Annotated in this window: 55 protein-coding genes (2 of these 55 cut by a window edge); 26 read left to right on the top strand and 29 right to left on the bottom strand. The window is 46.5% G+C overall.

Annotation, left to right across the window (positions count from 1 at the left end; all coding sequences use genetic code 11):
• Together glcE and PKF022_RS08235 are read right to left on the bottom strand one after the other, a co-directional pair.
• Positions 1–1108, bottom strand: partial view of a glycolate oxidase subunit GlcE gene (gene glcE / locus PKF022_RS08240; protein ID WP_281776550.1) — the 5' portion only. It extends 38 nt beyond the left edge of the window; 1108 of the gene's 1146 nt are visible here — the first part of the coding sequence; its start codon is at positions 1106–1108; the stop codon falls past the left edge of the window.
• Positions 1108–2598: an FAD-linked oxidase C-terminal domain-containing protein gene (locus PKF022_RS08235; protein WP_281777490.1), complete on the bottom strand. Its 1491-nt coding sequence runs from the start codon at positions 2596–2598 to the stop codon at positions 1108–1110. The genes glcE and PKF022_RS08235 overlap by 1 nt, the downstream gene beginning before the upstream one ends.
• 42 nt (positions 2599–2640) lie before the next feature.
• Between PKF022_RS08235 and PKF022_RS08230 the strand changes: the two genes are divergently transcribed.
• On the top strand, positions 2641–3207 hold the full coding sequence (locus PKF022_RS08230) for a cob(I)yrinic acid a,c-diamide adenosyltransferase (RefSeq protein ID WP_281776549.1): 567 nt from the start codon (positions 2641–2643) through the stop codon (positions 3205–3207).
• Positions 3208–3253: 46 nt separating this feature from the next.
• Here PKF022_RS08230 and PKF022_RS08225 read toward each other — a convergent pair whose 3' ends face one another.
• From PKF022_RS08225 to PKF022_RS08210, 4 genes are read right to left on the bottom strand one after another with little or no spacing between them, the layout of a single operon-like run.
• Positions 3254–4378 carry a 3-deoxy-7-phosphoheptulonate synthase gene (locus tag PKF022_RS08225; protein WP_281776548.1) on the bottom strand — a complete coding sequence of 375 codons (1125 nt, stop codon included), beginning with the start codon at positions 4376–4378 and terminating at the stop codon, positions 3254–3256.
• Positions 4379–4408: 30 nt separating this feature from the next.
• Entirely contained in the window at positions 4409–5899 is a 1491-nt protein-coding gene (gene tldD, locus PKF022_RS08220; protein ID WP_281776547.1) for a metalloprotease TldD, read from the bottom strand.
• Positions 5900–5919: 20 nt separating this feature from the next.
• Positions 5920–6753, bottom strand: coding sequence for a carbon-nitrogen hydrolase family protein (locus PKF022_RS08215; RefSeq protein WP_281776546.1), 834 nt, complete (start codon positions 6751–6753; stop codon positions 5920–5922).
• Positions 6754–6759: 6 nt separating this feature from the next.
• Positions 6760–10914: a YhdP family protein gene (locus PKF022_RS08210; protein WP_281776545.1), complete on the bottom strand. Its 4155-nt coding sequence runs from the start codon at positions 10912–10914 to the stop codon at positions 6760–6762.
• Positions 10915–10993: 79 nt separating this feature from the next.
• On the opposite strand from PKF022_RS08210, the gene glnE reads away from it, so the two are divergent.
• On the top strand, positions 10994–13807 hold the full coding sequence (gene glnE / locus PKF022_RS08205; protein ID WP_281776544.1) for a bifunctional [glutamate--ammonia ligase]-adenylyl-L-tyrosine phosphorylase/[glutamate--ammonia-ligase] adenylyltransferase: 2814 nt from the start codon (positions 10994–10996) through the stop codon (positions 13805–13807).
• Between the two features lie 27 nt (positions 13808–13834).
• On the opposite strand, the gene recN is transcribed toward glnE, so the two are convergent.
• Together recN and PKF022_RS08195 are read right to left on the bottom strand one after the other, a co-directional pair.
• Positions 13835–15505 (bottom strand): DNA repair protein RecN, encoded by a 1671-nt coding sequence (recN, locus tag PKF022_RS08200; RefSeq protein ID WP_281776543.1) that lies wholly within the window; start codon positions 15503–15505, stop codon positions 13835–13837.
• Between the two features lie 26 nt (positions 15506–15531).
• Positions 15532–16437, bottom strand: a complete 906-nt coding sequence (locus tag PKF022_RS08195; protein WP_281776542.1) for an NAD kinase — start codon at positions 16435–16437, stop codon at positions 15532–15534.
• A gap of 37 nt (positions 16438–16474) precedes the next feature.
• Here PKF022_RS08195 and hrcA point away from each other — a divergent pair, with 37 nt between their 5' ends.
• From hrcA to dnaJ, 5 genes are all read left to right on the top strand, one after another.
• Positions 16475–17485 (top strand): heat-inducible transcriptional repressor HrcA, encoded by a 1011-nt coding sequence (gene hrcA / locus PKF022_RS08190; protein ID WP_281776541.1) that lies wholly within the window; start codon positions 16475–16477, stop codon positions 17483–17485.
• Positions 17486–17525: 40 nt separating this feature from the next.
• Positions 17526–18620 carry a ferrochelatase gene (hemH, locus tag PKF022_RS08185; RefSeq protein WP_281776540.1) on the top strand — a complete coding sequence of 365 codons (1095 nt, stop codon included), beginning with the start codon at positions 17526–17528 and terminating at the stop codon, positions 18618–18620.
• Positions 18621–18686: 66 nt separating this feature from the next.
• Positions 18687–19235, top strand: a complete 549-nt coding sequence (gene grpE / locus PKF022_RS08180; protein WP_216230822.1) for a nucleotide exchange factor GrpE — start codon at positions 18687–18689, stop codon at positions 19233–19235.
• Between the two features lie 156 nt (positions 19236–19391).
• Positions 19392–21329 carry a molecular chaperone DnaK gene (gene dnaK / locus PKF022_RS08175; protein WP_281776539.1) on the top strand — a complete coding sequence of 646 codons (1938 nt, stop codon included), beginning with the start codon at positions 19392–19394 and terminating at the stop codon, positions 21327–21329.
• Between the two features lie 100 nt (positions 21330–21429).
• Positions 21430–22566 (top strand): molecular chaperone DnaJ, encoded by a 1137-nt coding sequence (gene dnaJ, locus PKF022_RS08170; RefSeq protein WP_281776538.1) that lies wholly within the window; start codon positions 21430–21432, stop codon positions 22564–22566.
• 26 nt (positions 22567–22592) lie between these two features.
• Here the strand turns inward: dnaJ and panB are convergent, their stop codons facing one another.
• The 6 genes from panB to PKF022_RS08140 are packed head-to-tail and all read right to left on the bottom strand — an operon-like array spanning position 22593 to position 27861.
• The gene (panB, locus tag PKF022_RS08165) at positions 22593–23411 is read right to left on the bottom strand and encodes a 3-methyl-2-oxobutanoate hydroxymethyltransferase (protein WP_281776537.1); all 819 of its coding nucleotides are present in this window, start codon (positions 23409–23411) and stop codon (positions 22593–22595) included.
• Positions 23412–23428: 17 nt separating this feature from the next.
• Positions 23429–23956 (bottom strand): 2-amino-4-hydroxy-6-hydroxymethyldihydropteridine diphosphokinase, encoded by a 528-nt coding sequence (gene folK / locus PKF022_RS08160; protein ID WP_281776536.1) that lies wholly within the window; start codon positions 23954–23956, stop codon positions 23429–23431.
• Between the two features lie 52 nt (positions 23957–24008).
• Positions 24009–25409, bottom strand: coding sequence for a polynucleotide adenylyltransferase PcnB (gene pcnB, locus PKF022_RS08155; protein ID WP_281776535.1), 1401 nt, complete (start codon positions 25407–25409; stop codon positions 24009–24011).
• A complete protein-coding gene (locus tag PKF022_RS08150) occupies positions 25406–26086 on the bottom strand; it encodes an HAD family hydrolase (protein ID WP_281776534.1) in 681 nt (226 codons plus the stop codon). Before PKF022_RS08150 ends, pcnB begins: the two co-directional genes overlap by 4 nt.
• Before the next feature lie 18 nt (positions 26087–26104).
• On the bottom strand, positions 26105–26860 hold the full coding sequence (gene hda, locus PKF022_RS08145; protein ID WP_281776533.1) for a DnaA regulatory inactivator Hda: 756 nt from the start codon (positions 26858–26860) through the stop codon (positions 26105–26107).
• 11 nt (positions 26861–26871) lie between these two features.
• Entirely contained in the window at positions 26872–27861 is a 990-nt protein-coding gene (locus PKF022_RS08140; RefSeq protein WP_281776532.1) for an AI-2E family transporter, read from the bottom strand.
• Positions 27862–27934: 73 nt separating this feature from the next.
• Here PKF022_RS08140 and purM point away from each other — a divergent pair, with 73 nt between their 5' ends.
• On the top strand, positions 27935–28987 hold the full coding sequence (gene purM / locus PKF022_RS08135; RefSeq protein WP_281776531.1) for a phosphoribosylformylglycinamidine cyclo-ligase: 1053 nt from the start codon (positions 27935–27937) through the stop codon (positions 28985–28987).
• Positions 28988–29004: 17 nt separating this feature from the next.
• Here the strand turns inward: purM and miaA are convergent, their stop codons facing one another.
• On the bottom strand, positions 29005–30009 hold the full coding sequence (gene miaA, locus PKF022_RS08130; protein WP_281776530.1) for a tRNA (adenosine(37)-N6)-dimethylallyltransferase MiaA: 1005 nt from the start codon (positions 30007–30009) through the stop codon (positions 29005–29007).
• 58 nt (positions 30010–30067) lie between these two features.
• Here miaA and PKF022_RS08125 point away from each other — a divergent pair, with 58 nt between their 5' ends.
• On the top strand, positions 30068–30712 hold the full coding sequence (locus tag PKF022_RS08125) for a VTT domain-containing protein (RefSeq protein WP_216230811.1): 645 nt from the start codon (positions 30068–30070) through the stop codon (positions 30710–30712).
• Positions 30713–30720: 8 nt separating this feature from the next.
• On the opposite strand, the gene PKF022_RS08120 is transcribed toward PKF022_RS08125, so the two are convergent.
• Complete coding sequence (locus tag PKF022_RS08120; protein WP_281776529.1) at positions 30721–31563, bottom strand: tetratricopeptide repeat protein; 843 nt, start codon at positions 31561–31563, stop codon at positions 30721–30723.
• A gap of 5 nt (positions 31564–31568) precedes the next feature.
• Positions 31569–33122, bottom strand: coding sequence for a murein biosynthesis integral membrane protein MurJ (gene murJ / locus PKF022_RS08115; RefSeq protein ID WP_281776528.1), 1554 nt, complete (start codon positions 33120–33122; stop codon positions 31569–31571).
• A 151-nt stretch (positions 33123–33273) separates the two neighbouring features.
• Here murJ and rpsT point away from each other — a divergent pair, with 151 nt between their 5' ends.
• Positions 33274–33540, top strand: a complete 267-nt coding sequence (rpsT, locus tag PKF022_RS08110) for a 30S ribosomal protein S20 (RefSeq protein WP_281776527.1) — start codon at positions 33274–33276, stop codon at positions 33538–33540.
• Between the two features lie 73 nt (positions 33541–33613).
• Here the strand turns inward: rpsT and PKF022_RS08105 are convergent, their stop codons facing one another.
• A complete protein-coding gene (locus tag PKF022_RS08105; RefSeq protein WP_281776526.1) occupies positions 33614–33928 on the bottom strand; it encodes a DUF3579 domain-containing protein in 315 nt (104 codons plus the stop codon).
• Positions 33929–34080: 152 nt separating this feature from the next.
• Between PKF022_RS08105 and argF the strand changes: the two genes are divergently transcribed.
• The 3 genes from argF to PKF022_RS08090 all read left to right on the top strand — a co-directional run bounded on the left by argF (position 34081) and on the right by PKF022_RS08090 (position 36722).
• Entirely contained in the window at positions 34081–35028 is a 948-nt protein-coding gene (gene argF / locus PKF022_RS08100) for an ornithine carbamoyltransferase (protein WP_216230808.1), read from the top strand.
• Between the two features lie 101 nt (positions 35029–35129).
• A complete protein-coding gene (locus tag PKF022_RS08095) occupies positions 35130–36362 on the top strand; it encodes an argininosuccinate synthase (protein ID WP_215347616.1) in 1233 nt (410 codons plus the stop codon).
• Between the two features lie 54 nt (positions 36363–36416).
• Entirely contained in the window at positions 36417–36722 is a 306-nt protein-coding gene (locus tag PKF022_RS08090) for a pyrimidine/purine nucleoside phosphorylase (protein ID WP_216230806.1), read from the top strand.
• A gap of 64 nt (positions 36723–36786) precedes the next feature.
• Here the strand turns inward: PKF022_RS08090 and PKF022_RS08085 are convergent, their stop codons facing one another.
• Positions 36787–37239 carry a DUF192 domain-containing protein gene (locus PKF022_RS08085; RefSeq protein ID WP_281776525.1) on the bottom strand — a complete coding sequence of 151 codons (453 nt, stop codon included), beginning with the start codon at positions 37237–37239 and terminating at the stop codon, positions 36787–36789.
• 84 nt (positions 37240–37323) lie between these two features.
• Entirely contained in the window at positions 37324–37527 is a 204-nt protein-coding gene (locus PKF022_RS08080; RefSeq protein ID WP_011903586.1) for a cold-shock protein, read from the bottom strand.
• Positions 37528–37812: 285 nt separating this feature from the next.
• Between PKF022_RS08080 and clpS the strand changes: the two genes are divergently transcribed.
• Genes clpS through PKF022_RS08065 form a run of 3 tightly spaced genes read left to right on the top strand, consistent with a single transcriptional unit; the run spans position 37813 to position 40736 of the window.
• Entirely contained in the window at positions 37813–38160 is a 348-nt protein-coding gene (clpS, locus tag PKF022_RS08075) for an ATP-dependent Clp protease adapter ClpS (RefSeq protein WP_255532681.1), read from the top strand.
• Positions 38157–40463 (top strand): ATP-dependent Clp protease ATP-binding subunit ClpA, encoded by a 2307-nt coding sequence (gene clpA, locus PKF022_RS08070; protein WP_281776524.1) that lies wholly within the window; start codon positions 38157–38159, stop codon positions 40461–40463. The genes clpS and clpA overlap by 4 nt, the downstream gene beginning before the upstream one ends.
• A 39-nt stretch (positions 40464–40502) precedes the next feature.
• Positions 40503–40736, top strand: coding sequence for a hypothetical protein (locus PKF022_RS08065; protein WP_068320954.1), 234 nt, complete (start codon positions 40503–40505; stop codon positions 40734–40736).
• 57 nt (positions 40737–40793) lie between these two features.
• Here the strand turns inward: PKF022_RS08065 and PKF022_RS08060 are convergent, their stop codons facing one another.
• The 6 genes from PKF022_RS08060 to PKF022_RS08035 are packed head-to-tail and all read right to left on the bottom strand — an operon-like array spanning position 40794 to position 47369.
• Positions 40794–41339, bottom strand: coding sequence for a nucleoside deaminase (locus PKF022_RS08060; protein WP_281776523.1), 546 nt, complete (start codon positions 41337–41339; stop codon positions 40794–40796).
• Between the two features lie 4 nt (positions 41340–41343).
• Positions 41344–41793, bottom strand: a complete 450-nt coding sequence (gene dut, locus PKF022_RS08055; RefSeq protein WP_068320832.1) for a dUTP diphosphatase — start codon at positions 41791–41793, stop codon at positions 41344–41346.
• 47 nt (positions 41794–41840) lie between these two features.
• Positions 41841–43052, bottom strand: a complete 1212-nt coding sequence (gene coaBC, locus PKF022_RS08050; protein WP_281776522.1) for a bifunctional phosphopantothenoylcysteine decarboxylase/phosphopantothenate--cysteine ligase CoaBC — start codon at positions 43050–43052, stop codon at positions 41841–41843.
• Positions 43053–43061: 9 nt separating this feature from the next.
• Complete coding sequence (gene lspA, locus PKF022_RS08045) at positions 43062–43553, bottom strand: signal peptidase II (RefSeq protein WP_216230800.1); 492 nt, start codon at positions 43551–43553, stop codon at positions 43062–43064.
• 11 nt (positions 43554–43564) lie between these two features.
• The gene (gene ileS / locus PKF022_RS08040) at positions 43565–46426 is read right to left on the bottom strand and encodes an isoleucine--tRNA ligase (RefSeq protein ID WP_281776521.1); all 2862 of its coding nucleotides are present in this window, start codon (positions 46424–46426) and stop codon (positions 43565–43567) included.
• Positions 46419–47369 (bottom strand): bifunctional riboflavin kinase/FAD synthetase, encoded by a 951-nt coding sequence (locus tag PKF022_RS08035; protein WP_281776520.1) that lies wholly within the window; start codon positions 47367–47369, stop codon positions 46419–46421. The genes ileS and PKF022_RS08035 overlap by 8 nt, the downstream gene beginning before the upstream one ends.
• 39 nt (positions 47370–47408) lie before the next feature.
• Between PKF022_RS08035 and purN the strand changes: the two genes are divergently transcribed.
• From purN to PKF022_RS08020, 3 genes are read left to right on the top strand one after another with little or no spacing between them, the layout of a single operon-like run.
• A complete protein-coding gene (purN, locus tag PKF022_RS08030) occupies positions 47409–48038 on the top strand; it encodes a phosphoribosylglycinamide formyltransferase (protein ID WP_281776519.1) in 630 nt (209 codons plus the stop codon).
• A complete protein-coding gene (locus tag PKF022_RS08025; RefSeq protein WP_281776518.1) occupies positions 48035–49594 on the top strand; it encodes an RsmB/NOP family class I SAM-dependent RNA methyltransferase in 1560 nt (519 codons plus the stop codon). Before purN ends, PKF022_RS08025 begins: the two co-directional genes overlap by 4 nt.
• Positions 49595–49622: 28 nt before the next feature.
• Complete coding sequence (locus tag PKF022_RS08020; RefSeq protein WP_281776517.1) at positions 49623–50816, top strand: acyl-CoA desaturase; 1194 nt, start codon at positions 49623–49625, stop codon at positions 50814–50816.
• A gap of 63 nt (positions 50817–50879) precedes the next feature.
• Here the strand turns inward: PKF022_RS08020 and rpmG are convergent, their stop codons facing one another.
• The 3 genes from rpmG to radC all read right to left on the bottom strand — a co-directional run bounded on the left by rpmG (position 50880) and on the right by radC (position 52132).
• Positions 50880–51047, bottom strand: coding sequence for a 50S ribosomal protein L33 (gene rpmG, locus PKF022_RS08015; RefSeq protein ID WP_015421876.1), 168 nt, complete (start codon positions 51045–51047; stop codon positions 50880–50882).
• 11 nt (positions 51048–51058) lie between these two features.
• Complete coding sequence (gene rpmB, locus PKF022_RS08010) at positions 51059–51292, bottom strand: 50S ribosomal protein L28 (protein WP_011903570.1); 234 nt, start codon at positions 51290–51292, stop codon at positions 51059–51061.
• Between the two features lie 144 nt (positions 51293–51436).
• Positions 51437–52132, bottom strand: a complete 696-nt coding sequence (gene radC / locus PKF022_RS08005) for a DNA repair protein RadC (RefSeq protein WP_281776516.1) — start codon at positions 52130–52132, stop codon at positions 51437–51439.
• A gap of 30 nt (positions 52133–52162) precedes the next feature.
• On the opposite strand from radC, the gene PKF022_RS08000 reads away from it, so the two are divergent.
• From PKF022_RS08000 to PKF022_RS07970, 7 genes are all read left to right on the top strand, one after another.
• A complete protein-coding gene (locus PKF022_RS08000) occupies positions 52163–52609 on the top strand; it encodes an FKBP-type peptidyl-prolyl cis-trans isomerase (RefSeq protein WP_216230793.1) in 447 nt (148 codons plus the stop codon).
• Positions 52610–52612: 3 nt separating this feature from the next.
• Positions 52613–53554 (top strand): 4-hydroxy-3-methylbut-2-enyl diphosphate reductase, encoded by a 942-nt coding sequence (gene ispH, locus PKF022_RS07995; protein WP_281776515.1) that lies wholly within the window; start codon positions 52613–52615, stop codon positions 53552–53554.
• A 29-nt stretch (positions 53555–53583) separates the two neighbouring features.
• Entirely contained in the window at positions 53584–54762 is a 1179-nt protein-coding gene (locus PKF022_RS07990) for a branched-chain amino acid ABC transporter substrate-binding protein (RefSeq protein ID WP_281776514.1), read from the top strand.
• A gap of 75 nt (positions 54763–54837) precedes the next feature.
• On the top strand, positions 54838–55773 hold the full coding sequence (locus PKF022_RS07985) for a branched-chain amino acid ABC transporter permease (RefSeq protein ID WP_216230790.1): 936 nt from the start codon (positions 54838–54840) through the stop codon (positions 55771–55773).
• A 10-nt stretch (positions 55774–55783) separates the two neighbouring features.
• Positions 55784–56854 carry an ABC transporter ATP-binding protein gene (locus PKF022_RS07980; RefSeq protein ID WP_281777489.1) on the top strand — a complete coding sequence of 357 codons (1071 nt, stop codon included), beginning with the start codon at positions 55784–55786 and terminating at the stop codon, positions 56852–56854.
• Positions 56854–57633: an ABC transporter ATP-binding protein gene (locus tag PKF022_RS07975; protein ID WP_281776513.1), complete on the top strand. Its 780-nt coding sequence runs from the start codon at positions 56854–56856 to the stop codon at positions 57631–57633. The genes PKF022_RS07980 and PKF022_RS07975 overlap by 1 nt, the downstream gene beginning before the upstream one ends.
• Positions 57630–57671, top strand: the start of a protein-coding gene (locus tag PKF022_RS07970; protein ID WP_281776512.1) for an ABC transporter ATP-binding protein. Its footprint extends 675 nt past the window's final position; 42 of the gene's 717 nt are visible here — the first part of the coding sequence; the start codon lies at positions 57630–57632; its stop codon lies beyond the right edge, outside the window. The genes PKF022_RS07975 and PKF022_RS07970 overlap by 4 nt, the downstream gene beginning before the upstream one ends.

The raw sequence follows: 57671 nt of genomic DNA, 5'->3' as shown, positions 1-57671 counted from the left end.
CGAAGGCAGATCTCAAGCGTTCTTGTACTGCCTCAAGGGCTTTGGAATGAGCTTGTTCTGAAAGTAATGTAAAGCGTTGATACGAAGGGTCTACATTTGCACCCTGCCTAAAGCGAGATGTATGTCCACCATGAGAGTTGGCAATGGCTTTAATGGCTTTAAAGGTGACTTCATCACCTGGCGCTTTGATCCAGCGTTGTTGACCATGCCACTCGAGAATAATTTCATCGTTAGCACCAGAAATTGCAATTGGCCCACAGGCTGCAGGCAGCGCTAGACGATACAAAGTTTGATCTGCGCCAAGGTTGCCAAAAGCAGAAATTTTTTGTTCGCGCAAATTATTCCAAAAGTCTTCGGCAACTCCTTCATTGAGTTCAGTCGCATTAACCAAAGAACCCATGAGTGGGATCGCAGCCTTAACTGCAGCTGCTGCGCCCGCGAGACGGAAGGTGAGTTCTCCATCTCCACCTTTAGCTGACCCAATCCAGCAGCTAGCAGAAAGTGGCAGTGGCTGACCAGCCCATTCATTTAATGCTTTTAGCGCTTTCTCTTGAGAGAGTTGGCAGCGTAAGGTTGCAGTCGCAGCAGGCTTTGGTAATACTTTTACTGAAGCCTCTAATAAGAGGGATAGGGTGCCCAAGGAGCCTGGTAGTAGGCGAGAAACATCATATCCCGCAACGTTCTTCATCACTTTGCCACCAAAGGAAAGATCTTGTCCTTTGCCATCCAGAATGCGAGCGCCTAATACAAAGTCGCGGAAATTGCCAACTGTGATGCGGCCAGGGCCAGCCAGGCCGGCAGCAATAGCGCCACCAAAAGTTGCATTTTCACCAAAGTGAGGGGGCTCAAAAGCAAGTACCTGATTTTTTTCTTTGAGAACCGTTTCAATTTCTTTTAGTGGTGTACCTGCACAAGCGGTAATCACTAGCTCTTCTGGTTGGTATTCCAAAATGCCCGAGTAAGAGCGAGTATCTAGCTTGGCATAGTTATTGGGATTGCCGTACCAGGATTTTGTGCCCCCACCTTCAATGGAGAGAGGAGTTTTATTCTTGGCTGCATTCAGAATTTGCTCGCGGAATACATTAATTTGTGGATTGGATTGACTCATTAGAAGCGCTCCAATTCTGGGTGAGGTAACTGACCACCGCTAATACGCATACGACCATATTCAGCACAGCGGTTGAGTGTTGGAATTGCTTTATCTGGGTTGAGTAGTTTTTCTGGATCAAAAGCGCCCTTCACACCCCAGAATGATTCACGCTCACCTTCGCCAAACTGCACACACATTGAATTAATTTTTTCAATGCCAACGCCATGCTCGCCTGTAATGGTTCCACCGAGCTCTACACAGGCTTCTAAAATTTCAGTTCCGAACTCTTCAGCACGATGCCATTCATCCTGATCTGCGCCATTAAATAGAATCAAGGGATGCATATTGCCATCACCAGCATGAAAGACGTTTAAGCAGCCGAGGCCGTATTTCTCTTCCATGCCTTGGATGCGCTTGAGCAAAGTGGCGATATGGCGGCGAGGAATAGTGCCGTCCATACAGTAGTAATCAGGCGCTAAGCGACCGGCAGCTGGGAATGCATTCTTGCGCCCACTCCAAAATTTCAAGCGCTCACTTTCATCTTTGGAAATCTGAATGCCGCTAGCACCCGCTTGTTCTAACACCTTAGTCATGCGCTCAATTTCTTCAGCAACCTCTTCTGGTGTGCCATCAGACTCACAGAGCAAAATGGCTGCAGCATCTAGATCGTAACCAGCATGTACAAATTCTTCTACAGCGCGAGTAGTGGCTTTATCCATCATTTCTAAGCCAGCAGGAATAATGCCCGCGGCAATGATGGCGGCAACAGCGTTACCACCTTTCTCGATGTCATCAAAACTCGCCATGATTACGCGGGCCAATTTTGGCTTTGCAACTAATTTGACTGTGATTTCAGTAACGACTGCAAGCATGCCTTCACTGCCCATCATGATGGCTAGTAAATCGAGTCCAGGTGCATCTGGTGCTAAGCCGCCAAATTCAACAATCTCACCATTCATCAATATTCCGCGGACGCGCAGAACATTATGCAAAGTAAGGCCGTATTTGAGGCAGTGCACACCACCAGAATTTTCATTAACGTTGCCACCAATAGAGCAGGCAATTTGCGAAGAAGGATCCGGAGCGTAATACAAGCCAAGATGTGCAACTGCTTCAGAGATCGCGAGATTGCGTACCCCAGGCTGAACTACTGCAGTCCTTGTAAATGGATCAATGCTGATAATTTTCTTTAGCTTGGCTAGTGACAGTACCAATCCCTGGGAAAGGGGCATTGCTCCGCCCGATAGACCCGTTCCAGATCCGCGAGGCACGACTGGAATTTGCATTGCATAGCAAATCTTCAGAATTTGAGCGACTTGCTCCTCGGTTTCTGGCAAAGCTACGGCCAAAGGCATTCGTTTGTAAGCAGCCAAACCATCGCATTCATAAGGAATCGTGTCTTCTGGCTCCCATAGAAGGGCGTGTTCCGGAAGGATTGGCCGCAAAGCCGAAACCAATTTGGACTGAAGGGCGCTAATAGCGGCTAAATCGGGGGGTGGGGTCACCATATTCATAAGAATCATTTTAGCCATTTACCTATAATTAAGCTTATGGGAAATCGACTATCAAAAATCGCCACCAGAACAGGTGACGCCGGGATGACTGGCTTGGGTGACGGCAGTCGCGTAGAAAAGGATCATTTGCGCATCTGCGCCATGGGCGATATCGACGAGCTGAACTCAGAAATCGGGGTTTTGATGACCGAAGAGATCCCCAAAAGTATTTCCACTGAACTGCATGAGCTATTTCTGCAGGTGCAACATGATTTATTTGATTTGGGTGGCGAGCTTTGCATCCCCAACTACAAGCTGCTCAATCCTGAGCATGTAGCGCAGTTAGATATTTGGCTTGAAAAATACAATCAACAATTGCCACCTCTGACTGAATTCATTTTGCCAGGTGGTACTCGCGCTGCTGCGCAAGCGCATGTTTGTCGAACTGTATGTCGTAGAGCAGAGCGTTCAATTGTCCGCTTAGGCTGGGAAGAGCCTTTGTATGATTCTCCGCGGCAATATGTCAATCGTTTATCTGACTTACTCTTTGTGCTTGCGCGCATCTTGAATCGTGCAGCAGGTGGATCTGATGTGCTTTGGAAGCACGAAAAAAAAAGAGACTAAATAAATTAGCCTCTTTTAGATTTACCTCTTGCAGATTATTTCGGTATTATTTTTTCTTGCTTCTACGTTTCTTAACGGCAGTAGCAAGACGTTCTAATACTTGCACAGAATCATCCCAGTTAATGCAGGCATCGGTAATACTGCGACCGTACTCTAATTTACTTGGATCATCTTTTCCAGGTGTAAATTTCTGAGCACCATCATTTAAATGACTCTCAATCATTACACCAAAAATCTGATGAGATCCAGATTCAATTTGTTGCGCTACATCATCGGCAACCACAATTTGACGCTCATGTTTCTTGCTTGAATTAGCATGAGATAAATCAACCATCAAGCCGGCTGGAAGCTTTGCTGCCTCTAGCTCAGAGCAGGCAGCCTGCACAAACTTGGCTTCATAGTTTGGCTCTTTGCCGCCGCGCAAGATAACGTGACAATCTTTATTTCCTTTTGTTTCCACAACAGAAACCTGGCCATTTTTGTGAACCGATAAGAAATGATGAGGACGACCTGCCGCTTGAATAGCGTCAGTAGCAATTTTGATATTGCCATCAGTACCATTCTTAAACCCGATAGGTGCGGATAAACCTGAAGCAAGTTCACGATGAACTTGGCTTTCAGTCGTACGCGCACCAATTGCTCCCCAAGAAATGAGGTCAGCAATATATTGCGGTGAAATGACATCTAAGAATTCGCTACCGGCAGGCATGCCTAAGCGATTAATTTCCATTAATACTTGGCGAGCAAGGCGCAAGCCTTCTTCAATGCGATAACTTTCATCAAGGTATGGGTCATTAATCAAACCCTTCCAGCCAACAGTGGTTCGTGGTTTTTCAAAATACACACGCATGACGATTTCTAATTCGCCAGCAAAGCGCTCGCGTTCACCTAAGAGGCGTTGGCAATATTCCAGCGCTGCACGTGGGTCATGAATAGAGCATGGCCCGATGATCACTAGTAAGCGGTCATCCTTGCCATGAATAATGTCGCGGATCTTTTTACGAGTTTTACTGATCAGCGCTTCAGTTGGTGTTCCAGAAATTGGAAAGAAGCGAATGAGATGCTCTGGCGGTGGCAGAACGGAAATATTGTCGATGCGTTGATCGTCAGTATCCGAAGTCTTATCAACAGCGGAGTACCAATTAGCGGGATTTGTATTTTGTTGGCTCATGCGGCTATTTTAAGCCGTAATTAGCCAATATTAGGCAGTGCCGCCCACGGTCAAGCTATCAATCCTGAGGGTAGGTTGCCCAACCCCGACCGGAACGCTTTGCCCTTCCTTGCCGCAAACCCCTACCCCGCCATCGAGCTTGAGGTCATTTCCAATCATAGAAACCTGTTTTAGAGACTCTGGACCGCTGCCAATAATGGTGGCACCTTTGACGGGGTATTGGATTTTGCCGTTCTCAACCCAATAGGCTTCCGAGGCTGAAAAAACAAATTTTCCGCTGGTGATATCCACTTGACCACCACCAAAATTGACTGCATATAAGCCGCGCTTAATGCTGGCCACGATCTCTTGGGGATCATCTTTGCCGGCCAGCATGTAGGTGTTCGTCATACGTGGCATTGGCAATGAAGCAAAACTTTCACGGCGTCCATTCCCGGTGAGGGGCATATTCATCAGACGGGCATTTAAGCTGTCCTGAATGTAGCCCTTCAAAATGCCATCCTCAATTAATGTGGTGCATTGAGTAGGCGTACCTTCATCGTCGATATTCAAAGAGCCTCTCCGTCCAGACAAGGCGCCGTCATCAACTACGGTAACACCCTTGGCGGCAACGCGTTGGCCGATGCGACCAGCAAAGGCAGAGGACCCTTTGCGATTAAAGTCACCCTCAAGGCCATGGCCAACTGCTTCATGCAACAGAACACCGGGCCAGCCTGGTCCCATCACTACGGTCATTGGACCTGCGGGCGCAGGGCGAGATTCTAGGTTCACTAAAGCGCCATCAACCGCTTCATCAACATAGCGGTTAATCAGCGCTTGATCAAAGTAAAGATAGTCATGACGTGCGCCACCACCAGAAGATCCAGATTCACGGCGACCATTTTGTTCGGCAATAACGTGAACGGAAACGCGAACTAAAGGTCGAACATCGGCAGCCAAAAGGCCGTCGGCACGAACAACCAGAACCACATCAAACTCTCCAGCAAGACTGGCCATCACCTGAATGATGCGTGGGTCACGCGCTTTAGCTCGACGCTCAATACTTTCCAGTAACGCAATTTTTTCTTTAGGTTGCAGTGAATCAAGGGGGTTAATGTCTGAATACAACTTATTGGATACAGGATTAAATAATTTACTTGCAACGGCTTGTTTACCACCCGCTGGGCCAATTACCCGAGTTGCTTTTGCCGCCTTGCTTAAGGCGTCTAAATTAATTTCATCTGAATAGGCAAACGCAGTCTTATCGCCATAGATTGCACGGACACCAACGCCTTGATCAATATTGAAACTACCTGATTTAACAATGCCTTCTTCCAGACTCCAGCTTTCGCTACGAGTATGCTGAAAGTAGAGATCAGCGTCATCAAGGCGATGGGTAAATAAATGGCCAAAGGTGTGATGCAAATCTTGTTCCGATAAACCTGTTGGCTCAAGCAGAATGGATTTAGCTAATTTAATGAGGTCTGCTTGTTTTTTGGCTTTAGTCCAATTTGCAGGAAATAGTGCTTCTGGTGCATTCATGTGATTGGGCAGATCTTTCTTTAAAGCTTGCGATGTGCAAGTGCAGGTAACTTAGAGCGTACCTCGTTTAATTTATCTTTGCACAAGACCCCAGAAATAAAGCCCTCTCCTTCAGGGAGATTAGTCAAGATTTCACCCCAAGGATCAATCAACATGCTATTGCCCCAAGTGCGCCGTTGATTTTGATGCTTACCCCCTTGGGCGGAAGCCAATACATAACATTGGTTTTCAATCGCTCGAGCGCGCAATAGTATTTCCCAATGATCTTTCCCGGTGGTGTATGTAAATGCAGCGGGGATGATATGACAATCTACTTGGCCCAGGGTTCGGTAGAGCTCTGGAAAACGCAGGTCATAGCAAATACTTAAACCAAAAATCCACTCATTACCATTGCTTGAAATCTTGAGGAGTCCAGGTTCATTACCGGCTTCAATTGTTTCCGATTCTTGATAGCGCTCAGTTGCTGTTTGAAAACCAAACAAATGGATTTTGTCGTAACGAGCAATTTGTTTGCCGGTAGGACAAAACACTAAAGTTGTGTTGAGAACCTTGTTAGGTTCTTTTGCTTCTAGAGGAATGGTGCCAGCCACCAAGTGAAGGTTATTCTCTTTTGCAATCTGCGAGAGTTGCTCTTGAATAGGACCGCTGCCAAAACGTTCACGAGCAGATACCTTGTCAGTGTCTTTGAGCCCCATGAGACAAAAATACTCTGGAAGAACGACTAATTTTGCGCCATCTACTGCTGCGGCCGCTATTAGTCGACTTGCAGTAGAAAGGTTCTCTTGCAAGTTTGGGGTTGACACCATTTGAATAGATGCAACTTTGAGGTTTGCAGAGTTTGCTGATGTGCTCATAACAATCTAATTGGAAGTTTTATTGGGGTTACCTGGATTGCTTGGATTGCTTTGTGGCCCTGAGGGATTGTCCGGTTTAGTTTGTTCTTTAAGTAAATCTTTACTGCGAATAGTATTCAAGGTTTTGGAATCAATGGGTTGACCCTTCTGGTCAAGCGGAATTACCTCTGGGTTATCCCAGGAGCCTTGTACTAAATAGTCGGACTGTAGGTTTCTGTTAATTTGGCTGGTAATCAGATACTGTCCAACCAGCGCACCAAGCCCTACGATAGGGTTGATAGCAAATGCAGCTAAAGAGCCGGCTGTGGCATCAATCGTTGGAAAGATTGTGACGCGCAGATCCTGTGTTTTCTTGGGGATATCGATTTGTCCAGTCATGGCAACTCTTGCTTGATCTAGACCCATCGTGAATTGCTTGGTTTGCGCCACTCCAGCATTGATATCAAAAGAGGCATCAATAGTATTAAACGGAGTGCCTTTAGTGACAATGTTACCTAGACTGCCTTTAAGATCCAAGGTGGCAAACTTAAATAAACTCTGCAAACTAAGAACGTCAAGGAGTTTTGCTCCGCTAGTATTAACTTCTATAAGGCGACCTTTCTCTAAATGTAAGGTTGCCTTACCGGCTAGTGTTTCATATTGAGGGATAAATGGAGAGCCATCCCAATCAGCATTGATTGCCAGCTTTCCTTGTCCCCCCTCAACCGATTTGTGATCAGTCCAATGACCAATAATTTGGCCGGCATCTTTAATATCTAGATCGATATTTAAATTTGTGTGTGTGGGTGTATTTGGCGAACCACCAATCCAACGACCAGTAATAGTTGAGCTACCTTGTGGATTGTTAAATTGAATGGAGTCAATATTGAGGGTGTTGCCCGTGGTTCTGGTTTTAATTCTTACCTGACCAAGCTGGGCTTTATCCCAATCAAAATCATCAATGGTTAAATCAATACTGGGAATAGATTCTGGCTGAATCTTATTTTTAGGCGCCGGAGTTTTTTGAGTTTGCTGTATTGGGGTTGAAGTGGGCGCAGCAATTACTGCTTCAGGAATCTTCAGGCGCACAAGTTTTCCGCTAATCAAGTCGTTGCCCTGAACTTGATTGGCAGGCTGGTATTGAATATTGCCGGCAATTTGAGGGGATCCCCGCAAACGTAGTTGCCAGGAAGAATTTTTATTGGTTGCTGCCAAATTTAAGTCCTGCCAGATACGATCAAATAAGGTCAGCTGCTTAATCTGGGCAGAAACTTGGATGCTGTTTGTAGCAGTGGAGTTAGGCGTGGATTTATTGTTGGCTTGACTTCCCAAGAATTCTTTCCAAGCATCTAAATTCAACTCATTACTGACGAGGTTTAGGGCAAAGCCTTGCTGAGGGGGTGTAGCAGGAGCTCCGATGCCTACAGCATGACGAAGGGTATCGTCGTCAGTAATTTCACCTTGAATGAAATAGGCGTCTCCGATTTTCCCATCCCAAGTAAGGCGGCGTGAATTTGCTTTTGTTTTAGCAAATGTTTTGAGATTGATTTGGCCAAACATTAAAGCCCCAGCCTGTTTTTTCAAGGGGGCAGGGGCCGAGCTACCCCAGTCGCGCATATCAATCTTTAGGTTAGTTTCACTATTACCCTTAGTAAATTTAATGATGCCGTCATATCTAGCTACGCCCCTCATCGCCTGCAGGATTGGAAATGCCTGCATTGAACTATCTTTTGCAAAGTAATTTTTGATAAAGTTTGCCGAAATATTGCCGGAAATGTTGTAGCTTTGATTGGCCTGATTTGAGGTCGCGCTTGAGATCTTGACATCACCACCAAGGAACTGAGCGGTGATATCTTCAAATTCTGGATTCACTTCGGTAATCCGAATTTTGCCCTTGAGATTCTCAAAAGGGGGCATGTCAGCCCATTGCACTCGGTTACCAGGAAAGCTTAATTGAACATCTGTGTTGGCCTCAAGACCTCCGGACAGTGGAATTTTCATGCCAAGATTGAGCTTGGTAGGGCCTGCTATTTTTAAGTTACGCTCAAGCTCAACCTGTTTTTTACCTACTGGCGAGGCAAAGAGGTAGTCCAATAGTTGTGATGCTTCGCCTTGCGCCTCGCCGTTTACTATCAGCATTAGTTGCTTTGCGCTAACGCTTGGAATTTCGGCATGAAACTTACTCAGCGCAACTTGTTTATAACTCGCTTGATCAATGTCAACGGTAAAGTTGGCATTCTGCATATTAATAGCGCCATTGACTTTATTGAATGCAGGCCAAACACCCTGCGCTGTTGCGGTAGAGGGTACTGGGCTAAAGGTAGCGCCATTAATAGGCAGGTTGAGAGTGAACTCTCCTGAGCCTACTTTAGAGAAGGGCACTTCATTGGGATCACCCTTAATGTGCAAACTTCCTTTATTGATAGTTCCTGCATCAAAGGCCTTGCTTAAATAAGTTTTAGCCTCGGCGCCCATGCCGACTGGTAAATAGCGATAAGCTGTTTTTAGATTGGCTTGTGCAAAGTCCATATCTAAGGTCATGAAGTCAGGTTTTTTAGCTTCGCCAATAATGTAATTCAAATTGAGTGTTGTCGAAATCTCGGGGTTGCTAAGCGCCAACTGCTTAGCATTAATCACCCAATTCCCTTTTTGTTTTGACCAGGAAATTTGGCCAGCAGCTTTATTTAGATTTATTTTGGGATCAACCAGTAAGTTGCTGATTTCCACTCCTAAATTGGCGGATTCTATCGAGAAAGTTCCCTTGCTTTGGTCTGCAGTAAGAAATCCCGATAAATTGGAAACGGAAGGCATCGATTTATTAAAGCCAACAAAACCAACGTTCACTAATTTTCCGCTGACAGAAAAGTCTAGCTTACTTGATTTAAACCATCCACCAGGAATATTGAGTGCTGATAACGCAGATTTACTCTCAGACCATTTGATATCTAGATCTTGTAGCTCACCATCTGCTTGTGATGCTTTGATCCATTGGTGAACTTTTTTTGACAGCGGTAAATTCATTGCAAAAAGCGCAACATCCTCTACCAAAATCTTGGGCGATGAAAATCCAAATTCCTTAATTTCTCCATCTGCAGCAGGCGGTCTCCAGCGGAAAGTCATCGGACTGAGATGATCTAGTGGAGTAGTTTTTGGACTATCAATATCTCGCCACGCAAAAGTCTTAGTAGTCACTGCGATAAGCCCATCGACTGTCTCTTGAGTGAGGTTGGTTTCCAATCTTCCCAGGGCAATTGCATCCTCATTCTTGGAAAGCTGCACTGTTAAGTTGTCAGCAGCAAGATAAATGTCTCCACCATCTGGCTTGCCATTATCAATTTTTAATTTCCCATTAGAGCTGAGCACACCTTCTAAAGTGCTTAATGGTAGAGAAAAATCATTGCCAATTTGGCCAAGTTGAAGCGCGTTTAAATTCCAAGAGATGGTTCCAATCCAATCTCGCCAATTACCCGCTTGGCCGCCGATGTGATGAACTAAGTCAATATCAATTAAGAGCGGCCCTTTATTCCATGGGGTCGTCGTACTTAGCGAGCCTTTGTGACTACGGATGCCATTGCTAAGTGTGAGACTTTGAATGTCTACCGAAGTGCTCGCCTTTTTTTTAAATTGATCATCCCAAAAAAACTTGACGTCATTCACACGAATTTCATTTTGAGCAAAGAGCCAATTCTCAGCTGAATAGTCATTGGGTTTGCCATCAATTGAGATTCCGGCAATGGTGACAACGCCTTTAGTATTGCGTTGCGCATGAATTTCAGCGCCTTCAAAATTTAACTCATGAAAGTAGGGCGCAAGATGATAAAAAGAGGACCAACTTAATTGACCATTAATCTTTTGTATGAATAAAAGTGGTTTTGTTTTTTCTGGACCATTAAAGCGCAGGCCATCGATTTCAAAATTAGGTCTAATGCCAGTCCAGGAAACACGTAGAGAATCCATCGAAACATCGGTGCCGATTCGAGCGCTAATCAGTCTTTCAACCGATTCTTTGGATTTCTCAATTTGTGGCCAAAGAACAAAACGAACGCCTACATGCCCAAGTACAAAAATGGCCAAAACAATGCCAGCCAAAATCAGGGCACGCTTACGCCAAGCCCGACTCGAACCTTCAGTACGTTTGGCTATTGCGCTCTTGAGGCGAGGCGGAATAATGTTTTGCAGCATGCCCTCTATTATCCGTCAGCCTTGGCTTGATCGCCAAGCTTCTGGACTGGGGTTTTCAAGGTCAGATTAAGATGAGGGGATGAATGATTTTTCCTATCAAATTGATTTTTTGGAGCGGCATTCGACTTATGCTCGACGCTGGCTAAGCGCGCGTCCTGATTGGATGGAGTGGCTCCGCTCACAGGGGCAAAAAAAGGTTGATTTGCAAGGCATCAGGCAGCTGCTAGAAGAGTGTCATGTAAGACCTTCATCAGCTGAGCAGGACGAGGCTGAGTGGATGGCTAATTTGCGCTTAGCAAGACAACGTTTGATGTTGTGGGTCGCTTTTCGGGATTTAAATGGTTTTGCTGACTTGCATGAGGTTACCCATGCGCTGAGTCATTTTGCTGAGTTAGCAGTCTCCGCTTCAATTGCTTTTGTTCGGGAAGATCTCAAAAATCGTTTTGGAATACCTTGGAGCAATACGACCCAATCTGAAATGCCTCTCATGGTTGTTGGTATGGGCAAGCTAGGTGGTCTTGAGTTAAACCTCTCTTCAGATATCGATTTAATATTTTTATACGAGCATGAAGGTGACACTACTGGCGGACCAAAGAGTTTGTCTAATCACGAGTGGTTTACTCGTATGGGTAAGCGCTTAATCAAGCTGCTTGCTGAGCACGATGCCAATGGGTTTGTATTCCGGGTTGATATGCGTCTTCGTCCTAATGGAGATTCAGGGCCTTTGGTGTGCAGCTTGGACATGCTCGAGGAATACCTATTGGTCCAAGGTAGGGAGTGGGAGCGCTATGCCTGGATCAAAGGTAGATTGATTGCCCCGTTCCCAGGGTCTCCAAACTTTGCGCATTGCCAGAGAGAGCTTGATCAACTGATTCGCCCCTTTGTGTATCGCAGGCATTTGGACTACGGTGTGATTGCCTCTATTCGTGATCTTCATGCACAAATTCAGGCTGAGGCTGAAAAAAGATCCTCAGGTCATCAGGGGCGTTCACGCGATATTAAATTAGGGCGCGGTGGCATTCGGGAAATTGAATTTCTAGCGCAAATGTTCCAATTAATGAGAGGCGGCACAGACCCGCGCTTTAGAGTGCGTCCTAGTTTAGAGGTACTCGAGCTGATCAAGAATTGCGGCATCCTGCCTGCTGATGAAGTGAAGTCATTGCAAGAAGCTTATATTTTCTTAAGACGTTTAGAACATCGCATTCAAGTTTGGGATGACCAGCAAACCCATTACCTTCCGGATGATGAGGATGCACGCTCACGCTTAGCAATATCGATGCAAGGGCAGAATGCGCAAGTCAATGCATTCATGACTGAATTAGATCGTCACCAAAATCATGTTGCGCAGTTATTTGAAAAAGCTTTTTTACTGGATGATGGCGCCCGCCTCGAAATCGCGCCATTAGCTTTAGGTTGGGTCCCTGATCAAACATTTTTCCCTAACTCATGTGTTCGCTGGCAGGCTTGGGTGGATAGTCCAAAACAAAAATTGTTGCCAGAAAAAAGCCGCTTAATTTTTGATAATTTAATGTGTAAGGCTGCGGAGCGCCTGCAGGGGGATGGATCCATCTCAGCGCACGCCGATCAAACGCTGTTACGTTTTTTTGACTTAATTGAAGCGATCGCTAGGCGCAGTGCCTATCTTTCCATTCTGGCTGAGTACCCAAGGGCTCTGTCAAATGTATTGGATTTGCTGAAGTCATCCCAATGGGGTGCTCAATATTTGACACGCCATCCACATCTTCTGGATTACTTACTGAATTCTCAGGCTGAGAGGGCTTTAATCGAGGATCCGGCAAAGTATTGGAGTGAGGTTCGATCCAATCTCAATATGCAGCTTGATGATGTGATGGCCGAGGGCGATGGTTCTGAGCAAGCAATGGATATTTTGCGCGTGACTCATCACAACGAAACTTTTATTACGCTCTTAACCGATCTCGGGATTGGTGTTCAGCAAGCGCTGCCGGTGGAGCGGGTAAGTGATCATTTATCGGCGCTCGCAGATTTAATTCTGCAGACCACCTTTGAGCGTATCTGGCCTAGCGTAGTAAAGAAGTTCGATTTACCTGCCGATACCAACCCACCATTCGCCATTATTTCTTATGGAAAACTAGGCGGTAAAGAGCTGGGATATGCCTCGGACTTAGACATTATTTTTTTGTACCAGGCAGATGAGGCTGATTATGCGGCACAAGAAATCTATGCTCTTTTAGCAAAGCGAATGATTAATTGGCTCACTGCATTTACCTCTACTGGCAGCTTATTTGAGATTGATACTCGTCTTCGCCCTAATGGGTCTGCCGGCTTTTTAGTGACGAATGCAGAGGCCTTTAAAAAGTATCAACTTCGCGAAGGTGATAATGCTGCTTGGGTTTGGGAGCATCAGGCTCTGACTCGGGCACGCTTCTCAGCTGGCAATCCAATAGTGGGTTCATTCTTTGACGCTGTTCGCTCTGAAGTATTAAGTCAGTCAAGAAATATTGAGCAGCTCCGCTCCGAAATTTTAGAGATGCGACGCAAAGTCCATGCAGGCCATCCCAATGTCAACCCTGCATTTGATTTAAAGCATGATGCTGGCGGGATGGTGGATATTGAATTTATTGTGCAGTTCTTGGTTCTTGCCTATGCCCATCAACATCCAAAATTGATTGGTAATCTCGGCAATATTGCCTTATTGCAGATTGCTGGTGAGATGGGTTTAATAACTCCAGAAGCTGCGCAATCTGTTGGCAATGCTTATCGCTTATTGAGGGCACGCCAACATCGATTGCGTTTGGATGGCGCAGAAAAAACGCGCGTCGACCTTGAGCAGGAATCTGAATTCATCGCAGCTAGAGATGCTGTGCAAGCCCTTTGGATGGAAATATTTAAAGCGCCCTCTAATGTGAGCTAGAAGACCTTGTGACTTGATGTAGTTACTTTAGTTTTGCTCTAACAACTCACGAGCATGACGGCGGGTGGTATCAGTAATAGTCGCGCCGCCAAGCATTCTGGCGACTTCTTCAACTCGCTCTGCTCTACCCAAGACTTGCACTTGGGAAACCGTCTTCTCACCAATTTGTGATTTGCTGATTTTGAAGTGATGATTGCCTTGGGCAGCCACCTGCGGTAAATGGGTCACACATAGGATTTGGTGGGATTGGCCCAGTTGATGTAATAGCTTACCCACGGTTTCAGCAACCGCTCCACCAATGCCAGCATCAACCTCGTCAAATATGAGGGTCGGAGTGAATGAGGCTTTGCTGGTGATAACGCTGATGGCTAAACTAATGCGAGCTAACTCACCGCCGGAAGCTACTTTTGCAAGTGAGCGAGGTGTGCTGCCGGCATGGCCTGCCACTAGGAATTCAATTTGTTCTAAGCCATGTGATCCACCTTCATTCAGTGGTATCAGGGCAATCTCCAAACGACCGCCAGCCATGGATAAATCTTGCATGGCGCTTGTTACTAAATCACCCAGCTCTTTTGCGGCCTTGCTACGCTTCTGAGTCAGTTGTTTTGCTAGTTTTAAATAAGTCGCTTCTTCTTGCTTTACTTGATCGCGCAGTGCCTCAATATTTTGAGAGGCTGTTAGGGCATCAAGCCTTTCTGCTGTATCCAGAAGAAGCTTTGGTAGCTCATCAGTTTCAGTGCGGTATTTGCGAGCTGCACTATGTAATGCTTGCATGCGCTCTTCCACTTGTGCAAGTCGAGCTGGATCTAGGTCTATTTTTTGTAGGTAGCGATTTAGTCCATGAATCGCCTCATCTAGCTGAATACTTGCTGACTCAAGTGATTGGCTAATGTCGCTAAGGCTGGAGTCGTGCTCTGCAAGTGCGCTGATATTTCCGCACACCTTAGATAGGGTAGATTCTAGGGAATTATCAGCTTCACTCAAAAGATCGACCGCTTCTTGGCAGCCGCCAATGAGTTTTGCTCCATTCGCTAAGCGAGCGTGCTCACTTTGAATAGTTGCCCATTCACCTTCTTGCGGGGAAAGCTCAGTGAGTTCTTCCAATTGCCACTGTAGACGCTCACGTTCGCGCTCTACATCTTGCCCTGCATTTTCTGCCTGCTCTAGTCGACGACGAGAATCTGCAAGTGTTTTGAATGCTTTTGCTACATCGGAAGCAATGGGAATTAATCCTGCATGACTATCGAGGAGTTCTCTTTGAGCACCGCCCTTGAGTAAGAGTTGATGAGCATGCTGACCATGAATATCTACTAATTGATCGCCGGCTTCACGCAGTTGCGTCAAAGTAGCAACACTGCCATTAATAAAGGCGCGACTACGACCATTGGCTTCGACAGTTCTCTTGAGTACCAAGCTTTGACCATCGTCCTCTTGTGGAAAGCCTTGCTCATCAAGCCATTTGCCCAACTCTTTAGACTGGTCTAGCTCAATGCGAAAGAGGGCGGAGATTTCTGCTCGGTTACAGCCCTCTCGTATTTGGCTGCTATCGGCGCGCTCACCAAGTGCCAAGCTAAGGGCATCTAAGAGGATAGATTTACCCGCACCCGTTTCGCCTGTAAGTACGGTAAATCCGCTGGTGAGATCTAGCTCTAGCTGATCAACAATGACGAAGTCACGAAGTGAGATGGTTTGAAGCATGTATTAGCGTAGCAAAAAACTCGACATCAGAATGTCGATGGGTACTCATTCCAGTGCAGCTTCTCGCGCAAGGTTTTGTAGTCGCTATGACTGCGCGGGTGCAAAAGAGTAATCGTTTTTTCAGATTGGCGAACTTCAATCTTGTCACCCGTTTGTAAATCCGTTTGTGATTGCATATCAAAATTGACAATGACTTCTCGCCCGTCAACTACCTCAATAACGGTGACAGAGTCTTGTGGCAAGACAATTGGACGGTTGGAGAGCGAGTGAGGCGCAATCGGCGCTAGCAAAATGCCAGCAACACGGGGATGCAAAATGGGTCCGCCAGCTGAGAGGGCGTAAGCGGTCGAGCCGGTTGGGGTCGACACAATTAAACCATCGGATCGTTGGTTGTACATAAAAGAGCCATTGACGTGAACCGCTAATTCCACCATCCCGGAAATTCCGGAGCGATTTACGACCACATCATTTAGCGCTAATGCACGATTAATTTCTTTGCCTTTACGTAATACAACCGCATCAAGCAATGTGCGAGCATCCGCTTCGTATTCACCAGCAATAATTTTTGGCAGAGTATCTTGTACCGACTGAATAGGAATATCGGTCATATAGCCCAGACGCCCCATATTGATGCCAACCAGCGGCACATTGCTTCCCGCCAGCTGACGACCAATTCCTAGCATCGTGCCATCACCCCCAAGAACTACGACCAAATCAATTGCTCCAGCAAAGGCTTCTGCAGTTTTAGTGGGGAATTCTTTGAGACCCAAGTGCTGGGCTGTAGCCGCCTCCAGAAATACCTCGCAACCCAGGCCTTTAACCAGTGCAGCGAGGTCCTTGAGGTGCTCATCAATGCCCTCAGCATGGAATTTGCCGACAAGCGCAACCCGGCTAAATGCCTTCTTGGTGGAATTTGGGGATGGGCTTAACATATAACGATTAAACCATAGGCATAAAATCCCTTCCACCATGGATGAACGTTCCCGCGCCCTTCTCAAAACCCTCATCGAGCGCTATATCGAGGAGGGACAGCCTATTGGCTCCCGCACTCTCTCTAGGTATTCGGGCTTAGACCTCTCAGCAGCCACCATCCGTAATGTCATGGCGGATTTGGAGGATATGGGCCTAGTGACCAGCCCTCATACCTCTGCTGGCCGTATTCCTACGCCAAGAGGCTATCGTTTATTCGTGGATACCATGGTGACAGTGCGCCCTTTGGAGGAAGTGGCTGCCCGCGAGGTTGAAAAAGGTCTCTTGCCGGATTCCCCGCAGCGAGTCATGACCTCGGCGGCACAGATTTTGTCGAACTTGACCCATTTCGCTGGGGTAGTGATGACCCCGAAGCGTGCCCAGGTTTTTAAGCATATTGAGTTTTTGCGCTTAGGCGAAGGCAAGATCTTATTAATTATGGTGACGCCAGAAGGTGATGTGCAGAATCGCATATTGCCGACCACACAAGATTACACGCCAAGTCAACTCATTGAGGCAGGCAACTTTATCAACACCCATTTTGCTGGTAAAAGTTTTGATCAAGTGCGACTGCATTTGAAATCCGACTTGGATAATTTGCGCACAGATATTTCTGGACTAATGGCTTTAGCTCTTCAAAGTGGCGTTGCTGATTACGACATGAGTCGTGGCGATATGGTGTTGTCTGGAGAGCGCCGCTTGCTAAATGTCGGAGATTTAAGTTCTAACTTAGATAAGTTACGCAAGATGTTTGACATGTTGGAGCAAAAATCAGTGCTGATGCAATTGCTTGATGTATCCAGTCATGCCGACGGTATTCAGATATTTATTGGGGGTGAGAGCGACTTATTGCCATACGAGGATCTAGCTGTGATCAGCGCCCCATATAGCGTTGATGGGCAGATAGTGGGTACGCTTGGTGTCATTGGGCCAACGCGTATGGCCTATGACAGAGTGATTCCCATTGTCGATATCACCTCAAAATTATTGTCCGGGGCGCTGAGTTCCTAATCCTCGATCTATACCTATTAATTAACTAGAGACAAACATCTTGAATCCAAACCCGCATTTACGCGCATCCAAAACTGCAGTCTTAGTATTGAACTTGGGAACGCCGTCAGCCCCAACAGCAAAAGCAGTACGCGCTTATTTAAAAGAATTTCTATCCGATCCTCGCGTAGTAGAAATTCCAAGAATTATTTGGTGGTGCATTTTGAATGGCATTATTTTGCCAATTCGTAGTAGTGCCTCAGCAAAAAAATATGCTTCTATTTGGTTGCCAAAATTGGGTTCACCTTTAATGCATTACTCCCGTCTTCAGACAAAAGAACTGGGTGATAAATTTGCAAATGAGGGTCACACGGTCTTAGTTGATTTGGCGATGCGTTATGGGCAACCCTCTACCCAGTCTGCCCTTGAGGGCCTTAAGGCGCAAGGCATGGAGCGTTTATTAGTGCTACCTTTGTATCCTCAATATTCAGCTACCACTACAGCATCTAGCTTCGATGAAGTCTTTCGTGTTTTGAGTACTTGGCGAGATCAACCTGAATTGCGCTTGGTAAAGCACTATCACGACAACCCTTCCTATATTGCCGCGTTGCGCGATCAAGTGTTGAGTAGCTGGGATAAAGATGGGCGCCCTGACTTTGCTAAAGGCGATCGCTTTGTAATGTCATTTCACGGATTACCAAAACGCAATTTGATGAAGGGTGACCCTTACCATTGTGAGTGCCTAAAAACTGGACGTCTGCTTGGGGAGTCTCTTGGTTTAGAACCGGGTCAATACCTTGTTACTTTCCAATCTCGCTTTGGTAAAGCCGAGTGGTTGAAACCTTACACAGCTCCAACGATTGAAAAGCTAGCTAAAGAAGGTTGTCAACGCATGGATATTTTTTGCCCAGGATTTCCGGCGGATTGTTTGGAGACGCTTGAGGAGATTGCTATGGAAGCCCACGAAATCTTCTTGGAGCATGGCGGTAAGGACTATCGCTACATTCCCTGCTTGAACAGCAACCCTAAGTGGATTGAGGCTTTGAGCGATATCGCCCATCATCATTTACAGGGCTGGTCTTTGGGGACGGAGTCAGAGGCAGAGTTAGCTAAGCGCGCTGAAAGAGCCGAGTTGGCCGAAAGAGCAAAGTCTTGAAATTATATTAATCGACCCCATATCACAAAGTAATAGCCATCTTTAAAGAAAAGTAAAATAGCGTCCATGACACAAGAAAATCAAAACCCATCTCCAGAACAAGAGAATCTAGCAGCTGAGCCAGCTGCCGAAACTGCAGCAGAAACGCCAGCCGTAAAAACGCCTGAGCAAGAAATTGCAGATCTCAATCAAAAGATTGGCGAGCTTCAAGATAATTTTTTACGTGCAAAAGCAGAGGGTGAAAATATTCGTCGTCGCGCTGTAGAGGATATTGCCAAGGCCCATAAATTCGCCATCGAAAGTTTTGCTGAGCATTTAGTGCCAGTGACCGATAGTCTCTATGCAGCATTGAGTACTGATGCTGGTGACGCCAAGGCATTTAAAGAAGGTCTAGAGATCACTCTTAAGCAATTGCTCTCAGCCTTTGAAAAAGGTCGTATGACCGAAATTAACCCTGCGGTTGGGGATAAATTTGACCCCCATCACCACCAGGCGATTGCTTCGGTGCCATCTGAGCAAGAGCCAAATACCGTGGTTTCAGTTCTGCAGCGTGGCTATACCGTGGCAGATCGGGTCCTCAGACCTGCTTTGGTGACGGTTAGCGCCCCTAAATAAATAGAAAATTGGGGTAAAACCCCAAAAAAGGCATAAAAAAGGCAGATTTCTGCCTTTTTTGCTATTCAGGCTCTTGAAATCGCTTTTTTAGACCCCACTTACTGGGTATCGAAATATTCATTAGTACAACAAACAATTTAATTTTTTGGAGCAATTATGGGAAAGATTATCGGTATCGACTTAGGAACCACAAATTCATGTGTTTCAGTCGTTGAAAACAATGCACCTAAGGTTGTCGAAAACGCAGAAGGCGCTCGCACAACTCCATCCATCATCGCTTACGTTGAAGACGGCGAAGTATTGGTTGGTGCGCCTGCAAAACGTCAATCAGTGACGAATCCTAAAAACACCATCTACGCAGTGAAGCGTTTGATGGGTCGTAAATTTACAGATCCTGAAGTGCAAAAAGACATTAGCTTGATGCCTTATTCAATTATTGCCGCTGATAACGGCGATGCTTGGGTTGAAGCGCGCGACAAGAAGATGGCACCACAACAAGTGTCCGCTGAAATTTTGCGCAAGATGAAAAAGACTGCTGAAGATTATCTAGGCGAAGAAGTGACTGAAGCAGTGATTACTGTTCCTGCTTACTTTAACGATAGCCAGCGCCAGGCTACTAAAGATGCTGGCCGTATTGCTGGCTTGGATGTAAAGCGCATCATCAACGAGCCTACTGCTGCTGCATTGGCTTTTGGTTTGGATAAGCAGGATAAAGCAGATCGCAAGATCGCTGTGTATGACTTGGGTGGTGGTACATTCGACGTATCCATCATCGAGATTGCCAACGTTGACGGCGAGAAGCAATTTGAAGTGCTCTCAACCAACGGCGACACATTCTTGGGTGGTGAAGACTTTGACCAACGCATCATTGACTGGATCATTGCTGAGTTCAAGAAAGAACAAGGCGTTGATTTGAGTAAAGACGTATTGGCATTGCAGCGCTTAAAAGATGCGGCTGAAAAAGCCAAGATCGAATTGTCATCTGCACAACAAACAGAAATCAATTTGCCATACGTGACAGCTGACGCTAGCGGTCCTAAGCATTTGAATTTGAAGTTGACCCGCGCCAAGCTGGAGTCTTTGGTAGAAGAGTTGATCAAGCGAACAGCTGGTCCTTGCTTGACTGCCATTAAAGATGCTGGTGTAAACGTAGCAGATATCGACGATGTTATTTTGGTCGGCGGTCAAACCCGTATGCCTGCAGTTCAGGATAAGGTAAAAGAAATCTTTGGTAAAGAGCCTCGTAAAGACGTTAACCCAGATGAAGCAGTTGCTGTTGGTGCGGCAATTCAAGGTTCCGTATTGTCTGGCGATCGTAAAGACGTATTGCTCTTGGACGTTACCCCATTGTCATTGGGTATCGAAACTCTTGGCGGCGTAATGACCAAGATGATTCCGAAGAACACAACCATTCCTACTAAGCATTCACAGGTTTACTCCACTGCGGAAGATAACCAGCCTGCTGTAACCATTAAGTGCTTCCAAGGTGAGCGTGAGATGGCTGCTGCTAACAAATTGCTCGGTGAATTTAATCTCGAAGGTATTGCTCCGGCACAACGCGGTATGCCACAAATTGAAGTGACCTTTGACATCGATGCCAACGGTATCTTGCACGTAACTGCAAAAGATAAAACAACTGGTAAAGAGAACAAGATCACCATCAAGGCAAACTCTGGCTTGACCGAGGAAGAGATTCAACGCATGGTGAAAGATGCTGAAGCCAACGCCGCTGAAGATAAGAAAGCATTAGAACTGGTTACTGCCCGCAATACTGCCGATGCATTGGCTCACTCAACCAAGAAGGCTTTGGAAGAGCATGGCGCTAGCTTAGAAGCTGCTGAGAAAGAAGCGATTGAAGCAGCCCTCAAGGACTTGGATGAAGCTATTAAAGGTAGCGACAAAGAAGCGATTGAAGCAAAAACAGAAGCATTGGGTAAAGCAAGTCAGAAGTTGGGCGAAAAAGTTATGGCTGCTGAGCAAGCTAAAGCAGGTGGCGCTGCTGCTGGTGCAGCTCCAGGCGGCGCAGCTCCTGGCCAAGCTCCTGATGCAGATGTTGTTGATGCGGATTTCAAAGAGGTTGATGACAAGAAGTAATTCTGAAATCAGACATTCATTGACGTAGTTTTGATGTACTTAAATAACAAGTCGGCCTCGTGCCGACTTGTGCCATTCAGGTTGTTGAGAGGAATAGGCCGTGCCTAAAAGTAAACGCGATTTTTATGAAGTGCTTGGTGTAGCAAAAGGTGCCAGTGATGATGAGCTGAAAAAGGCTTATCGAAAGATGGCGATGAAGCATCATCCAGATCGCAATCCCGATAGCAAAACGGCTGAAGCCCAATTTAAAGAAGTTAAGGAAGCATATGAAACCTTAACCGATCCCAATAAGCGCGCTGCTTATGACCAATATGGTCATGCTGGTGTTGATCCTTCTATGGGCGGTGGTTTTGGCGGCGGCGGATTTGGTGGTGGCGGTTTTGCTGATGCGTTTGGAGATATCTTTGGAGATATCTTTGGGCAAGGCGGCGGTCGCCAGTCTGGTCCACAAGTCTATAAAGGCGCTGATCTGCGCTACAACATGGACATTACCCTTGAGCAAGCAGCTGAGGGGCATACAACCCAAATTCGCGTTCCAAGCTGGAGCAATTGCAAACCATGTCATGGCACTGGCGCTGAGCCAGGAACGAAAGCAGAAACATGCACAACCTGCGGTGGGCATGGTCAGGTGCGCGTTCAACAAGGCTTCTTCTCTATGCAACAAACTTGCCCTAAGTGCCGCGGCACAGGCGAGTACATTCCGAAGCCCTGTAAAACTTGTCATGGCACTGGAAAACACAAAGAACAAAAAACACTCGAAATCAAAATACCAGCAGGTATCGATGATGGCATGCGTGTGCGTTCTGTTGGTAACGGCGAGCCAGGCATTAACGGCGGACCTTCTGGCGATCTGTATGTAGAAGTGCGAGTCAAACCCCATAAGGTTTTTGAACGTGATGGTAGTGATTTGCACGTACAAATGCCTATCTCCTTTGCAACCGCAACCATCGGCGGAGAAATAGAAGTGCCTACGCTTGCAGGGCGCGTTGAGTTTCCAATTCCCGAAGGTACCCAAACTGGTAAGACATTCCGTTTGCGTAACAAAGGCATTAAAGGCTTGCGCTCAACCTTGGTGGGTGATCTTTTCGTTCATGTATTGGTGGAGACTCCGGTAAAGCTGACTGATGAGCAAAAGAAATTGCTGCAGAAGTTTGATGACAGCCTGAAATCCGGCGGTGACAAACATAGCCCTCAGCAAAAGGGTTGGTTTGACGGCGTAAAGAGTTTCTTTAGTTAATAACTAGTGTGTGGGCTGGCAGGCAATTAGCCTGCAAAGCCATGTTCAGGTCCGGGGAATTTCCCGGACTTCACTTCACGTACGTAAGCCTTAATAGCAGCTTCGACTGAGTGATGGCCATCCATGAAGTTTTTGACAAACTTCGGTGGTTTGCCTGGGCTGATACCCAACATATCCTGCAGTACCAACACTTGACCAGAGCAATCTGGGCCAGCGCCAATTCCAATCGTGGGGATATGTAATTCGGCAGTAATTCTTTCGCCTAGCGATGAAGGAATGGCTTCAAGTACTACCATTTGTGCTCCTGCTGCTTGGCAAGCGAGTGCTTGTTCGAGCATCACACTAGCCGCATCTTTTGATTTACCTTGTACCTTATAGCCACCCAATACATGAACGGATTGTGGCAATAGGCCTAAGTGTGCACACACAGGCACACTACGCTCTACTAAGTGACGGATGATATCTACCTGCCATTCACCGCCACCCTCAAGTTTCACCATATCTGCACCGGCACGCATGAGCTCAGCAGAAGACTCCAAAGCTTGTACGGGATCACCGTAGCTCGCAAATGGGAGGTCGGCAATCAAAAACGCATGGGTATTTGCGCGAGCCACACACTCGGTGTGATAAGCCACCTGCCCTACGGTAACAGGTGTTGTGCTGGAGTGCCCCTGAATCACATTGCCTAGAGAATCGCCAACCAAAATGGTTTCCACTCCACAACGATTCAGGAGTGCGGACATGGTTGAATCATATGCAGTAAGCATAGAAATTTTTTCACCCTCAGCATGCATTGCGAGGAGCTTAGTAATTGTGATTGGCTTATCGCCTTGTAAGTAACCCATGGCGAGAGTTTAATGAATTAATGCGCCGATTGGCTATAAACGTCTTTTTCCCCGCAATTACAGTTCCTGCAGGGGAGTTTTTCGATTCTTTGGTGGGCAACATTGGGTAAATAAGCCTTGAGCTCTCCCCACTGCGGCAAAAAGATTTCGGGGGCTATTTCAAGGAGGGGTAGAAGTACAAACGAACGCTCAATGATCTTGGGGTGGGGCAGCATTAACTCTGTTTCATTTTGGGTCACCCCTTCAAACGAAAGAATGTCGAGATCAAGAGTGCGAGGGGCATTTGCGTAGGGCCGCTCGCGACCAAACTCTTGTTCAATCATTTGGCATACATGCAATAGGCCATAAGGAGTTAATTCAGTTTCGACTTCAATGACGGCATTAATGTAATCACCGCCAGTCGCTTCTACCGGAGCACTTTGATAAAAACAGCTTTTTGCCAGAATTTGGAGTTCGGAGCGCAATGCCAGGCAAACAATGGCATCAGTAATAAGCTGACGCGTGTCACCAATATTCCCGCCAAATCCGATATATGCCCGTGCCATAGAATTCCAAACTAGAGATGAAACTACTTTACTGAAATTTCTCTAAGTCTGCTTAGCTTGCTGCACCCTCTGGTGGCAGCGCTGATTTTGGCTTTCTGCGGCGGCGTCTTTTGGCTGGGGTAGGGCTGTTCCCGGATTCATTTTTAGCGCTAGCCATGAGCTCGTCTTGCCCCGCCGGATCTGCCGCAATGAAGTCTGTCCACCATTGGCCGATAGCGGGATTTAGTTCGCCAGTGGCGCAGCGAAGCAACATAAAGTCATAACCCGCACGAAAGCGAGGGGATTCTATGAGGCGGTAAGGATAGCGACCTACGCGTCTTTCAAAGCGCGGCTGCATGGACCAAATCTCCCGCATATCACTCTCAAAGCGTCTTTGAATAGTCATACCACTGCTTTGGGTGGCAATCGTGTCATCCATAGCATCATGCAGGGCTGGGATATTCGCCATACCTTTACTAGAATTGGCTTTCCAATTCTTCAAAAGATCAGGCCAAAGTAGGGTGGCAAATAAAAAGCCAGCTGAAACACTTTTGCCGGATTGGATTCGTTCATCCGTGTTGGCTAATGCAAGCTTTACAAAATCATTAGCACCTTTGGAGTCTTCGCCCTCATCCAGAATGTGATCCAGTAATGGCAGTAAGCCATGATGGAGTCCGGCCTCCTTTAAGCCTTGGATAGCGCGCCAAGAGTAGCCTGACATCAGGAGCTTGAGGATTTCATCAAAGAGTCGGGCAGAAGGAACATCATTTAGTAGCTTGCCAAGTTTGGCAATTGGTGCGCGCGTAGCGCTGTCTAATTCAAAGCCAGTTTTGGCAGCAAATCGAACTGCTCTGAGCATGCGCACAGGATCCTCGCGATAGCGTTTGGCTGGATCACCAATCATGCGCAACGTTTTCTTTTGCATGTCCGCCATACCGCCGTGATAGTCAAGTACTGTCTCAGAGGATGGGTCGTAATACATGGCATTGATCGTGAAATCACGTCTCGCTGCATCTTCGCCCTGCGATCCCCAGACGTTGTCGCGCAGAATGCGACCACTTTCTGCTACATGGTCTCCAGCGTTATCCAGCAAGGCTCTGAAGGTTGATACTTCAATGATTTCAGGGTGGCCTTTACCAAAAAAAGTCACATGCACAATTTGAAAGCGGCGACCAATAAGACGGGCTTTACGAAATAGTCTTTGCACTTGATCTGGTGTTGCATTGGTTGCAACGTCAAAATCTTTAGGGCTAATGCCAAGCGCAAGATCGCGTACAGCGCCACCAACGATAAATGCTTCATAACCTGCTTGTTGCAAAGTATGAGTCACCTTGACTGCATTTTTGGAAAGCAGGTGAGGGTCAATACGATGCGATTTTTTGGGAATACGTTTCGGCGCACCAGTATTATTTGCCTGGCTGTGCTTGACCATCGGGTCACGCCGCAAAATACGTTTGATAAATTTAGTGATCATGCAAACAATTCAAGAATGGGCCAGTTGCGCTGCTTGGCTTCATTGCGAAGGCGATCATCTGGGTTAGTAGCAACTGGATGACTCACTTTTTCAAGTAAAGGTAGGTCGTTCATCGAGTCGGAGTAAAAATAACTGTAGGGCAAGCGATCTAATGAAAGCTTTTGATTAGCCAACCAGTCATGTAGGTTCTGAATTTTGCCTTCGCGAAAATTAGGGGTACCCTTCACTTCGCCGGTGTAGTTGGCCAAAGGCTGGTTATCAGCGGTAGCTGGCTCTGTAGCAATCAGATGTTCAATGCCAAAACTTTCTACGATTGGGCGAGTCACAAAACTATTAGTAGCCGTTATCACGCAGCAAAGATCACCAGCATCTTGGTGTCGCTTAACTAAATCAAGTGCTTCTTGCCGAAGTTGACCGTTAATCACCTCTTTCATAAAAGCGTCATGCCATTCTTTGAGTTGAGCGCGCGAGTGTTCGGATAGTGGCTTTAAGGCGAAGCGTAGAAATTCATGAATATCAAGTTTGCCCTCTTTATAGTCTTGATAAAAACGTTCGTTTTGCCGAGCGTAGTATTCGCTGTCAACAACACCAATACGAGCCAAAAATTGGCCCCATTCATAATCACTATCGCAGGGCAACAGGGTGTGGTCTAAATCGAAAAGGGCTAACTGGGTCACGAATGAATATGTAATAAATTATTTAGGCTGCAAGAGCTCGCGGACAAGCGGCAAGGTTACAGCACGTTTTGTTTCTAAAGAGTAAGCATCTAAGGCATCAATTAAGGCCGTTAAGCTGGGCATATCCCGATAGAAGCGGCTTAATAACCAAGGCAATACATCGGGCGATAAAACCAGTCCTCGCGCTTTGGCTGCCTCACCTAATGCCTGTATTTTCTCATCATCATCCAAAAGCTGTGTCTGAAACACCAAACCCCAGCCCAGACGGGTTCGCAGGTCTTCTCGAAGCTCTAGGGCGGCGGGGGCGGCTGAACCAGCCATAAAAATGTGCAGCGCTTTGCTCGCTTGCACCGTATTCAGAATCCGAAATAACGATCCCACGAGGCGCTCATCTAATTGATCAACGTCATCCACTGTAATGACTGAGGGCGTATTACTTTGTGCCAGTGAACTCATATTCTCTTCGAGTCGAACCCAGGATGTGGGTTCTGATGGCGTAAGAGCAACATGTTCAAGACCAGCATTTTTGGCAGCATTTTCGATGGCCTCTAGCAAGTGTGTGCGCCCAGAGCCCTCAGGCCCCCACCAATAAATCCAACGTTGATTTAATGGGTTGCTAGAAACTTCGCTACTCGATTTTCCCCAAGAGTGCGCGATATTTTTTAACGCAGAAATCAGTGCGAGATCTTTTCCGGGGAGATAGTTTTCTAGACTCGCTTTAGGTGAGTGACTAATATCCAGTGCAAATTGTTTTGGAAGCGAAGGTGTATTCATTGCTACCAAACTTATTTTTGATACCAAGAGCTTTGCGTATAGATAGACCAGAGATACTTCACTAGGACTAAGCTGACAGCGCTGATAGGTAATGCCAGCAAGACACCAAAGAAGCCAAAGAGCTTGCCGAACAACAGCAAGGCAAACAAGACTGCAACTGGGTGCAAGCCAATGCGCTCACCCACTAAGCGGGGCGTTAAGAAAAAGCCTTCTAAAAATTGCCCGATGCCAAACAAGATCAGCACCCCAACAATTTCAGTGCCTGGACCAAATTGGAGAAGCGCTGATAAAACTGCAAGCGTAAGGCCTACGGTGATGCCGATATACGGGATCACAATCATGAGTGCAGTAAATACACCAAGTGCTGCCGCACCTTTTACGCCAATGAAGCTCAAGCCCGCACTGTAATAAATCGCCATGATAGAAATAACAATCAACATACCGCGCAAGTATTGCGAAAGTAATCCATCGGTATGCATGGCTAAGTGATGAACTGTTTCTTGTGCACGCACAGGAACTAATCCTTTAATGAGACTGAAAAAGTGGTTCCAGTCCATTAGTAAATAGAACATTACAAAAATGATCAGCACTGCATTTACAAAGCCTGCAATGACTGAGCTGCCGGACATCAGTACGGTGCTGACGACAGAAGTCATCAAGCTGTCGGCATTGTCATTAATGTGTTCGGTGATTTTTTGTGCAGCACTGGTTTTGAGGGTTCCCCAGTCGGGATTAATGTGCAAATCACTGAGTTTTGGGCCCAGCCAGGCTTGAGTATTGGCAATCCAATCAGGTAGTTGGGCCTTAATGAGAGGAATTTCATACTTGAGAAGGCTGATTAAAAGGCTCAAGATGAAAAAAACGAGACAAAGCCCTATCAGCATGCTGGTCGCAGCGGCTAGCGCGCGAGGCAGGCGATGCTGCTCAAGCCACAGGCAAACAGGGCGTAGGGCGTACGCCAGAATGAATGCAGTGAGAAAAGGGGTAAAAATTTCGGCCATCTTGCTTCAATCCTCTAGAATTCAATGATTCTACTGACGAAGTAGCATTTTTGACTAATATTCCGGCTCCGATATGACTTCACCTACTAATTCCTCCTCAAATGGCCTTTCTTACCGTGACGCTGGCGTTGATATTGACGCTGGGGACGCTTTAGTTGATCGGATTAAGCCGTTGGCCAAAAAGACCATGCGCGAGGGTGTATTGGCTGGAATTGGCGGCTTTGGAGCGCTGTTTGAGGTGCCTAAGCGCTATAAAGAGCCGGTATTAGTGTCAGGCACAGATGGCGTAGGCACTAAGCTCAGGCTGGCTTTTGAATGGAATCGTCATGAAACCATTGGTCAAGACTTGGTGGCCATGAGTGTGAATGACATTCTTGTCCAGGGTGCTGAACCCCTCTTTTTCTTAGATTATTTTGCTTGCGGCAAGTTGACTGTCGATACGGCAGCAACGGTTGTGGGCGGTATTGCTAAAGGTTGCGAATTATCAGGTTGCGCATTGATTGGTGGAGAGACCGCAGAAATGCCGGGCATGTATCCACCAGGTGAATACGACCTCGCTGGATTTGCAGTGGGCGCAGTTGAAAAATCCAAAATCATTACTGGTGCGACGATTGTTCCAGGTGACGTTGTATTAGCAATTGGATCTAGTGGTGCTCACTCCAATGGTTACTCATTGGTACGCAAAATTATTGAGCGCGCTGGCGCAAAGCCAAGCGATGATTTAGGTGGTCGCCCATTGGGTGATGTAGTGATGGCGCCTACTGAAATTTATGTGAAGCCCCTCCTGAAGTTAATTTCTGAAATTAATGTAAAAGGTATGGCCCACATTACTGGAGGTGGTTTGGTTGATAACGTACCGCGTGTGCTACCAGAAAATACTCAAGCTATTTTGCATCGCGACAGTTGGCAAATGCCAGAGCTCTTCCGTTGGTTACAAATGAAGGGCGGCGTTGCTGATGCAGAAATGGTACGCGTATTTAACTGTGGCATCGGCATGGTGGTTATTGTTGCTCCTGATCAAGCGGATGCTGCGATCAAGTCATTGACTGCGCAAGGTCTAAAAGCTTGGACGGTAGGTGAAGTAGTTGAGCGTCCAAAAGATGCTCCGCAAACGATTGTTATTTAAGAGCAATTACTGCCCACTTACTTCTTTAGGTTTTTCTTGCAGTAGTCTACGGCCGCCTTCATTTCCTCGGGGTTGAAGGGGTCAAATGTTTTTCTTCCCTCAATCGCGCGTAGCCAAGTAAGCTGACGCTTCCCTAGCTGCCTGGTTGCTGCAAATGCCTTATAACGCATTTGTTCAGCATCAATTTCGCCATTCAGAAATTCCCATGCTTGGCGATAGCCGACAGATCGTATTGCCGGAAGATCAGCATGTAATCCAGGATTGGCATGTAGAGCTTTGACTTCATCTATAAATCCAGCAGTGAGCATTTCATCAAAGCGTTTTTCTAAATTGAGATGCAATCGTTTGCGATCGCTAGGCTCTAGTGAAACTAAATCAATCCATGATGGAATTGCGGAGCCTTCTCTACCATCTTCACTTGGTGAGTCAGCCAGCAGTTCTGACATGGGCTTGCCTGTAATTTCAAAAACTTCTAGCGCACGTTGAACACGTTGAGAGTCATTGGGTTTCAAGCGGGCTGCAGTGTTGGGATCGACTGTTGCTAGCTTGTCATGCATAGCAGGCCAGCCGATAGTTTTTCCCTCTTCATCTAAGCGGGCGCGAATTTCTGGATTGGCTGGCGGCAGCGAGGAAAGACCATGTGCCCAAGCACGCCAATACAGCATTGTTCCCCCAACAACCACAGGAATATTTCCGCGCTCACGAATTTCGTCGCAGAGACGATTTGCATCCTTGGCAAAGCGAGCCGCAGAATAGACTTCAGTTGGGTCGATGATGTCAATTAGATGGTGAATCACCGCTGCTTGTTCAGCCTTGGTGGGTTTAGCACTACCGATATCTAAACCTCGATAGACTAGCGCAGAATCCATGCTGATGAGTTCAATCGTTAAACCAATGGATTTGGCATACTCAGCCAAAGACATGGCGAGATGGGTTTTGCCTGCACCAGTTGGCCCAACAATGCAAAGAATCGGGGTTTTGTTTGGGGCATGCATAGGCTGAATGTAAGGTTCAGTTGGCATACCTGATTATAAGAGCCTGTTAATATCCGCAACAACCCATAAATTAGAGAGCGAGTGAATGGATACCCTTTTGCAATTAGGCGATTTATTGCTGCATATTGATAAACATCTTGATGTGGTCATTCAGCAATATGGTCCATGGGCTTACGGCCTATTATTTGCGATTGTTTTTGCAGAGACGGGTTTAGTGATTGCGCCATTTCTACCTGGCGATTCACTCTTATTTATTGCTGGTGCTTATTGCGCTACTGAGCATTTCAATATTTGGACTTTATGTATCGGCTTATTAATTGCAGCCATTGCGGGCAATACCGTGAACTATTTCATTGGTCGCTGGATTGGTAAAAGGGTCTTTAGTAGTCGATCTCGCTGGATTGACCAGGGCGCGTTATTAAAAACACACGCTTTTTATGAAAAGCATGGTGGCAAGACCATCATTGTGGCGCGTTTTTTACCCATCATCAGAACCTTTGCACCGTTTGTTGCTGGCGTTTCAGAAATGAATTTCTCACGCTTTCAGCTATTTAATATTACTGGTGCTTTACTTTGGGTATTTAGCTTGGTGATCGCTGGTTATTTCTTTGGAAATATTCCGGTGATTCGCCAAAACCTGAATGTGATTGTATTGATCGGTATTGGTGCGGCAGCGATACCAGTGGTACTGGCTGCACTCTATAAAATTTTTCAGCGCAAGAAAAACTAAATGTTTTCTTAATGTAGTTTGGTTTGGCTTTCGAGCGTAGCAATATGCTCGCGAATATCGTTTGCATCTTCAGCTTCAGGAGCTTCGCTGAGATAACGATGCATATCCTCCAAGGCTGGACGCAAATACTCCAGCTGAGCAAAGATTAAGCCGCGGTCACGAATCTCTTCGACAGAGTCTGGAAGCAGAATCACCAGCCGCTCTTGAATTCCCAGTAGACGTTCCCAGCGCTCATGCTCTGAGTAAATCATTTTCAGGTTTCTTAGGTAGCGCGACAGAATTTCTCTAGAACTAGATGCACGCAGGAAGATGTTGAGCGGGAGACTGAGCTCGCCTCGATATCCTTTGGCATCCAAATAAGGATCTAACATTTCTTGTAGTTGAGTTTTTGAGAGGGATTCGCCGGTTAAGGGGTCCATAATCACTTCGCCTTGTTGCAGGGAAATACGTATCATGAAGTGATTCGGAAATGAAACCCCTCGAATCTTTAAACCAATTTGATTTCCTAACTCCATCATGAGAATGGCTAATGAGATTGGAATCCCTCGACGATTTTCGAGTACGTAATGCAAGTACGAATTTTCGGGCGCATAAAAATCATTGGGATTGGGCCCAAAACCCAGCTCGGTATAAAAGAAATGCTTCAGAATTTGTAGGCGCTGAATCGGTGATGTATCGGGTGTGACGCGTGACTTTAATTTATTACCCAATTGATCGAGCTTATCTAGCACCCCTTGTACATCCAAATCGGGATAAGCATGCTGTGCAACAGCAATTGCGGCCTCAGTTAAAGGGAAGTGTTCGTCTTCGGCAACTAAGGAGGTGAAATAGTCGAGTTGTTGTGTTGGCATAAATCCTATTTTGCATGACGCAAGAATTTTTGCCAGCGAATTCCAACTAAGCCCAGAGATGCAAAGTAAACAATTGCTGCAGCAGCTAACCATGCAGCCAATAGACCAATGCGTAGCCACGGTTCAGCCTGCAGGGCGATCCAATTGTGTGCGCCTGCAGCGTAAAAAAGTACTGCTGCGAAGGGAATAAGGGCAAATAGCAGTTGTCCCAGGTATTTAGTCCAGGCTGAACTAGGAAGGGCTCCGCGGCGATGTAGGCCAATCCAAAGTAGGGCGGCGTTCAGGCAGGCGCCCATCCCAACTGAAAGTGCAAGTCCTGCATGGCCAAACCAGGGAACAAAAACCAGATTAGCTAATTGGGTTGCTACCAAAACAAGCAGTCCAATTTTGACGGGTGTTCGGATGTCTTGGCGCGAATAAAAACCAGGCGCCAAAATCTTGACCAGGATTAAGCCAATGAGTCCGACGCCATACGCCGCGAGTGCACGTTGCGTCATCAATACATCCAGCGCATTGAATTTGCCGTAGTGATACAAAACTGCAGCCAAAGGTTCGCCAAAAATAAATAGAGCAATTGCTGCAGGCGCTGCTAGCAGGAAGGTAAGCTGCAAGCCCCAAATCAAAAGTTCACCGGCGTGCACTAGATCGTTTTTGGCATTCGCTTTGCTGAGGCTGGGTAACAGAACTGTGCCAAGGGCTACACCCAATAGTGCGGTTGGAAATTCCATTAAACGGTCTGCATAGGAGAGCCATGACACGCTACCTGCTTGTAAGCGTGAAGCGATATTGGTATTAATGATGAGGGAGATTTGCGCAACTGATACAGCAAATACTGCGGGCCCCATTAGCTTGAGTACGCGTCTTGCATCCGGATTAGAGAAGGCTGCTTTGATCGCCCCAGGCAGCAAACCAATGCGAGGTAAAAGCCCAATACGAGAGAGTGCCGGAACCTGAATGGCCAATTGCAAAACGCCACCGCATAAGACACCAATGCTTAAGGCATAAATAGGTTGATCTAAATGTGGTGCCAAAAAGATGGCGCTACCGATTAAAGCGAGATTCAGCAAAACAGGGGTAAAAGCCGGAATTGCGAACCGGTGATAGGTGTTCAGAATGCCCGCTGAGAGTGAGACCATGGAAATCAGCCCAATATAAGGGAACATGATGCGGGTCATGACAACGCTAGCGTCATAAGCCTGGCCCCCTTTAAAGCCTGTAGCAATGACCAAAATGAGCAATGGGGCGCCAATTACGCCTAGCAATACCGTGAGGAGCAAAGCCCAAAATAAGAGCGTGGCGACCGCATTAATGAGGATTTTGGCCTTGTTTTGGTCCTCATTTGTAGAAATTTCCCCCAAAATTGGCACAAAAGCCTGGGAAAAGGCCCCTTCAGCAAATAGCCGGCGCAGTAGATTGGGTAGCCGAAAAGCCACATTAAAGGCGTCTGTCCACTCGGAAGCCCCGAAACTACGGGCAATCAGGGTTTCCCGAAGTAGGCCCGTAATTCGGGACAGCATGGTCAGGGAGCTAACCTTGGCAGCGGCAGAAAGCAGATTCATGAGCCGATTTTCACCTATTTATTGGTCGACTGTGCTTTTTTGCCCCTTTAAGGTAAAATCTTGGGTTTTGGCGAGCTTGCTTATGAATCTGGCAAGTCCGCAAGATTTTTAACTAATCGCATTTTGCAATTTATAGAGGCAAGGTTTAAAGATGGCCAATACAGCACAAGCGCGCAAGCGTGCACGCCAAGCAGTAAAACAAAACGAACATAACTCCAGTTTGCGTTCAAAGCTCCGCACTTCCATCAAGGCAGTTCGTAAAGCGATTGAAACTGGTGACAAAGCAGCTGCTGCAAAAGTATTCGTAGCGACTCAAGCAACAATCGACAAGATTGCTGACAAAAAGATCGCTCACAAAAATACTGCTGCTCGTCAGAAGTCACGTTTGTCTGCAGCCATCAAGGCGATGGCAGCGTAATACAGTTTTAGTTTTAGGCTGGTCGAAGTAGTTTCGACCTAAGCCCGCTCCTCATCAGAGCGGGTTTTTGTTTTTAAGGCTGGGTCGGGGCTGCTGGGTTGAATTCACATGCCTCTTCGATCGGTAGGCTATTGTCTTTGGCAAAGTTCACGACAAAGTCTAGTGCTCTAGGATCTAGGTCCCCCAGTCTGGTATCAATAACAACGCATTTCACTTTAGCAATAAGCACTGGTCTGACGTAGGGCGAATAAGTGAAGCGAGGGTCCCCGGAGTCACCGGGAGGGCGAAAAGTAGCCATCACCCCGCACAGACGCTCCGCCCAATCGCTGGGCCGAAATGGTTTGCCAGAAGTGGTAATGCCTTGAATGAAAAGCTTTTTGTGGTTCAAGTTCGCGTAATGATGGTTGTAGAAAATAGTATTACTAAGCCCTCTAGCTTAACAGCCTGAGTTGGCCGTAATATGACTTTAGGAACTATTTTCGTGCAGCCGAATGTTTGAAGAAAAAAATGCAAGCCAAAACTTTAGTAGAAAGCTCAACTATGACATCCTTGGCAAAGCCGCAAGTGCCCGGTCAGGTAAAGCACTACCTGCAGTTTTCTGACCTCACTCGTGAGGAATACGACTATTTGCTCAAGCGTTCCGCATGGCTCAAAGCTAAGTTCAAAAGTTATGAAACTTGGCACCCACTGCATGACCGAACCTTGGCGATGATTTTTGAGAAGCATTCCACCCGTACACGCCTGTCTTTTGAGGCGGGTATTCACCAGCTTGGTGGGCATGCCGTATACCTGAACACCCGCGATACTCAGTTAGGTCGTGGCGAGCCTGTAGAGGACGCTGCGCAGGTCATTTCACGAATGACTGACATCATCATGATTCGTACCTTTGGTCAGGAGATTATTGAGCGCTTTGCCTCGAATTCGCGCGTTCCAGTCATTAACGGCCTCACAAATGAATTTCATCCATGCCAAGTTTTGGCTGACATCTTTACCTTTGTTGAAGCGCGTGGGCCAATTCAAGGAAAAACCGTGGCTTGGGTGGGTGATGCTAACAACATGGCCTACACCTGGTTGCAGGCTGCTGAGTGCTTGGATTTTCAATTGCGCTTCTCTGCACCTGATGGTTATCAGCTGGATCCAGCGCGCTTGACACCGAACGCAGCAAAGCATTTAACGATTTGCGCTGATCCTAAAGATGCCTGTAAAGATGCCGATCTCGTTTCTACCGATGTTTGGACCAGCATGGGTTACGAAGATGAAAACACATCCCGCATGAATGCTTTCCAAGACTGGATGGTGGATGAGGAGTTAATGTCTTTAGCTAAGCCAGATGCTTTATTTATGCACTGCTTGCCAGCCCATCGTGGCGAAGAGGTTTCGGCTGGAGTCATTGACGGCCCGCAAAGTATTGTGTGGGAAGAGGCAGAAAATCGTCTGCATGTCCAAAAGGCATTGATGGAGTATCTGCTCTGCGGTCGTTTGGATTAAGCAATAAAGCATAAGTAAAAAAACGTAAGCAATAAAATATGAAGTAATTTGTCTCGGTGTTGTCTCAGTAAGTTTTAGTTAATTTTTGATTGAATAAAAAAATGTCCGATATTAAAAAAGCAGTCTTAGCGTATTCCGGTGGCCTAGATACCAGCGTGATTTTGAAATGGCTTCAAGATACCTACGGCTGTGAGATTGTTACCTTTACGGCTGACTTGGGTCAGGGCGAAGAACTGGAGCCGGCACGTGCCAAGGCTTTGCAATTTGGCATCAAGCCAGAAAATATTTTTATCGATGACTTGCGTGAAGAGTTTGTGCGCGACTTTGTTTTTCCAATGTTCCGTGCAAATACGATTTACGAAGGTGAATATTTATTAGGCACTTCAATTGCCCGCCCATTGATCGCAAAACGTCAAATTGAAATCGCTCGTTTAACGGGCGCTGATTCTGTATCTCACGGCGCTACTGGTAAAGGTAATGACCAAGTACGTTTTGAGTTGGGCTACTACGCCTTAGAGCCAGGAATTAAAGTGATTGCTCCTTGGCGCGAATGGGATCTTCTCTCGCGCGAGAAGTTAATGGCCTATGCTGAAAAGCATGGCATTCCAGTCGAGATGAAACATAAGCAAGGTGGCTCCCCATACTCTATGGATGCCAACTTATTACATATCAGCTATGAAGGCCGTCATCTAGAAAACCCAAATGCTGAAGCGGAAGAATCTATGTGGCGTTGGACGGTTTCTCCTGAGAAAGCGCCAGATGCCCCAGAAATTATTGAAATTGAATTTAAAGCGGGTGATCCTGTAGCAATTAATGGCAAAGCGTATAAGCCACATGAATTGCTTGCTGAATTAAACCGTATTGGTGGCATGCACGGCATCGGTCGTTTGGATTTGGTGGAAAACCGTTTTGTAGGCATGAAGAGTCGTGGCTGCTACGAAACTCCTGGCGGCACCATTCTTCTCAAGGCCCATCGCGGCATTGAAAGTATCACCCTGGATCGTGAGGTAGCTCACTTGAAGGACGATTTGATGCCACGCTATGCGAGCTTGATTTATAACGGCTTGTGGTGGGCGCCAGAGCGCTTAGCTTTGCAAACCTTGATTGACCATACTCAACAAGCTGTCAATGGCGTTGTTCGCTTGAAACTTTACAAAGGTTCTGTATCTGTGATCTCGCGTGATTCAGCCAATACCTTGTTTGATCAAAATATTGCGACTTTTGATGATGATGGCGGCGCATATAACCAGGCGGATGCTGGCGGCTTTATCAAGCTTAATGCCTTGCGTATGCGTATTGCTGAAACAGCAAAGCGCAAGCGCGCTAAGAAATAACGAAAAGCAAATTCAAATAAACGATTAGAGCTAAACAGAATAGAAAGAATCAGCATGCAATTTGATCAAGTTTCAGTCGGCAAAAAAGCCAATGTATTTTTCGATGGTAAATGTGTTTCTCATACCGTGACATTGCCAAATGGTGTGCGCAAGTCAGTTGGCGTTGTATTGCCAAGCACTTTGCGCTTTGACTTAAGCACTAAAGAGGTGATGGAAGTGGTTGATGGCACCGCTTTTGTCAGTATCAATGGCGCTCCTGAGCAAGAGTTCAAGGCGGGCCAAAGCTGGGAAGTGGAAAAAGGCGGTTATTTCATTATTCGTGCTGAGCAACCTGTGCACTATGTTTGTCACTTTGAATAAATAAGCATTGCCGAAAAACAAAACGCAGACCTCGGTCTGCGTTTTTTATTACCCACTATTACCTTTACCTCTTCGGCAAGCCAGTCACTATCGTTCCCGGCACAATCACTCTTTCTGAGAACCACTGTTTATTCATTTCTAATGCGAAACGCACTGCTGCTTTAGGGCAGTGGTTATTGGTTGTCTCTGCTTGCATCTCTTCAATGTTCACAATCTTTCCATCATCCGCAATGAATGCAATAGATAGTGGGATCTTGGTGTTGTTCATCCAGAAACAATGACCTGCTTTTTGTTCAAACACAAACAGCATTCCAGAATTGGTTGGCATGCTAGTGCGGTTCATTAGCCCCACTTCTCTTGCCTTAGGAGTATCGGCTAACTCAGCCTGAATGCGGTATATGCCAGCCTTGAGTTCAATAGTGGGCAGGCCTGTGTTGACTTGAGCTAACGCAAAGCTAGAACAAAAGAAAATGAGCGCGGTAAATAGTTTGATGAAGTTGTTTTTTGGAATAGGCATGTTGTGCATTTTAAGTGAGGCAAATTGCAGACGAAAAAAAACCCAGGAACGAATCCTGGGTTTTTAATAATGATCTAAGGACTATTAAGCCGCTTGGATATTGGTAGCTTGCTTGCCTTTAGGGCCTTGGGTAATGTCAAACGTTACCTTTTGGTTTTCCTTAAGGGTTTTGAACCCAGGCATAGTAATTGCGCTGAAATGCGCGAACAACTCTTCTTCACCATCATCAGGTTTGATAAAGCCAAAACCTTTTGCATCATTGAACCACTTAACAATTCCGGTCGCCATGCGAACTCCATTACATAAACTTAAAACAACCGTGATGAGGGTAAATACTTTTTAATCAGTCTCAATCCACAACACGCCTAAATAGAACCTCTCTTGAAGCCTACCCCCTGATTGTTTGCCCTTTTTGGAGGGGTGTCAAGGAGTTATATGCCCCTACCCCCCAGTTAATACCCCTTTTTTTATCGAAAAATGCCCCAATATGGGTTTAAGAGGGGTTTTTGCGTGGTTTTCGCAACAAGACCCTAGGAAATTAAAGTTTCAATATCTGTGTTTAGAATGTTTCTCATGAGTCGCGCACCAAAAAATCCCACTACTGGTAACCCCAGTAATCCATATATTGAAGACACCATTCTTCTCGAAAAGCAGGTCGAGCAAGTTAAAGCGCCTTCGATGTATAAAGTTTTACTATTGAATGATGACTACACGCCAATGGAATTTGTGGTGATGGTGATTCAGGAGTATTTTAATAAAGATCATGAAACAGCTACACGCATCATGTTGCAAGTGCATTTAGTAGGTAAGGGCGTTTGCGGAGTATTTACCCGCGATGTCGCTGCCACGAAAGTGCATCAAGTAATTGAACTCTCCCGTGAAGCGGGTCATCCACTACAGTGCACTATGGAGGAAGCATGATTGCCCAAGAATTAGAAGTGAGTTTGCACATGGCGTTTGTTGACGCAAGGGCATCGCGACATGAGTTCATTACGGTCGAGCATTTGCTGGCGGCCTTATTAGATAACGCCACTGCTGTTGAGGTTTTAAAGGCTTGTGCAGTCAATATTGCAGAGCTACGCGCGCAACTCAAAAACTTTATCAATGACAACACGCCTGTCGTGCCCGGCAATGATGAGGTGGATACGCAACCTACATTAGGTTTTCAGCGTGTTATTCAGCGCGCCATCATGCATGTGCAGTCCACATCTAATGGCAAGAAAGAAGTGACTGGTGCAAATGTATTAGTTGCCATCTTTGGTGAAAAAGATTCGCACGCGGTGTATTTCTTGCAACAGCAAGGTGTTACAAGATTAGACGTAGTGAACTTCATTAGTCATGGCGTGCGTAAGGATCAGTCTGAACATGTAAAACCGGCTGAGCCCTCTCAGGAGACTGAGGATGCTGGTTCCTCTGGCAAAGAAAGCCCTCTAGAGCAGTACACGCAGAATCTCAATGTGATGGCTCGTCAAGGCAAGATTGACCCATTGATTGGGCGCGAGAGCGAGGTGGAGCGCGTCATTCAGGTCTTATGCCGTCGCCGTAAGAACAACCCATTGTTGGTTGGTGAGGCTGGTGTAGGCAAAACAGCGATTGCTGAGGGATTGGCTTGGAGAATTGTGAAGGGTGATGTCCCTGATATTTTGGCCAATGCAACGGTTTACTCCTTAGATATGGGCGCGCTCTTAGCGGGCACTAAATATCGTGGTGATTTTGAGCAGCGATTGAAGAGCGTTCTCAAGTCTCTTAGAGATCATGCCCACGGTGTTTTGTTTATCGATGAGATTCATACGCTGATCGGCGCAGGCGCGGCATCTGGCGGAACTCTGGATGCAAGTAATTTATTAAAGCCCGCACTGTCTAATGGCCAGCTCAAATGTATCGGCGCAACCACCTTTACTGAGTACCGCGGTATTTTTGAAAAAGATGCTGCCCTATCACGTCGCTTCCAAAAGGTAGATGTAGTAGAGCCAACCGTAGATCAAACTGTACAAATTCTGCGCGGGTTGAAGTCCCGATTTGAAGAGCATCACAGCGTGAAGTATGCTGCTGGCGCTTTGGTTGCTGCTGCAGAGCTTTCCGCTCGCTACATCAATGATCGTCATTTGCCGGACAAAGCGATTGATGTCATCGATGAAGCCGGAGCAGCGCAGCGTATCTTGCCAAAGTCCAAGCAGAAGAAAACGATTGGTCGTCCGGAGATCGAAGAGATCGTGGCGAAGATTGCGCGCATACCGCCACAGTCAGTTACTGTGGATGACCGCAGCAAGCTGCAGACATTGGATCGCGACATTAAGAGCGTAGTGTTTGGTCAAGACCCTGCAATCGAGGCCTTAGCTAGCGCCATTAAGATGACGCGCGCAGGTCTTGGAAAGATCGACCGCCCAATTGGATCATTTTTGTTCTCTGGCCCTACTGGGGTTGGTAAGACCGAGGTGGCTAAACAGCTCGCTTACATCCTTGGTATTGAGCTGCTGCGCTTTGATATGTCTGAGTACATGGAGCGCCATGCAGTAAGTCGCTTGATTGGTGCGCCCCCAGGTTATGTTGGCTTTGATCAAGGCGGTTTACTAACTGAGGCTGTCAATAAGAAGCCCCATTGCGTTCTCTTGCTTGATGAAATTGAGAAAGCTCATCCTGATATCTTTAATATCCTCTTGCAGGTAATGGATCATGGAACTCTGACGGATAACAATGGTCGTAAGACAGACTTCCGTAATGTGATCATCATCATGACAACCAATGCTGGTGCTGAGGCGATGCAGAAATCTACCATCGGCTTTACTAATGCCCGCGAGTCTGGTGACGAGATGGCGGATATCAAGAAGTTCTTTACACCAGAGTTCCGTAATCGTTTGGATGCCATCGTTTCCTTCAAGGCGCTCGATGAGTCCATCATCATGCGCGTTGTTGACAAGTTCTTGATGCAGCTTGAAGAGCAGTTGCATGAGAAGAAGGTAGACGCGACTTTCAGCCCAGCGTTGCGTGCACATTTGGCTAAGCATGGCTTCGATCCGTTAATGGGTGCTCGCCCAATGCAGCGCATTATTCAGGATACTGTGCGTAAAGCGCTTGCCGATGAATTGCTTTTTGGCAAGTTGGCTCAAGGCGGGCATGTGGATGTAGATATTGATTCTGATGGCAAGGTTCTGCTGAACTTTGATGCACCAGTATTACCAGGAAAGCGCACTAAAGCTGATGTAGCACCGGCTGAAGAAATTTAATTAACCAATTTAATAAATACAAAACCAAAAAAGGAAAATATGTCTCATCACGATAAATTACTAGAAGCTTTTGAAACTTATAAAGCTGAAAATGAAAAGTTTCAAGGTAAAGGCATTAAAGCTTCTGCTGCACGTGCTCGCAAAGCACTGCAAGAAATTGCAGGCTCATGCAAAGAGCGCCGCAAAGAAATTACTGCTGAAAAAGAATCTCGTGAAGGTGCTGGTGCAGGCATGTCGCAAGATGCAGCTCGTAAAGCGCATATTCGCAAGTAAGCAATTGATGCTTAAAAGAAAGCCACCTACGGGTGGCTTTCTTATTGAATAATTTACTTAAGACCGTTTTCGGTTAAGAAATAATGCATTACATTCTGGCTCAAGAATGCCGCCCAGTAATTGCGTCTGGCTAAAGCCGTTTCCTTGATTGATGTCTTTAGCACTAAAGGTAAAAATATCAATGCCTGATTTTTTAATTGTGGCAGCTGAGCTTCCGAAGGCAACGCCACCAATACCTGCCCAGATAAGGGCGCTCATGCACATAGGGCAAGGCTCTCCGGTTGTGTATAAAACTATATCCGCCCAATTTTTATTACCGTTCTGAGCGATGTAATTGTTGATGCAAGATATTTCACCGTGGAGCAGTGGATTGTCAAAAGTTTGATTAACGCCTTTAGCAAGTATCGCGCCAGTCTTCGCATCAGTAATGACGGCCCCAAATGGGTAGGCTTGATTTTGTGCTGCCATAGCGATCGCGGCACGCATTGCAACTTCATGACTCCTCATTGGAATTGAAGAAAGATCGGCCTTTGCTAGTGCGCCTCGTGTGAGGCCAGCTAAGCCAATGCCACATAAACAAATTAATGCGCCACGGCGATTCATGTGATTAAGCTCTGCCGGTACTTCCAAAGCCGCCAGCACCACGACTGCTTTCAGTGAACTCTTCCACTACTTTAAGTTCCACCTGTTGCACCGGCATCACCACCAATTGAGCTAAGCGCTCCATCGGCTCCAATTTGAATGGGGTTGATCCGCGATTCCAGGTGCTCACCATCAGTTGACCCTGGTAGTCAGAATCGATTAGGCCCACTAGGTTGCCTAGTACGATGCCGTGTTTATGACCTAAGCCTGAGCGCGGGAGAATGAAGGCTGCGTAGCCTGGATCTTCTACATATATTGCCAAGCCAGTTGGTACAAGAACGGTTTGACCTGGGGCAATTTCGATTGCCTCATCAATGCAAGCGCGCAGATCGAGTCCAGCGCTACCGGGTGTGCCATAGGTTGGCAATTGGTCGCGCATACGTTCATCGAGAATTTTGACTTGGAGGGATTGCATGGAATTTCCTAAAACGGGGAATGTAAGTAAAAAAGTGGGGGTGCTACTTAAATTTTCTTGGCAACTAACTGAATGAGTTGGCGTGCTAATTGCAGTTTTTCTGCTTTGGCAATTTTCTTGCTGCCACTAGCGTCAATAACAATTAATTGATTGAGGTCGCTGCCAAAAGTATCTGGGCCAATATTACCGACAATCATGGGGACGCCTTTACGCATACGCTTTTCATCAGCATGCTTCTCTAGGTCATTTGATTCGGCAGCAAAGCCAACGCAATAAGGGTAAGGCTTGCCACTCTTGCTCTTCACCGATTTGGCAACATCTAGCAGAATGTCAGGGTTTGCTACAAACTCTAGGTTTGGCGCTTGATTGCCTTGACGTTTTATTTTCTCTTTGGCTGGTTTTGCGATTCCCCAGTCAGCAACAGCGGCGACTGCAAAGAAGACATCGCAGTCATTTGCATTGATTGTGGCCGCATGCATTTCTTTTGCGCTAACTACGTTAGTGCGGATAATTTGACCCGTTGCCAATAGTGGCGTCTCGAGATCGCAGGGGCCAGCAATAAGGTGCACTTGAGCACCAGCCTCAACAGCGGCCCTTGCAATTGCAAAACCCATCTTTCCTGAGCTGTGATTAGTAATGCCACGTACTGGATCAATCGCTTCAAAAGTAGGGCCAGCAGTAATCAATACTTTTTTACCAGCTAAAGATTTTTTCTGGAAGAAGGCAATGACTTGTTCGGTAATTTCTACAGGCTCGAGCATGCGACCCATACCGACTTCACCGCACGCCTGAAAGCCACTGGCTGGTCCCAACAAGGTAACGCCATCGGCCGCCAGTCTTTGCGCGCTTCTTTGGGTTGCTGCATGATCCCACATCTGCTTATTCATTGCGGGGGTTAGCAGAAGCGGGCAATCTCTCGCGAGGCATAGAGTAGTTAATAAGTCGTCAGCCAAACCCAAAGAAAGCTTGGCCATTAGATCAGCACTAGCTGGCGCAATCAAAATCGCATCTGCTGAACGTGATAACTCAATGTGAGCCATATTATTGGGAATGGTGCTATCCCATTGACTCAGATACACCGGATTACCAGTGAGCGCTTGCATGGTCACTGGCGTTACAAATTGTTGCGCGGCTTCAGTCATCACAACTTGTACTGATGCGCCTTCTTGCATTAATTGGCGTGCAAGCTCTGGAGCCTTATAGGCTGCAATACCGCCAGAGATTCCGAGAACGATCTTCTTATTTAAAAGTGATTGCATGGCACCAGCTTAATGGGATTGAGGGGATTTGCCAAATGACTTGCGTAATTCGCCCCATATGATGAGGGCGGCACCAATACAGATAGCACTATCAGCGATATTGAATGCTGGCCAATGCCAATTAGCGTAATACAGGTCAATAAAGTCCACTACAGCCCCATACATGACCCGATCTAGGACGTTGCCTAAGGCTCCGCCCAAGATGAGGCTCAGGGCTATGCAAAGCAGTTTGTCGCTTTGGCTTTGATATAGCAGCCAAATAATGTAAATCGATGCCGCTAAACCAAGAATGGTAAAAAACCAGCGTTGCCAGCCTGAACCCTCTGCTAGAAATGAAAACGCTGCGCCTGGATTAAAGAGTAGTAGCCAGTTCATAAAAGGCAGAACTGGTTCAGGTACACCCATTTGTAAATTACTTAGCGCCGACCACTTGCTCAATTGATCCAGCAAGAGCACGATAACGGCGATTGCAAGATAGCGAAGAAGAGCAAGGCTTTTCATATGAATAGATCTTAAGCAAAGAGGCGGTGATCGCCATCGCCAAATAGGTTGCTAATACAGCGACCACATAATTCTGGATGATCAGCGCTGCTTCCTACGTCTTTGGTGTGATGCCAGCAACGACCACACTTTTTATACTGGCTGCCGCGCACCAATACCTCTAAGCCTTCATTGCTCAGTTCAATATTGGCGCTAGAGGTGATAGTGACAAAGCGTAAGTCATCTTCAAGAGAATGCAGTATTGCAAAGTCAACATCACCAACTTTGATTGTCAATTCAGCCTGCAGGGATGAGCCGACATTACCAGCCTCCCGTTCCACTTCAATTGCTTTTGTGACCTCGGAGCGAATTTCGCGAATGCGACTCCATTTGGCGAGTAATTCATCGGCATGAGCAATTTCTGGGAACTGGCCAAACTCTTCCATAAAGATGGATTCAGCAGGCTTGCTTCCTGAGCCATGTGGGAAGTCTTTCCAGGCTTCTTCTGCAGTGAAGGAGAGGAATGGAGATAGCCACTTCAAGAGATTGCGAGTGATATGGAATAGAGCGTTCTGCGCTGCACGGCGATCAGGGGAGTCTGGCGCGCTGGTGTAGAGACGATCCTTCAGAATATCTAAGTAGAAGCCACCTAAGTCTTCAGAGCAGAAAGTCAGCATGCGTGCAACTGCAGGCTGGAATTCATATGCCTTGTAATGGGCTTCCACATCATTCTGCAATGCATTAGCAAGCGCAACAGCATAGCGGTCAATCTCGAGCCATTGGCCTGCAGGCATGGTGTGCTTGCTAGGATCAAAATCTGACAGGTTAGCCAACAAGAAGCGTAAGGTATTTCGAATGCGACGATAGCTCTCAGTCACGCGTTTCAGAATTTCATCTGAAATGGTCATCTCGCCTGAGTAGTCGGTAGAAGCCACCCAAAGACGAATAATTTCTGCACCAAGCTTATCCGCTACTTGTTGAGGTGCGATCACATTGCCCACAGACTTACTCATCTTGCGTCCTTGACCATCCACAGTGAAGCCGTGAGTCAAGAGCGCTTTGTATGGCGGTTTGCCATCGAGCATGGCGCCAGTAAGCAAAGAGGAGTGGAACCAGCCACGATGTTGGTCTGAGCCTTCGAGGTATAAGTCAGCTAAGCGACCATTTGGTGTTTCAGCGTCAGTAGTTAACAGCTCATCACGGTGTGAGCCACGAATGACATGCCAATGCGTTGTGCCGGAATCAAACCAAACGTCTAAGGTGTCACGGTTTTTTTCGTATTGAGCCGCTTCTTCACCCAATAACTCGGCAACTTCTAGTTTCTGCCAAGCTTCTATACCTTCTTTTTCTACACGCTTAGCGATTTCTTCAAGTAGTTCAACGGTACGCGGATGTGGCTCACCACTTTCCTTGTGTACAAAGAAAGCCATTGGTACGCCCCATTGGCGCTGACGTGACAAAGTCCAGTCAGGACGATTAGCAATCATGCTGTTTAAGCGTTGCTTGCCCCAGGCAGGGAAGAACTCAGTGTTCTCAATACCTGCTAGTGCAGTCTCACGCAAGCTGGCTTTGCCATCAGAGGGTTTCTTATCCATGCTCGCAAACCACTGTGAGGTAGCGCGATAAATAATGGGAGACTTATGGCGCCAGCAATGCATGTATGAGTGCGTATACGTTTTATCGCGTAAGAGACTACCTGCTTCACGCATGGCTTCAACAATCTTGGGGTTCGCTTTCCAAATATATTCATTTGCAAATAGCGGCAACCAAGATGCATACACACCATTACCCATGACAGGATTCAGGATATCTTTGTCAGCAAGCTTATTGGCTTTGCAGGATTTAAAGTCTTCCTCGCCGTATGCGGGTGCGGAGTGAACAATGCCGGTACCCGTATCGAGTGTGACATATTCAGCTGTATAGATTGGGGATAGGCGCTTGTAGCCTTCATGCAAAGGTGCTAATGGGTGCCAGAAAGAAATATTTGCTAACTGAACGCCTTGACAAGTAGCGATCACTTTGCCTTCAAGGCCATAGTCTTGCAAACAAGTTTCAACGCGATCTTTTGCGAGGATTAATAATTTATCCCCAACATCGACCAGCGCATAAGTGAGCTCTGGGTGAACATTCATTGCTTGGTTGGCAGGAATTGTCCAAGGTGTTGTTGTCCAAATAACGATCTGACCGGGCTTATTAGGTAGCTCACTAAGTCCAAAGGCTTTTGCTAGTTGTGGACGTTGTGCATCATCAAATGCAAAGCCAACATCAACCGTTGGATCAGTTTTATCTTGATATTCCACTTCAGCCTCTGCGAGTGCAGAGCCGCAATCAAAACACCAGTTCACCGGCTTTAATCCACGGAAGACATAGCCCTTTTCCCAGATCTTCCCAAGAGCGCGGATTTCATCTGCCTCATTGCGGAAGTTCATGGTGAGATAGGGGTTATTCCAATCTCCCAGAACGCCTAAACGTTCAAAATCTTTCTTTTGTTTCTCTACTTGAACATGAGCATATGCACGAGCTTTGGATTGAACCTCTGCAGTTGGTAGATTCTTACCAAACTCTTTTTCTATCTGAATTTCAATTGGCATACCGTGGCAATCCCAGCCCGGCACATATACAGAATCAAATCCCATGAGCCAGCGAGATTTCACGATCATGTCTTTCAGAATCTTATTAACAGCATGACCAATATGAATATCGCCGTTTGCATATGGAGGGCCATCATGCAAGATGAACTTCGGTTGATTGGCGTGGGCCGCACGAATTTTTTCGTAGAGCCTATTTTTTTGCCAGCCAGCTACCCACTGTGGTTCGCGCTTAGCTAGATCTCCTCGCATTGGAAAGGAGGTATCTAATAGATTGACGGGATAAGAGTTTTCTTTTTCAGACATAAGCTTTTTTCTGGAAATAATTTCTGGCATGCGCTGCATCTGCTGCAATCGCTTGTGTAAGGGTTTCGAGGTCTGGGTACTTCGCCTCATCGCGGATTTTTTCTAAGAGTTCTACGGTAATGATTTTTCCGTATACATCCGCGTTGTAATCAAAGATATGAGTCTCTAGCAATACTCTGCCTTCATCTTCCACTGTGGGCCTGACGCCTAGGCTAGCCACTGCTGGCAGAGGTTTATCACCCAGGCCTAAAACTTGTGCAGTGAAGATTCCTGTTGTTGCTGGTTTGCGATGATGCAAGTGATTGGCAACAGCTAAGTTTAAAGTTGGAAACCCTAATTGACGACCGAGCTGTTGACCATGAATAACGTGACCAGAGATTCCGTAGGGGCGACCCAATAATTTTTCAGCAAGCTGCATATCGCCACTTGCAAGGGCGGCACGTAGAGCGGAGCTAGAAATACGCTCACCATCTTCTTGAATCGTTTGAATGCTAGACACTTCAAAACCATAATTTTCACCAGCAGCTTTTAAGCTGGCAAAGTTGCCTGCGCGTTTTGCGCCGTAGCAAAAATCATCGCCAATCAAAATCCATTTGGCATTCAGGCGTTTAACAATAATTTCAGAAACAAATTCTTCTGGGGTGAGCTTTGCAAAAGCGGCATTGAAATGCTCAACAACCACCCGATCAATTCCGAGATCAGCAAGCGCTGCCAATTTGTCACGTAAATTCAGAATGCGGGGTGGTGCTTGTTCTGGGGAGAAAAATTCTTTTGGATGCGGCTCAAAGGTCATGACGCAGCTGACCAAGCCTCGATTCTTGGCGCCATCGACAAGTTCCTTGAGCAGGGCGCGATGACCCCTGTGCACGCCATCGAAATTACCGATGGTTAGGGCACAAGCAGGTCCTGCAGAAAACTGGGTGGGGCCACGGAATACGTTCACAAAATCGCTTTCAGGGTAGCCATCAATTATATTGTGGGCATGCCTTCTATCGTTACCTTAATCTCGGGCCGCGGATCTAATTTCGAGGCCATCGTCAAAACCGCTCAAAAAGAGCAATGGCCAGTCACTTTTGCCGGGGTAATAGCGAATCACTCAGCGGCTAAGGGCCTTGATTTTGCTCGCTCGCAGGGCATCCCAGCATTTGCAATCGAGCACAAAGAACACGCTACCCGTGAGTCTTTCGATGCAGCCCTCATTCAGCAGATCGATGCCTTGGGGGCGGATTTAGTGGTTCTTGCCGGATTTATGAGAATTTTGACCCCTGGATTTATCCGTCATTTTGAGGGTCGCTTAATCAATATCCACCCAGCCCTGCTGCCCGCCTTCCCAGGTTTACATACCCATGAGCGGGCCTTAGAGGCTGGAGTCAAGGAGCATGGCGCTACTGTCCACTTTGTGAATGAGGGCGTAGATGAGGGGCCGATTATTTGTCAGGCCTCAGTTCCAGTGCTTGAGGGGGACAATGCAGATACCTTGGCAGCTCGAGTTTTGACTGCTGAGCATCAAATTTACCCGCGGGCCGTAAAATGGTTCCTTGATGGACGATTGCGAATTGAAGGTAATCAAGTGAAGTTACAACCCCCGGAGTCGCAATTTTTTAAATTATGAGTGCAGAACGTCCACCCCGCAGATCTGGTAGCAGACTAGCGCCCCACAAAAGTTACGCAGCGAAATCGAAAGATCCATTGCGTCGCCCTGAGCGTCGCAATGCCAGCGGTAATTTAATTGCGCCTGAAGGCCAAAAGAATTTTTCCAATGCAAAAGCATTGCCACAACATGCAATTCATCTGGAGCGCTTGCTTCCAGAGCTGCTCAGTTTTGAGCAGCCGGCCGACCGAGTAGTCAGTCGTTATTTCAGAGAAGAGAAACAGCTTGGAAATCGTGACCGTGCTTTGATTGCGGAAAGTGCATTTGCGATTCTGCGTCGTAAAAATGAGTTCTCACAATTTGCCTCAAGCGGTGAAGGCTCGCAGGCTAGACGCTTAGCCCTATTAGGTTTGCTGTCCGCTTTGTCTGAAGGCGGTTTGGGTTCTGCCAACCGTGCTGAGAGCGCTATTGCCGATTTAGCCCATGTATTAAAAGCGGGTGAGTATGAATGGTTGCAACGTTTTGCAACAGTTGATCCTGCTGCTTTAAATCCTCTCGTTCGTAATAATTTGCCTGAGTGGTTGTGGGATGCGTTTGGTAAATATCCTGGTGAAGATGCTCGTGAAGAACTTGCGCAATCTTTAATGCATTCAGCGCTGTTAGATTTGCGTGCGAATACTATGAAAACCAATCGCGAGGAATTGCTCGCGCAGATGAATGCATTGGGTGGGCGCTATCAAGCAATTCCAACACCGTATGCGCCCGATGGTGTGCGCATTATGGGTAAGCCTGCATTGCAGAATACAGCTGGGTTTAAAGCAGGCATGTTTGAAGTGCAAGATGAAGGCAGTCAACTCTTGGCTTATCTGCTTGCACCAAAGCGCGGTGAAATGGTTGTGGACTTTTGCGCTGGTGCTGGGGGTAAGACTTTGGCAATTGGAGCCATCATGCGCTCTACAGGGCGCTTGTACGCTTTAGATACATCCGAGCGCCGTTTGGCGAACTTGAAGCCAAGACAAGCCCGTAGCGGCCTTTCTAACGTGCATCCAGTGTGGATTGATAGTGAGAATGACGCCAAGATCAAGCGCCTTGCCGGAAAGATTGATAGGGTTCTAGTAGATGCCCCTTGCAGTGGCATGGGTACTCTACGAAGAAATCCGGATTTGAAATGGCGCCAAACCCCAGAGGGCGTTTTGGAATTAAATCAAAAGCAAATGAGCATATTGCACTCGGCTGCCCGACTATTAAAGCCAGGTGGACGCCTAGTTTATGCAACCTGCAGCCTATTGCCTCAAGAGAATCAGGCGATTGCTGAGGATTTTCTGGCAAAACACCCGCAATTTGAGGTCGTTCCTGCTGCAGAAGTTCTTAAGTCATTGTTTCCAAAGGAAAAATTGCCTTTAGGGTGCAGCCCAGACAACCCATGGTGGCAGCTATGGCCACATATTCATGGAACAGACGGCTTTTTTGGTGCAGTTTTCCAAAAGAAAGCCGCTGTCCCAACCCCTGAATCCGAAAAAGACGAGCAAAAAGAGACTAAGGTCAAAACCAAGAAGGCTCCTAAAGAACTAAAATAAGGGTTTAGACCTCTTTAGGGAATCCCTTTTGAATACAGTTTCAGGTTTTGATTTATTCCTCCACTGGCTTGCCAATGGATATTTGGATTGGTCTTGGTGGAAGATCGTTGTTTTCACCCTGATAGCCACTCACATCACGATTGCTGCTGTCACTATTTTCTTGCACCGTTGCCAAGCACACCGTGCTTTAGATCTTCACCCTATTGCTTCTCATTTCTTCCGTTTATGGCTCTGGTTAACAACCGGTATGGTGACCAAAGAGTGGGCTGCGATTCATCGTAAGCATCATGCGAAATGTGAAACTGTAGATGATCCACATAGCCCTCAGGTTTTGGGAATCAACACAGTACTTTCTCGTGGTGCCGAGTTGTATAAAAAAGAAGCCGCCAATCAAGAGACTCTCGATAAGTTTGGGCATGGCACTCCAAATGACTGGATTGAGCGCAATATCTACTCTAAGTTTTCTTGGCAGGGCGTTGCGATCATGCTCATCGTCGATGTATTTTTATTTGGCGCGATCGGCCTAACAGTTTGGGCAGTCCAAATGTTGTGGATTCCAATCACTGCTGCTGGTGTGATTAATGGCATTGGTCACTACTGGGGCTATCGCAACTTCGATTGCGAAGATGCCTCCACAAATATTGTTCCCTGGGGAATTCTGATTGGCGGTGAAGAACTGCACAACAATCATCACACTTTTGCAACCAGCGCAAAGCTATCGAATAAATGGTACGAGTTCGACATCGGTTGGATGTATATCCAGATCATGAGTGCTGTTGGTTTAGCGACCGTGAAAAAGACTCCCCCTAAACCGGTGCTGAGTGATTTGCGTCCTGCCGACCAACATACGCTCGAAGCAATCATTGCAAATCGCTATGAAATCATGGCTCGCTATAGCAAGACATTGCGTAGTTTCTTTAGCAATGAAGTTCAACACATGCAGGTCTTAGCGGCACACTTAAGTGATGCTCGCATCTGGCTGGCTAAAGATGAGTCTCGTTTAACTGAGCGAGAGAAATTAAAGCTGGAAGAGTTAATGGCAAGCAACGCCCAATTGCGTAAGATGATTGAAATGCGTCGTGAGTTGCAAGCTATCTGGAGTCGCTCTTCATCTACCAAAGAGCAATTACTTTCTCAGTTGCACGCTTGGTGTCAGCATGCAGAAGAGAGTGGCTTAACTAGCTTACGTGAGTTCTCTTTGAGATTGCGTCGTTATGCTTAAGTGAATTTGTAGACAATAAAAAACCCGCTGATGTAGCGGGTTTTTTATTTGCTGAAGCAGTAATTACTTCAACTTTGTTTCTTTGTAAGCAACGTGCTTGCGAATGGTTGGATCGAACTTCATGATTTCCATTTTCTCAGGCTTTGTACGCTTGTTTTTTGAAGTAGTGTAGAAGTGACCAGTACCTGCTGATGACTCTAACTTAATTTTTTCTCTGCCGCCTTTAGCCATTTGTGCGCTCCTTAAATTTCGCCACGTGCACGGAGATCAGACAACACAGCATCGATGCCGTTCTTGTCGATAACGCGCAAACCAGCATTGGTTAAGCGCAAGCTAATCCAACGGTTTTCAGATTCAACCCAGAAACGACGGTTTTGCAAATTCGGCAAAAAGCGACGCTTCGTTTTATTGTTTGCATGGGATACATTGTTGCCAACCATCGGCTTCTTCCCAGTGACTTGGCAAACTTTTGCCATGACATAACTCCATTAATTGCGAAAAAAGAAGATTGTATCAGTCCCAGCCTATTTTGGGCTAGCTCTAATTGTCTTGAGTGCACGGGATTTAGGTTTCCAAGACACTCAAATATCTAAAATAAGCCAATAAGTTAGTGATTACTATCATTTATTAGCTTTTCCCATAAGGCCTGCATCAGAAAAAGAGAAAAAACCGCTACCACTCACAATGCAGTGATCCAAAAGTTGAATATCTACCAATTGGAGTGCATCTGCGAGCAACTTTGTCAGTTCTTGATCTGCTCCGCTAGGCAATGGATTGCCGCTAGGGTGGTTATGAGCCACGATCAGGGCGCTGGCGTTTTTTGCTAGGGCCTCTTTGAGGATCTCTCGGGGGTAAATAGCAGTTTGGGCAATGGAGCCCCTAAAAAGCTCCTGACATTCAATAAGGTGCAGGCGGGAATCTAAGTAAAGACAGAGAAAGACCTCGTGGGGGAGGCGGCCAATTTTGGCCTGCAAGAACTCTCTAACATGGTTGGGTGATGAAAAGATGGGGTCCTGGGTAAGACCATCCTCCAAGCTTCGCTTCACAAGCTCGTAAGCCGCCTGAATTTGAGACCACTTAGATAGACCCATGCCGTGAATCTGGGTTAATTCTTGAGGGCTGCTGGCCAGTAGCCGTGGAAGGCTCCCAAAGTGATGTAGTAGGTCCTTAGCGAGGGCTACAGCACTTTTCCCCTTGACGCCCACTCGTAGAAAAATAGCCAGTAGTTCAGCATCGGAGAGTGCCGCAGCTCCTTTTGCGCGAAGCTTTTCTCTGGGCTGCTCATTTTTGGGCCAGCCCGTGATGGGGGAGTGCACAGCTAGCGCCGGCCTAGATACAATCACCTTATGACTAAGCTTACTGTTTTGCCTAACTCCTACTTGACTCTCAACTATCGACTCACTTTGCCTAGTGGGGAGGATTACATCAATACTTTTGTCGATCGACCTGCGACGGTTTTGATGGGGTCTGGCCAATTTGCTCCTTGTTTCGAAAAAGTTTTACTTGGTTTGAGTGTTGGCGAGAAAAAAAGTGCGCTACTTGCTCCTGAAGAAAGTTTTGGCGAGCGCAAAGAGGATTTAGTGCAATGGGTTTCTCTTAAAGCGCTAAAAGAGGGTCGCGATGACGACGTGGAATTTAATCCTGGAGATGTAATTGAGTTCAATGCCCCAGGGGGTGCTCAATATGCAGGTGTTTTGCAATCGATTGATGATGAGGGTGCGTGGTTTGATTTCAATCACCCTCTCGCGGGTAGGCCAGTAACTTTTGAAGCTGAGATTGTGGCAATTCTGTAAAAGATGAGTGATTTTAATAACGCAGAAATTTTGATGGCGCAACCGCGTGGTTTTTGCGCGGGCGTCGATCGTGCAATCAATATTGTCAATGAGGCTCTTAATCGTTTTGGTGCGCCAATTTATGTGCGTCATGAAATTGTGCATAACGCATATGTAGTTAATGAGCTGCGCGATAAGGGCGCAGTATTCGTAGATGAATTGCATGAAGTTCCCAAGGGTGGCATTGTTGTATTTAGCGCTCACGGTGTTTCTCAAGAAGTGCGCAAAGATGCTGAAGCAAGAGGTTTGCAGGTCTACGACGCCACATGTCCTTTGGTCACTAAGGTCCATCTTGAGGTCGTCAAAATGTGTAAAGAGGGTTATACCGTTTTGATGATCGGTCATGCCGGGCACCCAGAGGTTGAGGGAACTATGGGTCAAGTAAAAGAAGGCGTATTTTTGGTTGAGAAGCTCGACGATGTGGGCGCGTTACCATTTTCAGCAAATGAGAAAATGGCTTTTGTTACCCAAACAACACTTTCTGTTGATGAGACCAAAGAAATTGTTGAAGCCTTAACGACAAAGTTTCCCAATATTGTCCAACCTCGCAAACAAGATATTTGTTATGCCACTCAGAATCGTCAAGATGCTGTGAAATTTATGGCGCCTCAAGTTGAGGTTGTTATTGTGGTGGGTAGCGCCTCAAGCTCGAACTCTAATCGCTTGCGAGAGCTGGCTGAAAAGCTTGGCGTTCCCTCCTACATGGTGGATTCCCCAGAGCAACTTAAACCAGAATGGTTCGCTGGCAAAAAGCGAGTTGGTTTGACGGCGGGTGCTTCTGCGCCAGAAAGTTTGGCGCAGTCTATTGTGAGTCGCATTCAGGAGTTTGGTCCGCGACATGTTCGCGCACTTGATGGTGTAGTCGAAGATGTCACCTTTTCTTTACCCAAAAATTTAGTTGATTGAAGTATCTATTCATAACAGAGGAGCTGTACATGAACAAACCTAAGATTGGCTTTACAAGAAGTGCTATTGCTTTAGCGGTTTCAGCGTTCCTATTGGCCGCTTGCGGCAAAGGTGGCGAGAAGTCTGCGGCAGCTCCCGCGGATGGTATCGAAGTGAAGATTGGGCATGTCGCTCCTTTGACTGGGCCTATTGCGCACTTGGGTAAAGATAATGAGAATGGCGCGCGCTTAGCTCTCGAAGAAATTAATAAAGCAGGCTTAACGATTGATGGAAAAAAAGTAGTGCTGACTTTAGTGCCTGAAGATGATGCTGAAGATCCAAAGACTGCTACTCAAGTTGCTCAAAAGCTGGTGGATGCCAAAGTAGTTGGCGTAGTAGGACACTTAAATTCTGGGACCAGTATTCCTGCCTCACGCATTTATAGCGATGCAGGTATTACCCAGGTATCACCATCAGCAACGAATCCTGATTACACCAAACAAGGATTTAAGACGACTTATCGCTTAGTAGCAACCGACGCACAACAAGGCCCAGCCTTGGCTAATTATGTTGCGAATACTTTGAAGGCAAAAACGGTGGCCATCATTGATGACTCTACTCAGTACGGCAAAGGCCTGGCTGATGAATTTGAGAAAACCATCAAAGCGGCTGGCATAAAAGTCGTTACTCGCGAAGCAAGCAATAACAAGGCAACTGATTTCAAGGCCATCTTGACGAAGATTAAGGGTAGCAAACCAGATGTCATCATGTATGGCGGTATGGATGCGACCGGTGGCCCACTAACAAAACAGGCTGCTGAGCTTGGTATTAAGGCAAAGGTTGTTGGTGGTGATGGCATGTGCACCGAGAAGCTTGCTGAGTTGGCTGGTGAGGCGGTGGTGAATGTGACTTGTTCTGAAGCGGGTATGGCCTTGTCAAAGATGGCTCAAGGCGCTGACTTCCAAAAGCGTTACAAAGAACGCTTTAATTCAGATGTACAGATTTATGCGCCGTTTACTTATGATGCTGTCTATGTCTTGGTAGATTCTATGAAGCGCTCAAACTCAACTGATCCTGCAAAGATTTTGGCTGCAATGCCTGATACGAAAATGCAGGGCTTAGTAGGTAATATTGCTTTTGATAATAAGGGTGATATGAAAGAAGGCGTGATCACCTTATACGACTTCAAAGATAAGAAGAAAAATGTTCTTGATGTCATTAAGATGTAATGACACCCCAATAAAAAATGGCGCCGCTTCTGCGGTGCTATTTTTTTATAAAGCCCCAATCAATTTACATACCTAATGGATATCCTTCTTCAGCAGATTATCAATGGCTTGGTGCTTGGCAGCATCTATGCCTTGATCGCCTTGGGGTACACCATGGTCTATGGGGTGCTGGGGATTATCAATTTTGCCCATGGCGAAGTATTGATGATTGGCGCAATGGTTTCGCTTTCCTTATTGCGTTTGATCTTGAGCTTGACCAGTGACTTGCCCGGCTGGCTCACGCTTCTGATTGTTTTGCCTGTGACGATGGCGGTCTGCGCTGGATTGAGCTATTGGATTGAGCGAATTGCTTATCGCCCTCTGCGTAATGCGCCGCGCTTGGCACCACTGATATCTGCTATTGGTATGTCTATTTTGTTGCAAACGATTGCGATGATGATTTGGTCACGCAATCCTATGACCTATCCACAATTACTACCGTCAGCTCCCATTGATTTATGGGGCAGTGGCGCGACGATTACTGGAAAAGAAATCGTGATCATCATAGTTGCTTTGGCGGTGATGGCTGGCTTATTGTTCTTGGTAGAAAAAACAAAGCTTGGTAGGGCAATGCGCGCTACTGCCGAGCAAACCCAAATTGCTGCGCTCATGGGCGTCAATCCCAATCGCGTGATCTCCATTACCTTTATGTTGGGTGGCGCATTAGCGGGTTTAGCGGGAGTTATGATTGCCAGCAACTATGGCAATGTCCATTTTTACATGGGGTTCATTCCAGGGCTTAAAGCATTTACTGCTGCCGTTCTGGGTGGCATCGGAAATTTGCAGGGTGCCATGTTGGGTGGTCTGCTATTAGGCCTGATTGAATCTTTAGGCGCCGGATATATTGGCGAGCTTACTGGTGGAGTATTTGGATCCAACTATCAGGATATTTTTGCTTTCTTAGTATTAATCTTGGTTTTGGTTTTGCGGCCGACTGGTTTATTGGGCGAGAAGGTTTCGGATCGTGCTTAAAAGTCTTGTCTTGAATCGCCTTAGTAATACCGCTTATCTATGGCTAGGAGTCATTGCTTTAGTACTCCTGCCTTGGGTGGTGGGTGCAGGTGGTGGTAACTATTGGGTTCGGGTACTCGACTTTGCCTTGCTTTATATCGTTCTTGCTTTAGGTTTAAACGTAGTTGTTGGGTTTGCGGGTCTTTTGGATTTGGGTTACATCGCCTTTTATGCATTAGGCGCCTATAGCTTTGCTTTATTGGCGTCCCCTCATCTGCCAACCCAGTTTGAAAGTATTGCGGCGAGCTTTCCAGAGGGTATGCACTTTTCACCTTGGATGGTTGCCGTGTTCTCGATTATTTTGGCGGCCCTATTTGGATTGATCTTAGGTCTACCTACTTTGCAATTGCGCGGAGATTACTTGGCGATTGTTACTTTGGGTTTTGGTGAAATTATTCGTATCTTTATGAATAACTTAGACCGCCCTTTAAATCTTACCAATGGTCCCAAGGGAATTTCAGGAATTGATCCGATTCAATTATTTGGCATTTCATTTACAAAGCCCTTGGATTTAGGTTTTATACAAATCCCCGGTTTGTATTTAGTGTTTTACTTATTTCTTGCGCTGGCAATTGCAGTTGCCATTGTTTGTTTACATCTACAAGATTCCCGTATTGGGCGTGCTTGGATTGCGATTCGTGAAGACGAGATTGCCGCTAAAGCGATGGGTATTAATACTCGTAATATGAAATTACTCGCTTTTGCTATCGGCGCTTCTTTTGCTGGCGTGGCAGGAGTGCTGTTTTCAGCTTTTCAGGGATTTGTTTCTCCTGAGTCATTTACTCTTTGGGAGTCCATCGTAGTCTTGGCTATGGTGGTTTTAGGGGGTATCGGACATATTCCAGGAGTGATTTTGGGCGCCATACTATTAGCGGTATTTCCGGAAGTATTACGCGGCATTGCTCAGCCGGTTCAGCAGTTTTTATTTGGCCATGTGATTGTTGATGTAGAAATCATTCGCCAACTCATTTATGGCTTGGCTTTAATTTTGATCATGCTCTATCGTCCAGGCGGCATTTGGCAAAAGAGTGGGGCAAGGTAATGACGAGTTCCGATCACTTGCTTCTTGATGTCACGGATGTTTCAAAGCGCTTTGGGGGTGTACAAGCGCTGGACTCTGTTGGCTTGCAGGTGGCGCATGATTCAATCGTCGGATTGATCGGTCCCAATGGTGCTGGCAAGACAACCTTTTTTAATGTCATCACTGGTTTGTATCCTGCAGACTCAGGAATCTTTTTGTTCGACGGTCAATCCTATTTTCCAGAGTCTGTATCTGAAGTCACCAAATCTGGTCTGGCTCGAACATTTCAAAACATTCGTCTGTTCGGTGAAATGTCTGTTTTAGAAAATGTGATGGTAGGTTGCCATTGCCGCACTAAAGCTGGTTTGCTAGGCGCGATCTTTCGCTTTCCATCGACCAAGCGTGAAGAGCGCGCCATCAGAGAAAAGGCCCAACAACTCTTGGCTTATGTTGGTCTGGGTGAGTTTGCCAATATGCAGGCGCGAAATCTTTCCTACGGACATCAGCGCCGCCTTGAGATTGCAAGAGCATTAGCGACTGAGCCTAAGCTCCTGGCTCTGGATGAGCCTGCTGCCGGTATGAATGCCACTGAAAAACTTGAGTTGCGTGAGTTATTGCTGCGCATTCGCGCTGATGGTAAAACCATTTTATTGATTGAACATGATGTCAGCTTGGTAATGGGAATTTGCGATAGTCTGACCGTCCTCGATTACGGCAAAGTGATTGCCTCAGGAAAACCTGCCGACGTGCGCACACATCCTGAAGTCATTAAGGCTTATCTTGGGCAAGGAGCTGCATGATGAGCGCTTTGTTGAATATAAAAGATCTCAAGGTATCC

The sequence above is a fragment of the Polynucleobacter sp. KF022 genome (assembly GCF_027924105.1).
GTDB lineage: Bacteria > Pseudomonadota > Gammaproteobacteria > Burkholderiales > Burkholderiaceae > Polynucleobacter.
This window is presented reverse-complemented; position numbering and strand designations above follow the sequence as displayed.

Coding starts and splice junctions, on each gene's coding strand:
- PKF022_RS08235 (WP_281777490.1), bottom strand. CDS start 2,598: ATGGTGACCCCACCCCCCGATTTAGCCGCTATTAGCGCCCTTCAGTCC.
- PKF022_RS08230 (WP_281776549.1), top strand. CDS start 2,641: ATGGGAAATCGACTATCAAAAATCGCCACCAGAACAGGTGACGCCGGG.
- PKF022_RS08225 (WP_281776548.1), bottom strand. CDS start 4,378: ATGAGCCAACAAAATACAAATCCCGCTAATTGGTACTCCGCTGTTGAT.
- tldD (WP_281776547.1), bottom strand. CDS start 5,899: ATGAATGCACCAGAAGCACTATTTCCTGCAAATTGGACTAAAGCCAAA.
- PKF022_RS08215 (WP_281776546.1), bottom strand. CDS start 6,753: ATGAGCACATCAGCAAACTCTGCAAACCTCAAAGTTGCATCTATTCAA.
- PKF022_RS08210 (WP_281776545.1), bottom strand. CDS start 10,914: ATGCTGCAAAACATTATTCCGCCTCGCCTCAAGAGCGCAATAGCCAAA.
- glnE (WP_281776544.1), top strand. CDS start 10,994: ATGAATGATTTTTCCTATCAAATTGATTTTTTGGAGCGGCATTCGACT.
- recN (WP_281776543.1), bottom strand. CDS start 15,505: ATGCTTCAAACCATCTCACTTCGTGACTTCGTCATTGTTGATCAGCTA.
- PKF022_RS08195 (WP_281776542.1), bottom strand. CDS start 16,437: ATGTTAAGCCCATCCCCAAATTCCACCAAGAAGGCATTTAGCCGGGTT.
- hrcA (WP_281776541.1), top strand. CDS start 16,475: ATGGATGAACGTTCCCGCGCCCTTCTCAAAACCCTCATCGAGCGCTAT.
- grpE (WP_216230822.1), top strand. CDS start 18,687: ATGACACAAGAAAATCAAAACCCATCTCCAGAACAAGAGAATCTAGCA.
- dnaK (WP_281776539.1), top strand. CDS start 19,392: ATGGGAAAGATTATCGGTATCGACTTAGGAACCACAAATTCATGTGTT.
- panB (WP_281776537.1), bottom strand. CDS start 23,411: ATGGGTTACTTACAAGGCGATAAGCCAATCACAATTACTAAGCTCCTC.
- folK (WP_281776536.1), bottom strand. CDS start 23,956: ATGGCACGGGCATATATCGGATTTGGCGGGAATATTGGTGACACGCGT.
- pcnB (WP_281776535.1), bottom strand. CDS start 25,409: ATGATCACTAAATTTATCAAACGTATTTTGCGGCGTGACCCGATGGTC.
- hda (WP_281776533.1), bottom strand. CDS start 26,860: ATGAATACACCTTCGCTTCCAAAACAATTTGCACTGGATATTAGTCAC.
- PKF022_RS08140 (WP_281776532.1), bottom strand. CDS start 27,861: ATGGCCGAAATTTTTACCCCTTTTCTCACTGCATTCATTCTGGCGTAC.
- purM (WP_281776531.1), top strand. CDS start 27,935: ATGACTTCACCTACTAATTCCTCCTCAAATGGCCTTTCTTACCGTGAC.
- miaA (WP_281776530.1), bottom strand. CDS start 30,009: ATGCCAACTGAACCTTACATTCAGCCTATGCATGCCCCAAACAAAACC.
- PKF022_RS08125 (WP_216230811.1), top strand. CDS start 30,068: ATGGATACCCTTTTGCAATTAGGCGATTTATTGCTGCATATTGATAAA.
- PKF022_RS08120 (WP_281776529.1), bottom strand. CDS start 31,563: ATGCCAACACAACAACTCGACTATTTCACCTCCTTAGTTGCCGAAGAC.
- murJ (WP_281776528.1), bottom strand. CDS start 33,122: ATGAATCTGCTTTCTGCCGCTGCCAAGGTTAGCTCCCTGACCATGCTG.
- rpsT (WP_281776527.1), top strand. CDS start 33,274: ATGGCCAATACAGCACAAGCGCGCAAGCGTGCACGCCAAGCAGTAAAA.
- argF (WP_216230808.1), top strand. CDS start 34,081: ATGACATCCTTGGCAAAGCCGCAAGTGCCCGGTCAGGTAAAGCACTAC.
- PKF022_RS08095 (WP_215347616.1), top strand. CDS start 35,130: ATGTCCGATATTAAAAAAGCAGTCTTAGCGTATTCCGGTGGCCTAGAT.
- PKF022_RS08090 (WP_216230806.1), top strand. CDS start 36,417: ATGCAATTTGATCAAGTTTCAGTCGGCAAAAAAGCCAATGTATTTTTC.
- PKF022_RS08085 (WP_281776525.1), bottom strand. CDS start 37,239: ATGCCTATTCCAAAAAACAACTTCATCAAACTATTTACCGCGCTCATT.
- PKF022_RS08080 (WP_011903586.1), bottom strand. CDS start 37,527: ATGGCGACCGGAATTGTTAAGTGGTTCAATGATGCAAAAGGTTTTGGC.
- clpS (WP_255532681.1), top strand. CDS start 37,813: ATGAGTCGCGCACCAAAAAATCCCACTACTGGTAACCCCAGTAATCCA.
- clpA (WP_281776524.1), top strand. CDS start 38,157: ATGATTGCCCAAGAATTAGAAGTGAGTTTGCACATGGCGTTTGTTGAC.
- PKF022_RS08065 (WP_068320954.1), top strand. CDS start 40,503: ATGTCTCATCACGATAAATTACTAGAAGCTTTTGAAACTTATAAAGCT.
- PKF022_RS08060 (WP_281776523.1), bottom strand. CDS start 41,339: ATGAATCGCCGTGGCGCATTAATTTGTTTATGTGGCATTGGCTTAGCT.
- dut (WP_068320832.1), bottom strand. CDS start 41,793: ATGCAATCCCTCCAAGTCAAAATTCTCGATGAACGTATGCGCGACCAA.
- coaBC (WP_281776522.1), bottom strand. CDS start 43,052: ATGCAATCACTTTTAAATAAGAAGATCGTTCTCGGAATCTCTGGCGGT.
- lspA (WP_216230800.1), bottom strand. CDS start 43,553: ATGAAAAGCCTTGCTCTTCTTCGCTATCTTGCAATCGCCGTTATCGTG.
- ileS (WP_281776521.1), bottom strand. CDS start 46,426: ATGTCTGAAAAAGAAAACTCTTATCCCGTCAATCTATTAGATACCTCC.
- purN (WP_281776519.1), top strand. CDS start 47,409: ATGCCTTCTATCGTTACCTTAATCTCGGGCCGCGGATCTAATTTCGAG.
- PKF022_RS08025 (WP_281776518.1), top strand. CDS start 48,035: ATGAGTGCAGAACGTCCACCCCGCAGATCTGGTAGCAGACTAGCGCCC.
- rpmG (WP_015421876.1), bottom strand. CDS start 51,047: ATGGCTAAAGGCGGCAGAGAAAAAATTAAGTTAGAGTCATCAGCAGGT.
- rpmB (WP_011903570.1), bottom strand. CDS start 51,292: ATGGCAAAAGTTTGCCAAGTCACTGGGAAGAAGCCGATGGTTGGCAAC.
- PKF022_RS08000 (WP_216230793.1), top strand. CDS start 52,163: ATGACTAAGCTTACTGTTTTGCCTAACTCCTACTTGACTCTCAACTAT.
- ispH (WP_281776515.1), top strand. CDS start 52,613: ATGAGTGATTTTAATAACGCAGAAATTTTGATGGCGCAACCGCGTGGT.
- PKF022_RS07990 (WP_281776514.1), top strand. CDS start 53,584: ATGAACAAACCTAAGATTGGCTTTACAAGAAGTGCTATTGCTTTAGCG.
- PKF022_RS07985 (WP_216230790.1), top strand. CDS start 54,838: ATGGATATCCTTCTTCAGCAGATTATCAATGGCTTGGTGCTTGGCAGC.
- PKF022_RS07975 (WP_281776513.1), top strand. CDS start 56,854: ATGACGAGTTCCGATCACTTGCTTCTTGATGTCACGGATGTTTCAAAG.